Below are 55961 nucleotides of genomic sequence, written 5' to 3'. Positions count from 1 at the left end.
GCCGATGGCCAGCAAGGTGAAGCTGTCGCCGAAGGCCAGAACCGTCGCCTGTTGCTGCATCATGCCGGAAAAGGCCTTGCGCGCCGCGCCATCGGGATCGGACACGCCCAGCTGGGCCATGCGCGTCGCCAGGCCGGCCATCATGCCCTGGGCTTCCACATTGCCGGTCTGCAGCCTGGAGGTCATGTCGTTGTAGTAGAGCGCGGTCTGCTGGGTGATGCTGGTGGCCAGCAGGGCCAGACCCATGGCGCCCCCCGTATTGCGCGAGAGGTTCACGAGGCCCGAGGCGTTCTTGATCATGTGCGGCGGCAAGGTGCTCATCGTGATCTGCTGGGTGGCGATCATCGCGATCATGACGCCGACGCCGCGGCAAGCCTGAACCCCCGCGAATTCCCAGAAACCCCAGTCCTTGGTCACGCCGTGGGCCATGTACATGCCCCAGCCGGCCAGAAGGAAGCCGATGAACATCGGCAGGCGCGGATCGGTCTTGCGCACCAGCCGGCCGGCGATCGGCCCGGTGATGAACATCGACAGACCCGAAATCACCATGGTGGTGCCCACCTCCGACGCCGAATAGTGACGCACCCGGCCCAGGAACTGCGGCAGCAGGAAGGTGCCGCCAAACAGGCTGGCGCCTGAAACGGCGGTCATCATCACACCGATCGAGAAGTTGCGGTTCGAGAAGGCCCGCAGCTCGACGATCGGATTCCTGTAGGTCAGCGACCGCCAGACGAAGACCACGCCGGTCACCGCCGCCAGAACCGCCAGGCCCAGGATGATATCGTCCTGGAACCAGCTGTTCTTGGCGCCTTCCTCCAGCACGAACTGCAGGCTCATCAGGAAGGTCGCCATCACGGCCAGGCCAAACCAGTCGAAGCCCTTGGAGAGGCTGGGGTCGCCCTTGTCGAACTGGCCCCAACGGGCGACGCCGAACAGCACCACCAGGCCGGTGGGCACATTGATGAAGAACAGCCAGCGCCAGGACAGCCATTCGGTCAGGTGTCCGCCCAGGGTCGGGCCGACCGTGGGGGCCAGGGTGACGATCAGGCCCATGATCACGCTGGCGGTGATCCGGCGCTCGGGCGGGAAGGCGGTGAAGGCCACGGCGAACACCGTCGGGATCATCGCCCCGCCGATGAAGCCCTGCAGGGCCCGCGTGATGATCATCATGTCGATCGACGAGCTCAGGCCCGTCAGCACGCTCATGATGATGAAGCCCGCGCAGGAGGCCAGATAGACCCTCTGCGTGCCCCACAGACGCGACAGATAGCCCGACAGCGGGATCATCACGACTTCGGGGATCAGATAGGCGGTCTGGATCCAGCTGACCTGATCGGCGCTGGCGCCGACCCCGGCCTGGATCTGGGGCAGCGAGGCGGCGACGATCTGGATATCGAGAATGGCCATGAACTGGCCGATGACCATGGCCCCGAAACCCAGGAACAGCTTGGTCCAGTCGGCCTGGCTGAGGGTCTTTGCGGGAGCCGCCGGAGCGGCGATGGCGGCGTCGGTCATCGCCGGCGCCTAGCGCGCGGCGCCCTGGCGGGCGACCTGGGTCGGCGCCTGGCCGGCCTCGGCGAACGACGCGCCCGAGCGGTCGCGGACATCGACCTTGACCTCGACCGACAGGCCCGGCCGCAGGGCGGCGCCCAGCTTGGAGGTGTCGACGACGATCTTGACCGGCAGGCGCTGGGTGATCTTGGTGAAATTGCCCACCGCGTTCTCCACCGGGATCAGGGCGAACTCCTGGCCGGTGGCCGGGGCGAAGCTGTCGACCTTGCCGTGGATTGTTTCCTTGCCGAAGGCGTCGGCCTTGATCTCGACGGCCTGGCCGACGCGAAGGCGCGCGACCTGGGTCTCCTTGAAATTGGCGACGATATAGCTCTGGCCCAAAGGCACGATCGACATCAGCGAAACGCCGGGCTGGACCAGCTGGCCGGGACGCACCGAGCGGGCGCCGACCACACCGGCGACAGGGGCGCGCAGCACGGTGCGCTCAAGGTCCAGTCGCGCCTGCTCGACGGCCGCATGGGCGGCGGCGGCCTGGGCCAGGGTCTGGGCCTTGGCCGAGCCCAGCGACTGGGCCGCGCGGCGTTCGGCCTCGAGGGCGGCCTGGGCGCTGGCCACGGCGGCTTCCGACTGGGTGGCGCCGGCGCGGGTGGTCTGGACCTTCTGCTGCGAGACCCAGCCCTGGTGGGCCAGGCTGTCATAGCGGTCGAGGTCGGCCCGGGCGCGGCTGGAATCGGCCTGGGCGCTGGAGACGCCGGCCGCCTTCTGGGCGATCAGGGCCTGTTCCAGCGAGGCCTTGTCATCCACGGCGCGGACGGCGGCGTCCAGGGCCTGGGCGTTGGCGACGGCCTGGTTCAGTCGGGCCTGGAAGGTGGAGGGGTCGATGCGCGCCACCACCTGGCCGATCTCGACCCGCTGGTTGTCGGCGACCAGGATCTCGGTGATCGCGCCAGAGACCTGCGGGCTGATCTGCACGGTGTCGGCCTGGACGAAGGCGTTGTCGGTGGCCTCGAAGCGCTGCTTGTCGATGTACCAGAAGATCCCGCCAACCAGGATCGCCACGCCGGCGACGCCGCCGACGACCATGGGAACGAGCTTCTTGTTTTGCGGCGCGGCCATGACCCAACCCTGACGAAACCAATAGTCCGACCCGCCCGATAGAAGGGTCCCGGGCGCTCGGCAAGTGATAAATGGACGCACCCGTCCAAAAATCAACGACTTCCGGACGGAATCGCGCAGCCCCGGTCAACGCCCCCTGTTCCGCGGCCCCGCCGCAGGCGCGCGGCGCAACGCTGCACATAGGTCAACTTGACTATATCGCCCCGGCCGTAGCGGCGGCGGAAAGCGGAGCCATGTGACAACCCGTCGCAATTTCGTCTTGCGATGGAATCAATACAGATTAAAAGCCGTCCCCCACTGCAACCAAGGTCGGGGGAGCGCGTATCTCCCAAGCGGCCCAAGTTCGCCGCGCTCGCTACGCCCGCGCCAAAGGATGCGCCGATGAACATTCAACCGCCCCTGGAACACTCGCCCCTGGGCATGTTCCGTCCCGTGCTCTGGCTCGCCGCCGCGGCCTTCGCCGCCGGCTTCGGCGGCTACATGATCCTGGGCCTGCGCGCGATCAACGGTTAGGTCGACACCCCCGTCGATCCAAACCCGCCCGCGCCCCGATCCGTGGACTCGAGGTCGTCGACCTCGACCAGAGTCCACTGCGGCGCGGCGGCGATGATCCCCTGGGCGATGCGGTCGCCCCGGCGGATGGTGAAGTCTTCTTCGCCCAGATTGATCAGCAGCACGCAGACCTGACCGCGATAGTCGCTGTCGATGGTGCCCGGCGCATTGGTCACGGTCACGCCGTTCTTGAACGCAAGGCCCGAGCGCGGGCGGACCTGCATCTCGTAGCCATCGGGGATGGCCACCGAAAAGCCGGTGGGCGCCATGCAGCGCGCGCCCGGCTTCAGCACGATGGGTTCGTCTTCCGGCACATGGGCCCGCAGGTCAAAGCCCGCCGCGCCGGCCGTGGCGTAGGTCGGGACGGGCAGGTCGGGATTGCCGTCCCAGCGCTTGAAGCGGATCGTTTGAGCGGTCATGCGCGCGGTTCCTCTGATGGGTCGCCCCGCTCTAGCTGATTTGAAGCCGATCAGGCCAGCGCCCGGGCGATCCTCTGGGCGATGGCGCGGGCCACCTCGTCCTTGGGCGCGCGATCCCAGCGCTCGGTCCCGTCGCGGGTCACCAGCAGCACGGCGTTGTCCTCGCCGCCCATCACGCCAGGTTCGGTGACGTCATTGGCGATGATCCAGTCGCAGCCCTTGCGCGACAGCTTGGCGCGGGCGTGCATCTCGACATCGTTGGTTTCGGCCGCGAAGCCGACCACCAGCCGTGGCCGGCTGGGGCCCGTGGCCGAGACCGCAGCCAGGATGTCGGGGTTCTCGACGAAGGTCAGGGCCGGCGGTCCGCCACGTTCCTTCTTCAGCTTGGTCCCGAAGGCCTCGTCCACCCGCCAGTCGGCGACGGCGGCGACAAAGACGCCGACATCGGCGGGCAGGGCGGCCTGGCTGGCGGCCAGCATCTGCCGCGCGGTCTCGACATCGACACGCTTCACACCCGGCGGGGTGGGCAGGAAAACCGGCCCGGCGATCAGGGTGACCTCGGCGCCCAGCTGCGCCAGGGCCTGGGCGATCGCGAAGCCCTGGCGGCCGCTGGAGCGGTTGGTGATGCCGCGCACCGGATCGATGGGTTCGAAGGTCGGGCCGGCGGTGACCAGGGCGCGCTTGCCGGCCAGCGGCTTGGCGGCCGGACCGTCCAGGGCTTCCATGATGGCGGCGAAGATCACTTCGGGCTCGGCCAGACGGCCGGGGCCGAACTCGCCGCAGGCCATGGCGCCCTCGTCGGGACCCACGAAGGAGACCCCGTCGGCCTTCAGGGTGGCGATGTTGCGCTGGGTCGCCGGGTGCAGCCACATCCGCACATTCATGGCCGGGGCCATCAGCACCGGCTTGTCGGTGGCCAGCAGGGTGGTCGAGGCCAGGTCGCCGGCCAGGCCGTTGGCGGCCTTGGCGATCAGGTCGGCGGTCGCCGGCGACACCACCACCAGATCGGCCGAGCGCGACAGCTGGATATGGCCCATCTCGGCTTCGTCGGTCAGGGAGAACAGCTCGTCATAGACCTTGTCCTCGGCCAGCGAGCCCAGCGACAGGGGCGTGACGAACTCCGCGCCGGCCCGGGTCAGGATCGGGCGCACGCCCACGCCCGCCTTGCGCAGCAGGCGCGTCAGCTCCAGCGCCTTGTACGCCGCGATGCCGCCGCCGACGATCAGAAGAACCCGTTTGTCGCTCACCGCCGGCCGTCTCCGCTTCGTGTTCAGGCCCCTTATGGCCCATGCGCGGCGATCCGACAAAGGACAAGCTCGTGACGGACTCGACTCGCGTTCCGCTTTCGTTCATTAATCGGTCAGGTTGAACCTGTGGGGCCATGAAATCATGAGGTTGATTAGCTTTCCCGTCACCGCGACCGCGCTTCTGGTGACCGGCGCGTTGTTCCTGACCGCCTGCGACGGCGGCGCGACGGCCGTGCCCGCCTCCAAGGCCGGCGAGCGCAGGGCTTCGGCGGAGGCGACAGACGCGCCTGCTACCTCCGACGCCTCGTCATCGCGCCGCGACGACCCGCGCGATGCGCCGGTCCGCCTGATTGCGGGCAAGCCGTTCTGGGCGGCCAACCGCACCCGCACCGCCGAGGAAAACGCCGAGCGCGCCTTCGAACGCAATGGCGAGGCCTTCGGCGCGGTCACGGTCGATGACTATGTCGAGGCGGCCCACAGGTTCGTCGGCAATCCGCCCAAGGGCGTCGAGACGCTGAAACGGGCCAATGGCGACACCCTGATCTACGATCCCAGGGGCAATGTGTTCGCGGTGGTGTCGAAGGAGGGCGCGCCACGGGCTCTGTTCAAGCCCGATGACGGCGCCAGCTACTGGGAGGTGCAGAAAACCCGGGAAAGCCGCCGCTCGACCGCCGCGCGGGAGCGGGGTCAGGCCGATAGCGGTTGACGACCCTTTATCCGCTCTCCCCGGCGAAAGCCGGGGCCCAGATCGAACCCGTGACGCGGTCGATTGAATTGAGGCGGAAGGCGCGTCATCCCCAGACGCTCAGGCTGTATCTGGGCCCCGGCCTTCGCCGGGGAGAGCGGGGGGGTTAGCCGAACACCAGCGCGCCGGCCGTGAAGGCCACGGCCGCCACGAGCGCGCCGGCCGCGAACCAGGCCAGGGGGCGGGGCTTAGGCGACGCGACCACCGCCACCGGGACCGCCGGCGCTTCCGACAGCCGCGCCATGGCGCGCAGGGCCTTGAGGGCCTCGTCGGCGAAGTCGCGGACCTTGGCGGCCGGCGACAGCTCGCGGGTGATCCAGCGGCGGACCACCGGATCGGCGGCGGCCCAAATGTCGTGGGCCGGGTCGATGCGGCGGGCCACGCCCTCGACCGTGACCATGGTCTTCTGCAGCAGAACCAGTTCGGGCCGCAGGGCCATCTCGAAAAGGGCGGTGATCTCGAACAGCTGGGCCAGCAGCTTGCCCATCGACACCTCGCGGGCGTCGCGGCCGAAGATCGGCTCGCCCACGGCGCGCAGGGCCTGGGCGAAGGCGTCGACGTCGTGGTGGGCCGGCACATAGCCGGCGTCGAAATGGATGCGGGCGATGCGGGCGTAGTCGCGGTTCAGGAAGCCGTACAGGATTTCGGCCAGATATTTCCGCTCGCCGGGGCCCAGACGCCCGATGATGCCGTAGTCGACGGCGACTACCTTGGCCGGGGCGGCGACGAACAGGTTGCCCTCGTGCAGGTCGGCGTGGAACAGGCCGTGGTCCAGGGCCTGGGCCAGGAAGCCGCGGGTGATGTTGTCGGCCAGGACCTTGCGGTCCAGACCCGGCAGCTCCAGCGCCTGCGGATCCGACAGCGCCTCGCCGTCGGCCCAGGCCAGGGTCAGGACCCGCTTGCCGACCCCGTCCCAGACCACCGCCGGCGCGGTCATATAGGCGTCCCGGGCCATCACTTCGCCCAGCTCGGCGCAGCCGGCGGCCTCGAAGCGCAGGTCCATCTCCAGATCCAGGGCCCGGATCACCACCTCGACGAAGTCGCGTGGTTTCAGGCGGCGGGCTTCGGGAACCAGGCGCTCGGCCAGATCGGCGGCCAGGCGCAGCACGGCGCTGTCCTCGGCGACCCGGCGCTCGATGCCGGGCCGCAGCACCTTCACGGCGACCTTGGTTCCGTCCAGCAGCCAGGCCGGATGGGCCTGGGCCAGGGAGGCGGCGGCGACCGGCTCGTCCAGCTGCGAGAACAGGGTCTCGATCGGCCGGCCCAGGCTGCGCTCGATCTCGTCGCGGGCCTGGCTGAGCGGGAAGGGCGGCAGGCGGTCCTTCAGGCGCGACAGGTCTTCGGCGAAGGGCGTTCCGAAGATGTCGGCCCGGGTCGACAGGAACTGGCCCATCTTGATGGCGGCGGGGCCCAGGCCCTCCAGGGCGCCGGCCAGGCGCTGACCGGGACGCCCCAGCCGGGCGCGGGGCCCGGAAAACAGCCGCAGCGTCCGCGCCGCCAGCCGAGCCGAGGGCGGCAGGACCGGATCCAGCTCGCGCGGGATCAGGGCGTCGGCCCGGATCAGCACCCAGCCCGCGCCGATCAGGCGCCAGAACGCGGACATCTGCCCCATGGACTAGACGGCCCAGCCCTGGTGCATCGCCGCGACGCCGCCGGTGAAGTTGGCATAGGTGGCCCGCTTGAAGCCGGCCTCCTGCATCATCGCCAGGAAGGCGCGCTGGTCGGGGAAGCGGCGGATGCTCTCGACCAGATACTGATAGGCCTCGCGATCCTTGGCGACCCACTCGCCGACCTGCGGAATGACCTTGAAGCTGTAGGCGTCATAGGCGCGTGCCAGAAACTCGGTGGCCGGGCGCGAGAATTCCAGACAGATGAAGCGGCCACCCGGCTTCAGCACCCGCCGCGCCTCGCGCAGCGCCGCGTCGATGTCGGTGACATTGCGGATGCCGAACGAGATCACATAGGCGTCGGCATAGGCGTCCGGCAGCGGCAGGCGTTGGGCGTCGCCGACGGTCCAGGTGATTTCCGGCTCGCCGCCCTTTTCGATGCCGGCGGCGATCATCTCGGCATTGTAGTCGATGATGTTGATCACCGCGTCGGGACCGCCCCGGCGCTCCTGGGCGCGGCGGGCCATCTTGGCGAAGCGGCGGGCCATGTCGCCGGTGCCGCCGGCGCAGTCGATGATCACCTCGCCCGGCTGCGGGTTCAGGCGCGCGGCGACGGCGTCCTTCCACAGGCGGTGCACGCCCCCGCTCATCAGGTCGTTCATCAGGTCGTAGTTCTTGGCGACGCGGTCGAAGACCCCGCGCACCAGGCCGGCCTTCAACGAAGGATCGACGTCCTTGAAACCGAATGTGGCGGCAGGCTTGCTCATGACGTCTATCGACCAGGCTCTCTATATGCTGGATCGCTCTTAGACCGCGCGCTGCGTCGCGTCACCTTCTTGAGGCCGCCCTTGCCTGAATTGCCCGAAGTCGAGACCGTCCGGCGCGGCCTTGAACCGACCTTGACCGGCGCGCGCCTGAGCCGCGTGCGCGCCAACCGGCCCGACCTGCGCTTTCCCCTGCCCGAGGGTTTCGTCCAGCGGCTGACGGGAGCCAGGATCCTGCGGCTGGACCGCCGCGCCAAATATCTGCTGGCCCCGCTGGATCGCGGCGACACCTTGGTGATGCACCTGGGCATGACCGGGCGCTTCGAGATCGCCGCCCCTGAGGGGACCATCCGCCCCGGCGACTTCGCCCGCGAGGTCAAACCCGACGACAAGCACGCCCACGTCGTCTTCGAGACGGAAGCGGGGGCGGTGGTCACCTATCATGACCCCCGGCGCTTCGGGTTCATGGACCTGATCGCCACCGACCAGGTCGACCGCCATCCGTGGTTCGCGACCATGGGCCCCGAGCCCCTGGGCGAGGATTTCACGCCCCAGACCCTGGTCAAGGCCTTCGCCGGTCGCAAGCAGGGGCCCAAGACCCTGCTGCTGGACCAGAAGACCGTCGCGGGCCTGGGCAATATCTATGTGTGCGAGGCCCTGCACCGGGCGGGCATCTCGCCGTTCAAGCCCTCGGGCCTGATCGCCGGCAAGCGGCTGGGGCCCCTGACGACCATCATCAAGGACGTCCTGGCCGAGGCCGTCGAGGTGGGCGGCTCCACCCTGAAGGACTTCGCCGCCGCCGACGGCGCCCTGGGCTATTTCCAGCACCGCTTCCGGGTTTACGACCGCGAGGGCGAGGCTTGTCCGATGGTCGGGTGCAAGGGCGTGATCGCGCGGGAGGTCCAGGCGGGGCGGTCGACGTTCTTTTGTCCGGTGTGTCAGGTTTAGAGGCGGAGCCCGGCCCCTTGCGCAAATCCCCGCCCCGCTCAGTGCAGGCAAGAAGGACCTGGATGCAGAACACCATGTTCTGCACGTTCACGGCCATTGCGGCGATGATATTTGGCTTCATGTCCGGTTCCGCGCTCCTCACAATTTCGAGCGCCGCCGCCGTGGTCGCAGGAATCGTCGCCGTCGTGCTCCACCGGCGTCTGGGTGAGGGGCCCTTGAGACGTCGAGCCGCGCGTACAGGGCGTTTGCATGCGGAGTTGGCGACCTGGGCCATAGCGCCGCCGATGGCTGTGGCGCTTCTCACCGTCGCTCTTCATCCCTACACATCCGGCGGCCTGTCCCGCGGGTTCGAAACGACGCTGGTGTCAGGAAAGCCGGCCGAGATCCGGTCGGAGACCCGGCGCGTCATCATGCCGGACGGTCAGAGCTACTATTATCTGTGTGGACCGGAGCGTCGCCAGCGCAGCAATTGCCCTGGCTTGGCCAAGTGGAAGGCGTTGCCCCGTTGGCCCGAGCCCGAGAACATCGAGATGCAGGTGATAGGGTCTCGCATCTATGGCCTGACGATGGACGGTGAGATGATCGTCGACATCAGGACTGACGGTGAGGACAAGCAGGCCAATGCAATGATGTCGCTGGCGGGTCTTGGTTTGGCCGGGGTTGCAATCATGGCAATCCGGCGTCGTTTAAGTGCCCTGGCAAAGCTGCGACGGCCCCAGAAAGCGGACGCCCCGCGTCCCGCTCATCCTTAAATCTCTTGGAAGCTGCAGCGTGCCGGAGTGGAAAGGTCTGTCAAGGACCGCCTCCGGCGGCCGCGTCGCGGCGACGCGGAGCGTCGTCCTCGTATGATGGACAAGCGGTCGGATCGTGAGGTTTGATCGCCGTGTGGCCGGTAGCCCGTCGTTCGTCCCTGCGACCAGATCCCGTCTCAAGCTTGGGCGCCGGTCATGCGTGTTGTGACACTCCGAACAGCTGACTGAGGCGGCCTCTCGGCCGACCCCGCATGCACGAGGCAGGAGCCCATGACTTCTCAACCCATCTACGCAGGCGTCGATATCGCCAAGCATCACATAGACGCGGCGATCGCCCCCTCGGGCGATCGCCTCAATATTTCTTCGGGCGACCTGGACAAGCTCGTCGCCTGGATGGCGCGCAGGAAGCCCAGGCTGGTGGTGGTCGAGGCCACCGGCGGCTACGAGCGCGACGCCGTCGCCGCCCTCGCAGGCGCCGGGCTGGCCGTGGCGGTGGTCAATCCCCGCCAAGTCCGCGACTTCGCCAGGGCCAGCGGCCGCCTGGCCAAGACCGACCGCATCGACGCCGATGTTCTGGCCGCCTTCGGCCTGGCCATCCAACCCGAGCCGCGACCATTGCGGGACGAAGACGCCAGCGTGCTCAGAGACTTGGTCGTGCGCCGACGCCAGCTTCTGGCCATGCGCAAGGCCGAGAAGAACCGGCTGGAGATGCATCTCAGCCCAGCCGTCCGCGCCGGCGTGGAGCGCCACCTGGCCTTCATCGATGGCGAGATCAAAGGCGCCGATGATGACCTCGACCGCCTGATCCGCCAGAGCCCCGCCTGGCGCGCCGACGATGAGCTGCTCCGCTCCGTGCCCGGCGTCGGCCCCGTACTGGCGCGAACGCTCATCGCCGAGATGCCGGAGCTGGGCCAGCTCAACAGCCGACAGATCGCCGCCCTGGTCGGCGTCGCGCCCTTCAACCGCGACTCAGGCAAGATGCGCGGAACCCGCTCCGTCTGGGGCGGGCGCCCCGGCGTCCGGTCCGTCCTCTACATGGCCACCCTCAGCGCCATCCGCTGCAATCCTGTTCTCAAGGTCGCCTACCAGCACCTCCGCACGGCCGGAAAGCCGCCCAAGGTCGCCATCGTCGCCTGCATGCGAAGGCTCATCGTCACCCTAAACGCCATCCGCAAATCCAGATCAGCCTGGAGCTCAGACTTGACCGCCATCACAGCTGCTTGAGAGACCTTTCCACTCCGGCGATCGTCTCGCCGTGAGATTTAAGGATGGCTCCCTTCGGCGCGAAGGCCGCCCCGCGCCCGGCCGCCCGCCGGATAGCCCAGATAGGCCCGGCTGAGCCGCACCAGCTCGTCCTCGAACTCCGGGCTCAGCAGGAAGTCGGCGCCCTCCAGCACTGCAGCCCGCATGGCGCCCTGCACCGCGCGGCTGAGCACGAAGGCCTGGACGGGTGTCAGAGGCCGGCCCTCGGCGTCGGTCAGGCCGGTTTCCGCCGCCGCGAACCGCGCGGCCAGTTCGCCGTGGTCGGCCGTGGCCAGCAGGCTGGACATGGCGATGCGCCGCGCCCGGCTGCGGCCGGCGAAGGCCTGGACGAAGGCGCGGATCATCGCCCGATCCCGCGCCAGGCCCGGCGCGCCGCCCTCGACCACCGCCATCACGGCGCGCCGGTGCGCCTCGGTCTCGCGCTGGGCCAGGGCCTGCAGGATCGCCTGCTTGTCAGGGAAGTAGCGATAGAGGGCGCCGATGCTGACGCCGGCGCGCTGGGCCACCGCATTGGTGTTGAAGCCGGCCTCGCCGGTCGCCTCCAGAACCTGAGTTGCGGCTTCCAGAATATAGTCCACGGTCGTCCGGGCGCGCGGCTGGCGGGGCGTTTTGCGAGCCTTTTCAACGGCTGTCATTCAGGAACCCTCCGGATCGGCGCCGCCCTGGAAGTCGAGTAACAGGGCCCGCGCCGACGCCCTAGCCTTGCCGCCGACAACCTTGCGGGAGGACAGCATGACATGGGCCACGGATCGATTGAACGCTCTGAAGGCGGGGGACGCCACCGCGCCGCCGATCGTTCAGACCCTGAAGCTGGGCCTGATCGACGACTGGGGCGAAGGCTGGGTGCGCAAGTCCTGGAGCCCGAGCCCGGAGCTCGCCACCGCCGACGGCTCGCTGTTCGGGGGCTATCTGGCGGCGCTAGCCGATCAGATCCTGGCCTTCGCGGCCATGACGGTGGTTCCGCATGATCGCCTGTTCCGGACGGTGAACCTGCAGATGACCTTCCTGAGGGTGGGACGCAGCCATCCCCTCGCCATCGAGGCTCGCATCGTGGCCCAGACCCGGCAGCTGATCACCGCCCGCGCCGAGTTTCGCCGGGAGGACGGCGTGGTGATCGCCGACGCCACCGCCCAGCAGATCCTGATGGCTTTCGACCATTGGCCGGCGGAGCAGGCGGCGATAGAGGCTTTGGGCGGACGGTCGAGGTCGGACTGAGCGACGCCAGGGTCCTGGTCCCGGCTTCAAACCGCAAGATCGGTCGAGCGCGGGGCGGTCTCGGGCAGCAAGCTGGGATCACCACGACGGATGAGGACGATGACGGCGGCGCTCGAACACTACCATGCCCGGATGCAGAGGGTGCTGGATCATATCGACCGGCATCTGGACGGCGATCTGGACCTGGACGCGATGAGCAGCGTTGCCGCGTTTTCCAAATTCCATTTCCACAGGCAGTTCAAGGCGACCTTCGGGCTGTCCCTGCATCGCTATGTCCAGCTGGCGCGGATGCGTCAGGCCTCCAAGCGGCTGGCGGACGGGCAGGGGCCAAGCGTGACGGATATCGCCCTGGACGCCGGCTACGAGACGCCCGACGCCTTCGCCCGCGCCTTTCGGCAGAGGTTTAGGCAGTCGCCGTCGCGTTTCCGGAAATCGCCTGACTGGGAGCCGTGGCTTGCGGCCTTCGGGCCGCTCAACTCAGCCAGGAGCAGGATCATGCAGCAGACCTTTACATCCGATCAGGTGACCCTCCGCGAGGTGGCGCCGACCCGCGTGGCGATGTTCGAACATCGGGGCGATCCGGCGACCCTCGACGCCACCATCCAGAAATTCATCGCCTGGCGCAAAGCCGCCGGATTGTCGCCCAGGACCAGCCCGACTTTCAATATCTGGCATTCCGAACGGCGCCCGGCCGACGCCGCCGACTACAGAATGGATCTCTGCGTCGGCCTTGGCGCAGGCCAGGCCATCGAGTCCGCGGACGAGACGGTCAGGGTGGGCGAAATTCCCGGCGGCCGCTGCGCGGTCCTGCGCGTGACCGGCGACACCCACAATCTGGAGCCCGCCGCGCTCTATCTCTACCGCGACTGGCTGCCGGCCAGCGGCGAGGAGATGCGCGACTTCCCCCTCTACTGCCAGCGCTTCATCCTGGACGGTCCGGAGCAGGGCGCGGCGGCGGAGCTGTTCCTGCCGTTGAAGTAGGCGCGCGGGTTCGGGGCGGCAGGTCACTCCACCGGATGGGCGAGGCCGATCGCTTCGGTCGGCGCGTCATCCGTGTCGTTCTCGGGGACGATCTCGGTCGGCTCCTCCTGTCGCGCCAAGTCACGGGCCCCGACGCCGCCGCCCTGCTGGATGTTGTGGTTCGCCTCGGGGGTGGTCGGATCGTAGATGTCGTCGCGCTCGGCCATGGGGCTTCTCCTGATGCTGGAGATCAAACGGTCCGGCGACCGGGCCGTTCCTCGGGTTCACCGATGCGCGAGCTTCGCCGTGCGGGGCTCCCCTTCCGCGCGACGCGCTCTATAAAAGCCGCGCATCACAAGGAGTGTCGCGCGTGGCCTACCAGACCCTGATCGTCGAAACCGCACCGGAGGGCGCCGCCGGCGTCGTCCTGATCCGGCTGAACCGGCCCGAGGCGCTGAACGCCCTGAACGCCCAGCTGCTGGGCGAGCTGGCCGTGGCCCTGGGCGAGGCTCAGGCCGACGACAGCGTGGGCTGCATCGTGCTGACCGGCTCGGCCAAGGCGTTCGCGGCCGGCGCCGACATCAAGGAGATGTCGGACAAGTCGTATGCGGAGATGTTCAAGGCCGACTTCTTCACCGCCGGGGCCCGCGCGGTCGAGCAGTGCCGCAAGCCGATCATCGCCGCCGTGTCCGGCTACGCCCTGGGCGGCGGCTGCGAACTGGCGATGATGTGCGACTTCATCATCGCCGCCGACACCGCCAAGTTCGGCCAGCCCGAGATCAATCTGGGCGTCGCGCCCGGCATCGGCGGCACCCAGCGCCTGACCCGCTTCGTCGGCAAGTCCAAGGCCATGGACATGATCCTCACTGGCCGGATGATGGGGGCCGAGGAGGCCGAGCGGTCAGGCCTGGTCAGCCGGATCTTCCCGGCCGACATGCTGCTGGGCGAGGTCCTGGCCATCGCCGGCAAGATCGCCGGCCAATCGCCCCTGGCCGTGGCCATGAACAAGGAACTGGTCCTGGCCGCCTATGAGACCACCCTGACCACCGGCGTGGCGCTGGAGCGGCGCCTGTTCCACTCGCTGTTCGCCTTCGAGGATCAGAAGGAGGGGATGGCGGCGTTCGTCGACAAACGTAAACCGACGTTTAAGGGCCGCTGAAGCCGGGGCGCGACCGGTCGTCGCACCCCGGGGCAAATCCTTTTCGACAGCCGTTGACCGATCTACCTGCTTCCCGTATATCCGCGCGCTCAAGATTTTCCCTGCTTCGCGGCTGTCCCGCGCGGCTGTCCGTTTGAAGGTCCTACCTATGGCCAATAATCCCGGCGCCAAGAAAGCGATCCGCAAGATCGCCCGCCGCACCGAGGTGAACACCGCTCGCCGTTCGCGCGTGCGCACGTTCCTCCGCAAGTTCGAAGACGCCCTGGCGGCCGGCGACGCCGCCGTCGCCAAGGCCGCCTTTATCGAGGCTCAGTCGGAACTGATGCGCGCCGTTTCCAAGGGCGTGGTTCATCCGAACACGGGTTCGCGCAAGGTGTCGCGCCTGGCCGCTCGGTTGAAGAAGCTGGACAAGGCCGCCGCCTAGTCCAGATTCTGGACGAACCAGGTTCGTCCAAGAAATTCAAGTATTTACAAGAGCCGGTTGGAGCAATCCAACCGGCTTTTGCTTTGCGCTCAACTGCACGCTTTGTTAAAATAACAACGTCCGAAAAATGCCGGACTTAACTATTCCCTTGCCAGGCGAGGGGCTCTCGCGAGTCAACAGAAATATCCGCGATCGGACGCAAGTTTTCCGTTTGACCAGCAGGGTCGGCTGGCTAGTTTAGGCGTCTCAGCGCTCTTCCAGTCTTTGGAAAACCAGCGGCGGCAGAAACCATGTGTTCTGCTGACTAAGCCTCTGTGCGCGTTGAGAAAACCGGTCGTTTCGCCATGGGGGGCGGGCGGCAGGCTTGCGAGCGGGTTTTTGTACGAGGCGGTGGACTGATGACGATCAAGGGTGGGGTGGCGAGCCAGGACTTTTCGGCTGCGATTCCAGCGGTTGCCTGCGAGCCGGCCGGCGGTGTCTGGCACAAGGTCTGCGTGGCGCTGAAGCGCGAGCTGGGCGATGCGGCCTTCGGGTCGTGGATCGCGCCGGCTCTGTTGCGTGAAGGTCCTTCTGGGGATGTGGTTCTGGTCACCCCGACCGGGATCGCCCGCGACTGGATCCGTCGCAGCGCCTGGCGTCGCATCGGCGAGCTGTGGACCGCCAATGATCCGACCGCGCGTCGCATCGACCTGAAGTCGCGCCTGGAATTCGAAGCCTCGGCCGGCGCCTATGTCGACGCCGCCAAGGCCGAGCCGATCGAGATCGTCCTGCCCGTCTCCACCGACGCCCCCAGCCTGGCCCCGGTGCCGACCGGCAAGCCCTCGCGCACCCAGGGCCTGCAGGAACGCTTCACGTTCGAGACCTTCGTCCCCGGTCCCGCCAACGAATTCGCCCACGCCGTGGCCCGCCGGGTGGCGAGCTGGGCTGACGGCCACTTCAATCCCGTCCTGTTCCACGGCCCCTACGGCTTTGGCAAAACCCACCTGCTCAACGCCCTGGCCTGGGAGGCCATGCGTCAGGCCCCGACCAAGCGCGTGGTCTATCTGACCGCCGAGCGCTTCCTGTCGACCTTCGTGCGCGCCGTGATGGATCGCCAGACGGCCGCCTTCAAGGAAGAGCTGCGCGCCGCCGACCTGCTGATCATCGACGATGTGCATTTCATCGCCGGCAAGCAGTCGACCCAGGAAGAGCTGTTCCACACCCTGACCGCCCTGGTCGAGGAAGGCCGCCGCGTCGTGTTCTCGTCGGACCGTCCGCCCTCGGCCATGACCGAGATGGACGCTCACCTGCGCTCGCACCTGTCGGCGGGCCTGGTCTGCGGCCTCGAGCCGGCCGACCGCTCGCTGCGGATGGGCATTCTGGAGCGCAAGATCCAGACCCTGTCGGCCGCGCACGGCTCGGACCCGACCATGCGGCCGGACGTGCTGCAGTTCCTGGCCGACCGGTTCACCGACAGCGTCCGCGAGCTGGAAGGCGCGCTCAACACCCTGTCGGCCCGGGCCGGCGAGGGCCTGTCGCGCCTGACCCTGGACGAGGTCCAGGCCATCCTGCGTCCGCACCTGCGGTCGGGCGAGAAGCGCATCACCATCGACGACATCCAGAAGGCCACCGCCGACCACTACGGCATGAAACAGGCCGACCTGCTGTCCGAGCGCCGCAACCGCGCCATCGCCCGTCCGCGCCAGGCGGCCATGTGGCTGGCCAAGCAACTGACGACGCGCTCGCTGCCGGACATCGGTCGCCGGTTCGGCGGTCGCGACCACACCACGGTCCTGCACGCCGTGCGCCGCATCGAGGCCCTGCGCGTCGACGACAGCGCCCTGAACCACGACCTGGAGGTTCTGGCCCGCAAGCTGCGCGGCTAGGTCGTCGCGGGCCGGGTAACCGGTTTCCGTAGGGTCACGGATCAAGCATTGAAGGGGCCGTCCAGCAGGGCGGCCCCTTTTTCGTGGTCGTTTCGCCGCTACGAACTAGGATGAGAGGATGCGTGAACGGCCTTCATCCCGCCTGCTGGTGATCGACCCCGATGACCGGCTTCTGCTGTTCCGGTTCGCGCACAAATCCGGACCATTGGCGGGGCAGGTGTTCTGGGCGACGCCAGGCGGAGGCCTGGATCCCGGCGAGAGCTACGAAGACGCCGCGCGTCGGGAGCTGCTTGAAGAGAGCGGCTTCGCCATCGACGATCCCGGCCCTCAGGTCGCCCGCCGCCAGGTGGAGTTCCGCACGCCGGAGGGTGAGACGGTGACGGCTGACGAGCGCTTCTTCCTGGTCCGCGTAGCGGCGTTCGACCTCTCGTCCGCGCGATGGACCGAACTGGAACGCGAAGTCATGGCCGAGCATCGCTGGTGGTCGGCCTCGGACTTGCGATCGACCGTCGAGCAGGTGTGGCCGGACGATCTGCCCGACCTGCTGGTGCGCGCGGGGGTCTGGGCCTAGGCCGGCAGGGCCCGACGCAGCGTCAGATTGATCCGTCCGCCATCGGGCACCAGGCTCGACGAGCCCGGGATGGTCCGGTCCACGCCGTGGAACGCCAGCCGCGCCGGACCCGCCAGCCGGCACACATCGCCCGAGGCCAGTTTCAGGCTGCGGGTCGGGTCCTTGCGCGAGGTTCCGCCGATCCGGAAGACCGCCGTGTCGCCCAGCGAGATCGACAGCACCGGAAAGCGGGGGTCGGCCTCGTCGCGGTCCTGGTGCAGGCCCATGCGGGCGTCGCCGCGATAGAGGTTGATCAGGCAGGCGTCCGGCGGCGTGTCGGGATCGCCCAGGGCGGCCCACAGGTCGAGCAGAGCCCGGGGCATGGCCGGCCAGGGCGCGCCCGTCCCGGGATGGTGCTCGGCATAGCGATAGCCGCCGGCGTCGCTGGTCCAGCCCAGGGGGCCGAAACTGGTCATGCCGACGCTCATCGCCTTGCCATAGGCCGTGGCGTAGTGGGCGAACGGCGCGGCCTTCGCGGCCTCGAACACCGCGGCGACCAGCTCGGCCTGGGTCTGCTGTGACAGCAGGCCGGGCCACAGGTCGAAACCGGGAACAACGGAGAGCGGCTGGATCATTACGCAGATTTAACGCGCCGGAACCGGACGGAAGGTGTTGGTTTGCGCCGCTGGCCGACTTGGCCGCCGGAATTTTCCATTTTAGGGCCGTACATGCGTCGTCTTTTGTCCTCCGCGGCCGCCGCCGTGCTTCTTCTCGCCGCCAACGGCGCCTTCGCCGCCCCGGCCGCCGTCTCTCCGGGCGCCACCGCCGCGACCGTCACCACCCAGCTGCCGCGCACCGTCGTTCCTTCGCACTATGACCTGGCCTTCACGCCCGACGTCGAGAACCTGACCTTCACCGGCAAGGTGAAGATCTCCGTCGAGGTGGTCGAGGCCACCAACACCATCACCCTGCAGGCCGCCGACCTGACCTTCGCCGGCGCCGACCTGACCGGCCCCAACGGGGCGAAGATCGGCCCGGCGACCATCAAGATCGACGAGGAGGCCCAGACCGCCGCCTTCACGTTCGCCAGGACCCTGGCCAAGGGCAAGTACGTTCTGTCGATCGACTATGCCGGCAAGATCTACAAGCAGGCCGCCGGCCTGTTCGCCCTCGACTACGAGACCGAGGCCGGCAAGAAGCGCGCGATCTACACCCAGTTCGAAAATTCCGACGCTCGCCGCTTCATCCCCTCGTGGGACGAGCCCTTCTACAAGGCCACCTACAGCGTCGAGGCCACGGTCCCGACCGGCCAGATGGCCCTGGGCAACATGCCGATCGAAAAGAGCACCGACCTCGGCGGCGGCAAGACCCTGGTCAAGTTCGCCCGGTCGCCGAAGATGTCGACCTATCTGCTGTTCTTCGGCCTGGGCGAGTTTGACCGCGCCACGGTCAAGGCGGCCGGCGTCGATGTCGGCGTGGTCACCAAGAAGGGCGACATCCCCAAGGCGCAGTTCGCCCTGAAGTCGGCCGGCGACCTGCTGCCGTGGTTCAACGACTATTTCGGCACGCCCTATCCGCTGCCGGCCCTGGACAACATCGCCGCGCCCGGCCGCAGCCAGTTCTTCAGCGCCATGGAGAACTGGGGCGCGATCTTCTATTTCGAATACGCCCTGCTGCTGGACCCGAAGATCTCGAGCCAGAGGGACGCCCAGGGGGTCTTCACCACCGTGGCCCACGAGATGGCCCACCAGTGGTTCGGCGACCTGGTCACCATGGCCTGGTGGGACGACCTGTGGCTGAACGAGGGCTTCGCCTCGTGGATGGAAGGTCGGGCCACCGAGCACTTCCACCCCGAATGGAATTCGGCCCTGAACGCCGTGGGCGGCCGTGAATACGCCATGAGCCTGGACGCCCTGCAGACCACCCACCCGGTGGTCCAGCACGTCGAGACCGTCGAGCAGGCCAGCCAGGCCTTTGACGGCATCACCTATCAGAAGGGCGAGGCGGTCATCCGCATGCTCGAGGCCTATGTCGGCGCCGACGCCTGGCGCGCCGGCGTGCGCACCTACATGAAGAAGCACGCCCACAAGAACACGGTCAGCGATGACCTGTGGCGTGAGATCGAGGCCGCCGCCGGCAAGCCGATCACCGATATCGCTCATGACTTCACCCTGCAGCCGGGCGTGCCGCTGATCACCGTGACGGACGCGACCTGCGCGGCCGGCAAGACCACCCTGTCCCTGACCCAGGGCGAGTTCAGCAAGGATCTGCCGGACAAGAAGGCCCTGACCTGGCGCGTGCCGGTCACGGTCAAGGCGGTCGGCGGCGGCGAGGCCAAGACGCTGGTGACGGGCGGCAAGGGCTCGGTCACGGTCGACGGCTGCGGTCCCGTGATCGTCAACGCCGGCCAGAGCGGCTATTTCCGCACCCTGTACGGCCCGACCCGCTTCAGCGGCGTGGTGGCCAGCTTCGCCGGCCTGCCGGCCATCGACCAGTTGGGCGTGATGTCCGACGTCTGGTCGATGGGTCTGTCGGGCTATCAGCCCGCGACCGACTTCCTGGATCTGGCCAGCGCCGCCCCGGCCACGGCCGAGCCGCAGGTGCTGTCGAAGATCGCCAGCGTCTTTGGCGCCATCGATGGCTACTATGAGGGCATGCCCGCCGAACGCGCCGCGTTCCGGAAGGTGGCCCTGGCCCGCCTGAACCCGATGCTGGCGTCGGTCGGCTGGACGCCCAGGGCGGGCGAGCCCGACACGGTCGCCATCCTGCGCGGCGAACTGATCGGCGCCCTGGGTCGCATGGGGGATGCGGCGGTGGTCGCGGAGGCCAACCGCCGCTTCGCCGCCGACAAGACCGATCCTTCGGCTATCCCCGGCCCGCTGCGCAAGGTGATCCAGTCCGTGGTGGCCCAGCATGCCGACGCCGCCACCTGGGATCTTATCCGCGCCCAGGCCCAGGCCGAAAAGACCCCGCTGATCCGCGCGCAGCTCTATTCGCTGCTGGCCTCCAGCCAGGACGACGCCCTGGCCCAGAAGGCGCTGGACCTGGCCCTGACGGCCGAGCCGGGCGAAACCCTGTCCAGCACGATGATCTCGCGCGTGGCCGGCGGTCACCCGGACATGGTCTTCGACTGGGCCGTGGCCAACAGGGACGCGGTCAACGAGAAGGTCGATTCCAGCTCGCGCACCCGGTTCATCCCGGGTCTGGGCGCCGGCTCCTCGAACCCGGCCATGGCCGAGAAGATCCGGGCCTACGCCGCCGCCAACCTGGCGGAAGGTTCGCGCAAGGAGGCCGAGACGGCGGCGGCTTCGGTGCTCAACCGGGCCGGCATCCGCCAGAACCGCCTGCCGGCGATCACCGCCTGGGTGAAAAAGACCGGCGGCTGAACGCCACACTTGTAAAGTACTGATGGTGGCCGCGCCGGTCTGGCGCGGCCATTTTCCGTGACCGACCCGAAGATTCCCCTTCTCAAGATGAGGGAATGGGCTTGCGGGGCGGCGCGTATCCCCCATATCGGCTTCAAGCGGGGTTGACGGGCTCGTCAACTTCGGGGAACGCACTCTGCCCACTCGGCCCTGGTCGGGACGGGCAGGATTGGATCAACCGTTAGGAAGTTCGACCAGACGGGGACGGAGCGAGAAAAACCGGGGCGCTTGCGTCTAAGGCCCTTGTCACCGCCGTCCGCCATTCAGGAGCGACAGGTTCGTAATATGAGCAAGATTATTGGTATCGACCTTGGCACCACGAATTCGTGCGTGGCCATCATGGACGGCAAGACCCCCAAGGTGATCGAGAACGCCGAGGGCGCCCGCACCACCCCGTCGGTGGTTGCGTTCCTCGAGGACGGCGAGCGCCTGGTCGGCCAGCCCGCCAAGCGTCAGGCCGTCACCAACCCCACCAACACGCTGTTCGCCATCAAGCGCCTGATCGGCCGCACCGCTTCCGACCCCGTGGTCGAGAAGGACAAGGCGATGGTCCCCTATGACATCGTCAAGGGTCCGACCGGCGACGCCTGGGTCAAGGCCCAGGGCAAGGACTACAGCCCGCAGGAAGTCTCCGCCTTCATCCTGCAGAAGATGAAGGAAGCCGCCGAGACCCATCTGGGCGAGCCGGTGACCAAGGCCGTGATCACCGTTCCGGCCTATTTCAACGACGCCCAGCGTCAGGCGACCAAGGACGCCGGCAAGATCGCCGGCCTGGAAGTCCTGCGCATCATCAACGAGCCGACCGCGGCCGCCCTGGCCTATGGCCTGGACAAGAACGACGGCAAGAAGATCGCCGTCTATGACCTGGGCGGCGGCACGTTCGACGTCTCGGTTCTGGAAATCGGCGACGGCGTCTTCGAAGTGAAGGCGACCAACGGCGACACCTTCCTGGGCGGCGAGGACTTCGACCTTCGGATCGTCGACTACCTGGCCGACGAGTTCAAGAAGGAGCAGGGCGTCGACCTGCGCAAGGACAAGCTGGCCCTGCAGCGCCTTCGCGAAGAGGCCGAAAAGGCCAAGAAGGAACTGTCCAGCACCGCTCAGTACGAAGTGAACCTGCCCTTCATCTCGATGAACGCGTCGGGCCCGCTGCACCTGAACATCAAGCTGTCGCGCTCCAAGCTGGAAGCCCTGGTCGAAGACCTGATCGCCCGCACCATCGGTCCGTGCGAACAGGCCCTGAAGGACGCCGGCCTCAAGAAGAGCGACATCGACGAAGTGATCCTGGTCGGCGGCATGAGCCGCATGCCCAAGGTCCAGCAGGCGGTGCAGGACTTCTTCGGCCGCGAGCCGCACAAGGGTGTGAACCCTGACGAAGTCGTGGCCCTGGGCGCCGCCGTTCAGGCCGGCGTTCTGCAAGGCGACGTCAAGGACGTGCTGCTGCTGGACGTGACCCCCCTGACCCTGGGCATCGAAACCCTGGGCGGCGTGTTCACCCCGCTGATCGAACGCAACACCACCATCCCGACCAAGCGCTCGCAGACCTTCTCGACCGCTGACGACAACCAGTCGGCCGTGACGATCCGCGCCTTCCAGGGCGAGCGTCCGATGGCCGTCGACAACAAGTTCCTGGGTCAGTTCGACCTGCAGGGCATTCCGCCGGCCCCGCGCGGCATCCCGCAGATCGAGGTCACCTTCGACATCGACGCCAACGGCATCGTCAATGTCCACGCCAAGGACAAGGCGACCAACAAGGAGCACTCGATCCGCATCCAGGCCAACGGCGGCCTGAGCGACGCGGACATCGAGCGCATGGTCAAGGAAGCCGAAGCCAACAAGGCCGGCGACGAGAAGAAGAAGGCGCTGGTCGAGGCCAAGAACCAGGGCGAGGCCACGGTCCACGCCACGGAAAAGGCCATGGCCGAGCACGGCGACAAGGTCTCGGGCGACGACAAGGTCGCCATCGAGACCGGCCTGACCGACCTGAAGACGGCTCTGGAAGGCGAAGACGTCGACCTGATCAAGGCCAAGACCGACGCCCTGCGTCAGGCCTCGATGAAGCTGGGTGAGGCGATGTACGCCGCCCAGCAGGGCTCTGGCGAAGGCGACGACGCCGCCGCGGACGATGGCGTCGTCGACGCCGAGTTCGAGGAAGTCGACGAAAACAAGCCGGCGAACTAGTTCGCCATGCGCGCGCCGCGGAACGTTTCCACTCTGATCGTTCCGCGGCCGCGATCGCCTGCCCGCGCGCACGTGACGCCTTGCGCCTCACCCCGCGCCATCCCACCTGTCTTCCTATCAACGCCTCTCCCGTGGGCCTTTTGAGCGCCAGACGCTGACGATGCGCGACTATTACGAAATCCTGGGCGTGACCCGGACCGCCGACGACGCGGGCCTGAAGTCCGCGTTCCGCAAGCTGGCGATGGAGCACCATCCCGACCGCAATGGCGGCTGCGAGGACGCTTCTGGCCGCTTCAAGGAAATCAACGAGGCCTATTCGGTTCTGTCCGATCCCCAGAAGCGCGCGGCCTATGACCGTTTCGGCCATGCCGGCGTCAATGGCGGCGGTGGTGGCGGCGGCCAGGGCGGCTTCGGCGGCGACGCCAGCGACATCTTCAACGACGTCTTTGGCGACGTGTTCGGCGAGATGTTCGGCGGCGGTCGTCGCCAGTCGAACGGTCCCCAGCGCGGCCAGGACCTGCGCTACGATCTGGAGATCACCCTGGAGCAGGCCTATGCCGGCGCCGAGGTCGAGATCAAGGTTCCCGCCGCCATCACCTGCGAGGTCTGCGACGGCTCGGGCGCCAAGGCCGGCACCAGCCCGACGGTCTGCGGCACCTGCGGCGGCCATGGCCGCGTGCGGGCGACGCAGGGCTTCTTCGCGGTCGAGCGCGGCTGCCCCCGCTGCGGTGGTTCGGGCCGGCTGGTGCTGGATCCCTGCCAGGCCTGCAACGGCCACGGCCAGGTGCGCCGCGAGCGCATCCTGTCGGTGCGTATCCCCGCCGGCGTCGATGACGGCGCCCGCATCCGCCTGTCGGGCGAAGGCGACGCCGGAGCCCGCAGCGGCCCGCGCGGCGATCTCTACATCTTCCTGTCGGTGATCCCGCACGAGCTGTTCGAGCGCGATGGCCTGGACCTGCTCTGCACGGTTCCCGTGCCGATGACCGTGGCCGCGCTCGGCGGCGAGATCGACGCCCCCTGCCTGATGGGCGGCGAGGAATGCGACGGGACCTGCAAGATCCCCGTCAAGGTTCCCGAAGGCGCCCAGACCGGCAAGACCGTCCGCCTCAAGGGCCGGGGCATGCCGTCCCTGCGCAGCCGCCAGCGCGGCGACCTGGTGGTGGAACTGTTCGTCGAAACCCCGACCCACCTGTCGGCCCGGCAAAAGGAGCTCCTCAAGGAGCTGGCCGGCCTGTGCGACGACAAGCAGAACCCCAAGTCGGCCAACTTCGTCGGCAAGGCCAAGCGGTTCTGGGACGAGGTTACGGGAAGCTAGAGGTGGTGGCCGCGTCTACCCGCGACCGAGAACACCAGCGCCAGTAGCGCGAAGGCGATCGCCCCCACGCCCGCGATCAACAGCATATCGCCCGAATCGAGCGGCGCGAGCGACGGCTCGACGCCTTTGGGCAGCGCGGCGGTCGCTGTCCTGAGCCGAGACCAGCTGTCCTGCGGCATCTGGAATACGATTGGGATCGTCACCTCGGGCGTCTTGGCCGCATAGTCGGCGGGCGGCGGCAGCATCCGGAACTTCTGGGACAGGGCGACGGCCGCGACGCCGAAATCCTCGCCCTTCGGGGCTTCCGAGATCACCTGGCAGTTTCCCAGGCGGCCGTCGGGACCGACCTGGCACTTGATCACCGCCTTGCCCTCGATCCCGTGACGCTGGGCATGGGCCGGATAGGCCCATTCCATGTCGTCGCCCGTCGGCTTCTCCAGCCAGTCGGGCTTGTAGCGGCCCATGACAGCGGGGCGCTCCGGAACGGCGACGGCCGCTTTGGATGCAGACATGTTCAACCCCCAACCTGAGGGCGATCTGGCACGAAGTCTCGACGGTCGGCAATTGCCTAGATGTTGCGCCGAAAGTGGAAGCCGGTTTCAGCGCCGGTCACGCTCTGGCCGCACGATTTTGATGTGGCGCTCAAATCAGGGTTGTTCTACTCTTGTTCTCATTCTTTGATGGGGACTGCACGCCTTGCAACAAGACGACGCGGCGCCGGTGCGCCTCCTCGAAGATCTGGATACCGGTCACCGCTTCCTGATCTACGGGACGGAGGGCGGCCCCAGGGTCGAGCTCCGCTATGACGGCGATGCGCTGTGGATGACCCAGGCTCAGATGGCGGGGCTGTTTGGCCGGGATGTCTCGGTGATCTCACGGCATATTGCGAAGATCCTCGAAGATGGCGAACTGTCCGAGGCGAGCAATTTGCATTTCGTGCAAATTGCTCGATCCACCAAGCCGGTCGCGCTCTACAGCCTCGATATGGTGATCTCGGTCGGCTACCGGGTCAGTTCCACTCAAGCCACGCTGTTTCGAAAATGGGCGACCAGCGTGCTGGTCCGGTTCGCGACCAAGGGCTTTGTGGTCGACGCACTGCGCCTCAAGGACCCAGATGGTCAGGATCGCGTACGTGAACTGCGCGAGGTCGTTCGCGACATTCGGGCCTCTGAAGCCAATGTCTATGCCGAGCTTCGGCGGATCTGCGCCTTTTGCCAGGACTATGAGCCAAACTCCCAGGCGGCGTCGGTGTTTTACCGTCGCACTCAGGCCAAGCTGCTCTATGCCGTCGTGAACCAGACGCCGTCGGAAGTGCTGGCCACGCGGGCGGATTCGCAAGCGCCCAATATGGGTCTTCAGTCCTGGCCTAAGGACGAGATCCGGCAGATCGACGCGGTTGTCGCCAAGAACTATCTCGCGCCGGCCGAACTGAAAGAGCTCAACCGATTGACGACGATCCTGCTGGATATCTTCGACGATCAGCTTGAAATCGGCAGACTGGTTCTGATGGAGCAAGCCGCCCAGCTTCTCGACGAGCAGTTGGCGGGTCTAAAGCGTGTGGTTCTTGATCACGGCGGCGGCGTTCGCCACGAACAGGCCGAAGCCAGGGCCAAGACCGAGTACAGGGTGTTCGATGAGGCGCGGAAAGCGGCGCGCCGCGCCGAGGTTGATCGAAGCCTCGCCGAACTGAGACGGGCCGACAGCGCCTTGCCCAAGACACGGCCATCGAGAAACCGGCCCGAGAAACCTTAACGCCGCCCCTTAACGCGACGCGCGACGCTCTGTAGTTTCCCGGGCGATGAACGCTCCCGCCTCTCCCGCCATCCAGACCTATGACGCCACCGGCGCGACGCCGGTGATGCAGCAGTTCTTCGAGATGAAGGCGCGGCAGCCGGACGCCCTGATCTTCTTCCGGATGGGCGATTTCTATGAGCTGTTCTTCGACGACGCGATCCGGGCGGCCGCCGCCCTGGGCATCTCCCAGACCTTCCGGGGCACGCACAACGGCGAGCCGATCCCGATGGCCGGGGTGCCGCAGCACGCGGCCGAGGCCTATCTGTCGAAACTGATCCGCCAGGGCTTCAAGGTCGCCGTCTGCGAGCAGATGGAAGACCCCGCCGAGGCCAGGAAGCGCGGCTCCAAGTCGATCGTCCGCCGCGACATCGTGCGGGTGGTCACCCCCGGCACCCTGACCGAGGACGGCCTGCTGGACGCCCGGGGCGCCAACCGTCTGGCCGCCGTGGCCGTGCGTGCGGGTCAGGCGGCCGTGGCCTCGGTCGAGCTGTCGACCGGTGAGGTCGAGGTGTTCTCGGTCAGCAAGGACGGCGTCGCCGCGATCCTGGCGGCCCTGGCCCCGTCCGAGACCCTGGTCGCCGACCGGCTGCTGTCCGACGACCAGCTGTCCCAGACCCTGAAGATCTGCGGCGGCCTGATCCAGCCCATGCCGTCGGCGCTGTCGGAGCCGCAGGCGTCCGAAGCGCGGGTCAAGCGCCTGTACGGCGTCGACACCCTGGATGGCTTCGGCGGGCTGTCGCCGGCCGAGATCGGGGCCCTGGGCCTGATCGCCGCCCATCTGGAAATGACCCAGGCGGGAAAGCTGCCGGCCCTGCGCGCCCCGCGCCGGGCGGCCGACGCCGACGTCATGGCCATCGACCCGGCCACCCGGGGCAGCCTGGAGATCGACCGCACCCAGACCGGCGACCGCAACGGATCCTTGCTGGCCGCTATCGACCGCACCGTCACCGCCGGCGGCGCGCGGTTGCTGGCCTCGCGCCTGGCCCGGCCGCTGCTGGACCCCGCCGCCATCGACGAGCGCCTGGACGCGGTGGAGTGGTTCGTCGAGCACCGGCCCCTGCGCCAGCGCCTGCGCGAGACTCTGAAGGGCTCGGGCGACATGGCCCGCGCCCTGTCGCGCCTGGCCCTGGGCCGGGGCGGGCCGCGCGACCTGGGCTGCATCCGCGACACCCTGAAGATCGGCGAGACCCTGGCCGCCCTGGTCGCCAGCTCGGGCGATCCGCTGTCGTCGCCGCCGTTCGAGCTGGAACACGCCTTCCGCGCCCTGACGCCCGACCTGCACGACGGTCTGGGCGGCTTCCTGGCGGCGCTGGAGGCGGGGCTGGGCCCCGACTTGCCGGCCCTGGCTCGCGACGGCGGGTTCGTGGCCGCCGGGGTCCGCGAGGAGCTGGATGAGGCCCGCGCCCTGCGCGACAACAGCCGCAAGGTGATCATCGCCCTGGAGGCCCAGCTGGCCGCCGAAAGCGGCGTGCCGCTGAAGATCCGTCACAACGGCGTGCTGGGCTATTTCGTCGAGGCCACGGCCGGCAAGGCCGACCCGCTGTTCCAGCCGCCGCTGAACGCCACCTTCATCCACCGCCAGACCCTGGCCAACCAGGTGCGCTTCACCACGGTGGAGCTGGCCGATCTGGACGCCCGCATCGCCCAGGCCGGCGAACGGGTGCTGGCCATGGAGATCGCCGCCTTCGAGACCTGGCGCGAGGTCGCCCGCCTGCTGGCCGACGCCATCCAGATCGCCGCCGAGGCCCTGGCCAGACTCGATGTCGCCGCCGCCCTGGCCGAATGGGCGCAGGACAGCGGGGCCACGCGGCCGATCGTCGACCGCTCCCTGGCCTTCGACGCCCAGGCCGCCCGCCATCCCGTGGTCGAGGCCGCCGTCAAGCGGGCCGGCGATCCCTATACGCCCAACAACTGCTGCCTGGACGCCTCGGGCGAGACCGGGCCGCGCCTGTCGATCGTCACCGGCCCCAACATGGCGGGTAAGTCGACCTTCCTGCGCCAGAACGCCCTGCTGGCCATCCTGGCCCAGTCCGGCTGCTTCGTGCCCGCCGCCCATTTCCGCCTGGGCGTGGTGGACCGCCTGTTCAGCCGCGTCGGCGCGGGCGACGACCTGGCCCGGGGCCGCTCGACCTTCATGATGGAGATGGTCGAGACCGCCGCCATCCTGACCCAGGCCACGCCGCGCAGCCTGGTGATCCTGGACGAGATCGGCCGGGGCACGGCCACCTATGACGGCCTGGCCATCGCCTGGGCCTGCGCCGAGGCCCTGCACGACACCAACCGCTGCCGGGCCCTGTTCGCCACCCACTATCACGAGCTGGCGACCCTGGAGGAACGGCTGGACCACGTCTCCAACCTGTCCCTGCGAGCCAAGGAGTGGAACGGCGATCTCGTGTTCCTGCACGAGGCCGCCGCCGGTCCGGCCGACCGCTCCTACGGCGTGCAGGTGGCCAAGCTGGCGGGCGTGCCCGGACCGGTCGTGGCGCGGGCCCGCGAGGTCTTGGATCGCCTGGAGACCAAGGACGAATCACCCGCCCGCCTCGACGATCTGCCGCTGTTTGCGATGAGCCAGGCGGTTCAGGCGCCCGTCCATGCGGCGCCCAGCGTCGTGGATGCGGCCCTGAAAGACCTTGATGTGGACGGAATGTCGCCCCGGGAAGCTCTTGAGGCGCTATATCGCCTTAAGGGACTGCTCAAGGCTTAGCGGGTACACCATATCCCCATCATGCCCCGTCGCCTTCGCCCCACCCCGCTGGAACACGTCGTCGACGGTCACGCCCTGCGCGCCCGTCTGTCCGCCGCCGCCCTGGACGCCCTCGGCGACGAGGCCGCCCAGCGCGCCCGCGCCATCGAGATCCTGAAACAGGCCCTGTTTCGCGGCCGGATGATCGCCAAGGAGCGGCTGGAGAACGGGGCCGGCGGCCTTGAGACCTCGCGTCTGCTCAGCGGCGTCACCGACGAGGTGATCACCGCCCTCTACGACTTCACCACCGTCCACGTGTTCCGGGCCCGCAACCCGACCGAGGGCGAGCGCCTGTGCCTGCTGGCCGTCGGCGGCTATGGCCGGCGCACCCTGGCGCCCTACAGCGACATCGATCTGCTGTTCCTGCGGCCCTACAAGACCACGCCCCACGCCGAGAGCGTGATCGAGTTCATGCTCTATGCGCTGTGGGACCTGGGCTTCAAGGTCGGCCACGCCTCGCGCACGGTCGAGGAATGCGTGCGCCTGTCGCGCGAGGACTTCACCATCCGCACCTCGATCCTCGAAGCCCGGCGCCTGACCGGCGACGAGCGCCTGGGCGAGGAGCTGAAGAAGCGCTTCCGCGACGACGTCATGAAGGGCACCGGCGCCCAGTTCGTCGCCGCCAAGCTGAAGGAACGCGACGACCGCCAGGCCCGGGCAGGGGCCAGCCGCTACATGGTCGAGCCCAACGTCAAGGAGGGCAAGGGCGGCCTGCGCGACCTGCACACCCTGATGTGGATCGCCGAATATCTGCACCCGGTGGATCGTCCGGAAGACGTCTTCAAGCTGGAAGTGTTCGACCGGCGCGAGGCCAAGGCCTTCATCCGCGCCTTCGACTTCCTGCACGCCGTGCGCGCCCACCTGCACTTCACCACCGGCCGCCCCGAAGAGCGCCTGACCTTCGACCTGCAGCCCGAGATCGCCCGCCGCATGGGCTATGGCGACCGGGGCGACGCCCCGGCGGTCGAGCGCTTCATGCGGCGCTACTTCCTGATCGCCAAGGAGGTCGGGGCCCTGACCCGCGCCTTCTCGGCCAAGCTGGAAGCCGAGCACTTCAAGAACGAGCCCAAGGGCATTTCCCGCTTCCTGCCCGGCGGTGGTCGCCCCAAGCGCAAGGCGCTGGACGTCGACGGCTTCTACGAGGACGGCGGCCGTCTCAATATCGACGGACCGGAAGTGTTCGAGGCCGATCCGGTCAACCTGATCCGCCTGTTCAAGATCGCCGACGAGCGCGACCTGGACCTGCACCCCGACGCCTTCACGGCCGTGACCCGGTCCCTGGCCCTGATCACCTCGCGCGTCCGCCGCGACGAGGACGCCTGCGCGGCCTTCCTGCACCTGCTGGCGCGGGGCAAGCGCAGCTACCGCACCCTGACCCTGATGAACGACGCCGGGGTGCTGGGCCGCTTCGTCCCGGAATTTGGCCGCATCGTCGCCCAGATGCAGTTCAACATGTACCACTCCTATACGGTGGACGAGCACACCCTGCGGGCCGTGGGCGTGATCGGCGACATCGCCGCCGGACGCCTGGCCGACGACCATCCGCTGGCCGTCTCCATCATGCCGCTGATCGAGGACCGCGAGGCCCTGTTCCTGGCCATGCTGCTGCACGACACCGGCAAGGGCGGGGTGGGCGGCCAGGAAAAGGCCGGGGCCCGGTCAGCCCGCAGCGCCTGCGAGCGCCTGGGCGTCGACCGGCTGAAGGTCGAGCTGGTGGCCTGGCTGGTCGAGAACCACCTGGTCATGAGCGACTTCGCCCAGAAGCGCGACGTCTCCGACCCCGGCACCGTGGCTGCCTTCGCCCGCATCGTCGAAAACCCCGAGCGCCTGCGCCTCCTCCTCGTGATCACCGTCGCCGACATCCGGGCCGTCGGGCCGGGGGTCTGGAACGGCTGGAAGGGCCAGCTGCTGCGCGAGCTCTATAACGCCACCGAGGCCGTGTTCCGGGGCGGACGGGGCAGCGACGCCGCCGCCAGCGTCCAGCGCCACCAGGAGGCCGTCGCCGAGGCCGCGCGGACCGCCCTGGTCGCCGACGACCCCGCCGCCAAGGGTTGGGCCGCCGCCATGGAGGACGCCTATTTCAGCGCCTTCAACACCCAGGAACTGAAAGACCACGCCGCTCTGGCCCGCCGCGCCGCCATCCAGGGCGGAGCCGCCGCCGAGGGCCAGGTGACGCCGGGCTCCAACGCCGCCGAGATCGTGGTCGCGGCCCGCGACCGTCGCGGCCTGTTCGCCGATCTGGCCAAGGCCATCTCGTCGCTGGGCGGCAATGTCGTCGGCGCGCGGGTCTTCACCTCACGCCAGGGCCAGGCGCTGGACGTCTTCTATGTGCAGGACGTCACCGGCGCCCCGCTGGGCTGCGAAAACCCCCGCGCCCTGCGCCGTCTGGCCGACGCCCTCGAAGCCGCCGGGCGCGGCGAAACCATGATCCTCGAGCCCCGTCGCGGCGCCGAACAGTCGCGCACGGCGGCCTTCTCGATTGCGCCGAGCGTGGTGGTCGACAACGAGGCCTCCAACGACGCCACCGTGGTCGAGGCCTCGGGCCGCGACCGCCCGGGCCTGCTGCACGCCCTGGCCCAGACCCTGGCCGTCAACGGCCTGTCGATCCAGTCGGCCCATATCGACGGCTATGGCGAACGCGCGGTCGACGCCTTCTATGTGCAGACCTCCGAGGGCGGGAAACTGACCGAGACGCGCAAGGTCACGGCGCTGAAGGCGGATCTGCTGTCGGCGCTGGAAGCCAACGAGGCCGGAGCGCCGAACACGCGGCCGGGGCTGAAGCGGGCGCGGGCGAGCGTGGCGCGGTAGTTGGGGCTACCCCTCCGAGGGAGCGGGCTTGAAAATACGCCTATCGCGAGAAGCACGGTGACGGCGGACCCGGCATAGAAAACTATATGGGCGGTTGATCGGCTCAGTTGAGCGTCGCCTTCAATCGCTACACGGACTTGGTCACCAGCTCATGGGTTGAACCCGTGATGAAGCAGATTTCATGCCTCACTTTCCGGATATGCCGTCAGGGCTCTATGCCCCGTTTGCCATGGTTTCGGTCTTCGCCGGCTTGGTGGTTTGGCGCCTTGGTCCAGGCAAGGCGGTGAGAACGAATCGAAACGCCAGTTCGGACATCGAAGCATCCATGGAAGGCGTTCGGCGCGCCCTGATCGAGAACTTCAGATCTCATTTAGTAAAGTCTAGAGATTTCACAATCAGCAAATCTGATCCGACTGTGATATCAAATGGAAAGTGTGCGTTTCAATTTCTCTTCGAGCGCCGATCCGGGTCGAAATATGTGCTTCTTGTTTCAGAACCTCACAATCTTCGGAATCCAATGAGCTTTGTTATTCTTAGGCATGTTGTGGGCGCAAAATCGCTTGGCGATGCCGACACGCCCATCGGCTTGGCCAAGATTGTGAACCGCTATTTCCCGATGCTTTTGGACGGCGATTTTTCAATACGCCGCCGCTACGCCGAACTGGAAAACCGTATCTTGGACGGCTTTCAAGCGTCGCAGCGACTTTCTTCCGACGACCCCATTAGGCGGAAAATGAAAGACTGCGACCTGTCCTGGCTGGATGACATAGAAGCTCGCTTCAGAAACTAGCGCGCCCTCGCGCAGAGCCAGCCATTCATCTCTTGGAGGCAGCAGCGTGCCGAACTGTCCAGGTCAGTCAAGGCCCGGTCTGCGACCGGCCGCTCCGCGGCGGCCCGGAGGGCCGGCCTTGAGTGACCTGGACAGTTCGGCGATCGTCTCGCCGTGAGATGAAGGGAGGGCTCCCTTCGGCGCGAAGGGTGCGGGGCGCCAGAACGAAACCTTCTCCCATAGGGAGAAGGAGGGGCCCGCGCCGCAGGCGTGGGAGGATGAGGGGTTTGCGAAGCCCTTCCGGACAGGGCAGGGGCGCCAGGACGGCTGACGGCGTAACCCCTCACCCTCCCACGCAAGCGTGGGTCCCTCCCTCTCCCTCTGGGAGAGGGTTGGGCGTACGGGGATAGACCGCCCTCAATCCCCGTAGTTTCCAGAACAAAACCCAGCCTAATCAACCGCTTGTAAAAAACTTGATCGCGCCAATCAGACGCGCTGAAACCGCCCGCATAATCAATCTCACCTGACAGCACGGGAAGGGCGCACGTACGGCGACCGTTGCGGCTTTCAGGGGTGATCGAGCGGGAGTGAGGGCGGGTGACGTAAACCCGCCTATCGGGGGCAAGCCAAGGCCTCCGCCCGTCCGAAGGTTCGCTCCGGGTTCCTCCGGAATCGGCGTGGCTGCAGCCCAAGGCTGGGTCTGTCGCGAGGAGGGCAAAGCCCGGGTGGGGCATAGGGTTGAACAAGACCCGCGCGCCCCGGCCAGAGGGATAACGATCACGCGGAGCGTTCGTCTTCGTCGAAACGGTATTCACTACCCCCTCATCCGGGCGAGGCCCGGACGCTCCGCGACCCTTCCCACACCATCGGCGGTTTTCCGCGCGAGGTCGCGACGTCGCGCCTGTGTAACCCCGCCCAGATTGCCGCCGCCGCGCCTTCGCGTTACGGGTGGCGCGCACGAGGACAATCACGGTGTCGAGACCCAAGGGCTCCCTGGCCGCCGATCACGAGACCAAGCGGCGTGATCTGCTGACCAAGATGACCGCGCGCCTGATGCGGCGGCAGGCGGCGCGTCCCAGCCTGCGCGATCTGGCCGGGGCCGCCGAGGTCAGCGTTCCGACCCTGCGGCACTATTTCGGCGGCCGTCAGGCGGTGGTCGACGCGGTGCTGGCCGATTGTCTGCGGGTGGGCCGCGAGGGCCTGGACGCCCAGCGCAGCTCCGACCGGCCGTTCGCCGAGTCGATCCAGGGCTATGCCGAGGCCCTGATCCGGGCCCTGCAGGCGCCGCGCCCGGTCAAGCTGGGCGACATCTTCGCCGTCAGCCTGGCCGAAGGGTTCCTGGACCCGGAGATCGGCGCCTCGGCCCTGAACCATATTGTCGAGCCGACTCTGCAGGTGCTGGAAGCCCGCCTGGAAGAGCACATGCGCCGCGGCGACATGATCCAGGCCGACGCCCGGGCGGCCGGCCTGATGCTGCTGTCGCCGCTGCTGGTGGCCTGTCTGCACCAGGACCAGCTGAACGGAACCCACGTGCGGCCGCTGTCGACCGAGGATCTGGCCCGCACGGTCAGCGAGGCCTTCGTGCGGGCCTATGCGGTTCGCGCACCGGCCTGACGGCCATTCGTCGCGTTCGCCAACTCTCCGCTTTTCTATATCTCAAGTGAGATATAGAACCCCGCTCCTAGGCCCGGTGATCGGCGCGGAGAGAACGGCATGGCGAGCAAGATTCACGGCAATTCCTCTCTCGCCTGCCACGAGCTCCATCCCCATCCCCATACCCCGTCGCGCCCCAGCCAGGCCGAGGCCGAGGCGGCCGTGCGCGTGCTGATCGAATGGGCGGGCGACGATCCGTCGCGCGAAGGCCTGCTGGACACCCCGGCCCGGGTGGCGCGTTCCTATGCCGAGCTGTTCAGTGGCTATGGCGAGGATCCGCGCAGCCATCTCGAGCGTACCTTCGAGGAAGTCGGCGGCTATGAGGACCTGATCGTGCTGTCCAATATCCGGGTTGTCAGTTTCTGCGAGCACCACATGCTGCCGGTGATCGGCCGGGCCCATGTGGGCTATCTGCCGCGCAACCGGGTGGTGGGCATTTCCAAGCTGGCCCGGGTGGTGCGCGGCTTCGCCAAGCGCCTGCAGATCCAGGAAAAGCTGACCGCCGACATCGCCCAGACCATCCAGGACGTGCTGGATCCCCTGGGCGTCGGCGTGGTCATCGAGGCCGAGCACAGCTGCATGACCCTGCGCGGCGTCGACACCCCCGGCTCGATGCTGTCGACCAGCCGCCTGCTGGGCGTGATCCGCGACGATGGCCGCACGCGGGACGAGTTCCTGCGCATGGTCCGGCAGGCCTGAGACCGATGACCGCCCCGCTCCTCGCCTCGACGCCCCTCGCCTCGACGACGCCGGCGGTGACGGTCTGGTTCGACGGCGACTGCCCGCTGTGCGTCCGCGAGATCGCCCTGATGCGGCGGCTGGATCGCCGGGGCGCGATCGACTTTGTCGATGTGGCGGGCGACGGCAGCTGTCCGACCGACCGCGCGGAGCTGCTGGCGCGTTTTCACGCTCAGGAGGCCGGCGGGCCGATGGTGTCGGGCGCCGCGGCCTTCGCGGCCCTGTGGCGGGCCATTCCCGTGCTGGCGCCCTTCGGCCGGATGGCGCGCAACCCCGTGCTGCTCTGGGGGCTGGAGCGGGCCTATCGCGGCTTCCTGCGGCTGCGGCCCCGGCTGCAGGCGCTGGTTCGCCGGCTTGAGAAAACCTCGCGCGGAGGCCGTGCATGACCCCCGCGCCCGGAACGCCGCGCGTGGTGCTGGCCTATGGCCTGCTGGGTCTGATCCCCTTTCTGGCGCCGCCCCTGATCGGTGGCCTGTTTCCCGACCACGCCGCCTTCGCGGCCCGCGCCCTGGCCCTGTATGGCGGCCTGATCCTGTCCTTCCTGGGCGGGGCGCGCTGGGCGATGGCGGTGCGCCAGGACCCGGTCGACGCCCGGATCGTGTCGCTGGCCATGATCCCGACCCTGGTCGCCCTGGCCGTGTTGCTGCTGCCCGCCGAGCTGCGGGCCGCGCAGCTTGCGGTGCTGGCCCTGGCCCTGCTGATCCACGGCGCCTGGGATGTCTGGTCCAGCGACCTGCCCGACTGGTATCCGCGCCTGAGGCTGCTCCTGACCCTGGGCGGCACGGCCGGGCTGTCGGCCGGCGCCCTGGTGCTGCATGGCTGAGGCAGCTTCCACACCGGCCCGACTGGCCGTCGTGGTCGGCGGCGCGGGCGGCGTCGGCTGGGCCCTCGCCTGCGCCCTCGCCGAGAACCCGACCTATGACCGGGTCATCGTCCTGTCGCGACGCTTTCCGGCGGACTGGCCGGCTACCGACACCCAGCATCGTCTGGTCTGGATGCCGGCCGATATTCTCGACGAGGACAGCCTCGGGGCCGCCGCCGTCCGCATCGCCGCCCTGGGGGCGCCGACCCTGATCCTGATCGCCACCGGCGTGCTGCACGGCGAGGGTCTGGCGCCCGAAAAGACCCTGCGCGCCGTGACCGCCGAGGCCCTGTCGCGGGTGTTTCTGGTCAATGCCGTGGGCCCGGCCCTGGTGGCCAAGCACCTTCTGCCCCTCACCCCGCGCGACCAGCCCAGCGTTCTGGCCGCCCTGTCGGCGCGGGTGGGCAGTATCGGCGACAACCAGCTGGGCGGCTGGTACGGCTATCGGGCCTCCAAGGCGGCGCTGAACATGCTGATCCGCACCCTGGCCATCGAGCACCGCCGCACCCGGCCGCTGGGCGTCTGCGTGGCCCTGCATCCGGGCACCGTCGACACCGCCCTCAGCGCGCCGTTCAAGGCGGGCGTGGCCGACGGGCGCCTGTTCACCGCCGAGCAGTCGGCCGCCGCCCTGCTGGCGGTAGTCGAAGGTCTGGGTCCCGAGGCCAATGGCGGCTTCTACGCCTGGGACGGAGCGCCCATTCCATGGTGAGCAAACCTCGCACCGCCGTCATCGGCGCCGGCATGGCCGGCCTGACCTGCGCCACCGCCCTGCACGCGGCGGGTCACAGCGTGCTGGTGCTGGACAAGTCGCGCGGTCCCGGCGGCCGGATGTCGACCCGCCGCCAGGCCCTGGGCGACGGCGAGGCGGCCTTTGACCATGGCGCGCCGGCCTTTACGGCCCTGGAGGCCGACTTTCAGGCTCAGGTGCAGTTCTGGAGCCTGCAGGGTCTGGCCGCGCCCTGGCTGGCCGCAGGACCCGGACAGTTTGTCGGGGTCCCCGCGATGAACGCGCCGCTGAAGGCCATGGCGGCCGATCTGGACACCCGCTGGAGCCAGACGATCAGCGGGTTTTCGCGCGACGGCGCCGGCTGGCGCCTGGCCGGGACGACGCAGGACGAGGGGCCGTTTGACCGCCTTGTCGTGGCCATACCCGCCGAACAGGCCGCCGTTCTGCTGGCTCCGGTCCAGCCACACTTCGCCGCCCTGGCCCGCGCCGTTCGCTCCGCGCCGTGCTGGACCCTGATGGCGGTGTTCGATCAGCCCGTGCAAAGCGCCGAGACGGTTCTGACCGGCGGCGAGGTCGTGGCCTTCGCCAGCCGCGAGGCCAGCAAGCCAGGGCGCGCGGCGACCGAGGCCTGGGTGATCCACGCCACCCCCGACTGGTCGCACGACCATCTGGAACTGACCGCCGATCAGGCCGCGCCCCGGCTGCTGGCGGGCTTTGAGGCCCTGCTGGGATCGTCCGCGCCCCTCGCCGTTTCGGCGGTGGCCCATCGCTGGCGCTATGCCCGGCCCCTGGCCGCGCCGCGTCCGGCCCTGTGGGACGCGGCAAGCCGCCTGGGCGTCTGCGGCGACTGGCTGGGCGGCGGCTCGGTCGAGGGCGCCTGGCGATCAGGCTTCGAGATGGCTGCTGGGCTCTTGCCTTGACGCCGTCAGCGCCAACGCCCAGAAGCCGGGCGTGACCGACACCGCACCCCCCGCCGCCGCCCCGAAAAAAGCCCCCGGCATGATCCGGTCGTCGGCGATCTATTCGGGCCTGACCCTGGTCAGCCGGCTGATGGGCTTCGTGCGCGATCTGGTGATCTCGTACTTCCTGGGGGCCAGCGCCAATTTCGCGGCCGACGCCTTCAACACCGCCCAGATGTTCCCCAACCTGTTCCGGCGGATTTTCGCCGAGGGGGCCTTCGCGGCCGCCTTCGTGCCGGCCTATTCCAAGACCCTGGACCGCGACGGGCCCGAGGTGGCCGACAAGCTGGCGGCCGACGCCATGGCCACCATCGCCGCCTTCACGGTGGGCCTGACCCTGATCTCGCAGGCGGCCATGCCGTGGCTCATGATGGTCATCAGCCCGGGCTTCGGCTTTGGCACCGACAAGTACAAGCTGGCCGTGATCCTGACCCAGATCACCATGCCCTATCTGCCCTGCATGGCCATCGTGGCCCTGCTGTCGGGGGTGCTGAACGCCCGGGGCAAGTTCATCGTCTCGGCCGCCGCGCCGATCCTGCTCAACCTGGTGACCCTGATCGCGGTGATCCCGACCCGCAATGCCCACGACGCGGCGGTGGCGGCCTCGTGGGGCATTCTGGCGGCCGGGGTCTGTCAGGTGCTGCTGCTGGTCTGGGCGGTGCGCAAGGCCGGGGCGACGATCCGCTGGCGGCTTCCCCACCTGACGCCGGAGATCAAGGGCCTGATCGCTCTCGCGGTGCCCGGCGCCATCGCCGCCAGCGCCAGCCAGATCAACATCACCATCTCCGGCGTGCTGGCCAGCCATGTGAACGGCGCGCGGACCTGGCTGGCCTATGCCGACCGCCTGTACCAGCTGCCGCTGGGCCTGGTGGGCGTGGCCATCGGCGTGGCCCTGCTGCCGCGGCTGTCGCGGGCCGTGGTGGCCGAAGATCGCGCCGAGGCCCAGAGCGCCATGGACCAGGCCATCGTCTTCGCCCTGGCCCTGACCCTGCCGGCCGCCGTGGCGCTGTTCAGCATTCCGTTCTTCCTGATCGACGGCCTGTTCACCCGGGGCGAGTTCACGGTGTTCGACGCCCGCCAGACCGCCAACGCCCTGCTGCACTATGGCTGGGGCACCCCGGCCTTCGTGCTGGCCCGCATCCTGTCGCCGGCCTTCTTCGCGCGGGGCGACACCAAGAGCCCGATGCGGTTCGCCCTGGTTTCGGTGGCCGTCAATATCGGCCTGGGCCTGGCTCTGTTCCCGTTCATGGGCGTGCCCGGCCTGGCGGCCGCGACCAGCGCCGCCTCGTGGATCAATGTGCTGCAGATGGTGCTGACCCTGGGCAAGCGCGGCGACTACACCCCCAGCAAGATGGCCTGGGGCAAGATCGTTCGGGTGCTGGCGGCCAGCGTCTCGCTGGGCCTGATCCTGGCGGCCATGTCGCACTGGCGGGCCGCCATCGAGGCGCCGATCCTGGCCGTGGGTCTGGGCTCGGCCAAGGAACTGGCGATCCTGGCGACCTGCGCCGTGGCGGCGGGGCTGTATCCGGTGCTGCTGCTGCTGTCGGGCGGGGTGACCCTCGCGGAAGCCAAGACCGTGCTGCGGCGCGGCCGGCGCTAGGCTTGCCCTGCGGCGCGCGGAGCGGTAACCAGCGGTCATGGCTTTGATCGGTCCCTTCGCACCGCGATGGCGCGGCTCCCGCTGACCCTGATCGCCGCATCCCCGGATGCGGTTCGCGTTGCCGCGCTCGCCATTCCAAGTTTCAAGATCCAAGGCTGAAGCCATGACCGACCAAGCTCCCGCCGCCGTTTATGCGGGCCCCGCCCGCGTGCTCTCCGGCGTGCAACCTTCCGGCGCCCTGCACCTGGGCAACTATCTGGGCGCGCTGGTGAAGTTCGCCCGCCTGCAGCACGAGATCGACACCTTCATCTTCGTGGCCGACCTGCACGCCATCACGGTGTGGCAGGAGCCCGCCGCCCTGGCCCAGCAGACCCGCGAGATCGCCGCCGCCTATCTGGCCGCCGGCCTCGACCCGGCCAAGGCCACGATCTTCCCGCAGTCGGCCGTGCCCGAGCACGCCGAACTGGCCTGGATCTTCCAGTGCGTGGCCCGCCTGGGCTGGCTGGACCGCATGACCCAGTTCAAGGAAAAGAGCGGCAAGAACAAGGAGCGCTCCAGCGTGGGCCTCTACACCTATCCGGTGCTGCAGGCCGCCGACATCCTGATCTACAAGGCCACGCACGTGCCGGTGGGCGAGGACCAGAAGCAGCACCTGGAACTGACCCGCGACATCGCCGCCAAGTTCAATCACGACTTCGGCATCTCGGGGGCCGCGCCAAACTTCTTCCCGCAGCCCGACCCGCTGATCCAGGGTCCCGGTGCGCGGATCATGAGCCTGCGCGACGGCTCGGCCAAGATGAGCAAGTCCGATCCGTCGGACTACAGCCGCATCAACCTGACCGACGACGCCGACGCCATCGCGACCAAGGTCAAGAAGGCCCGCACCGATCCCGAGCCGCTGCCCGAGACGCTGGAAGAACTGGCGACCCGTCCCGAGGCCGACAACCTGGTCGGCATCTTCGCCGCCCTGGACGGTCGGACCAAGGCCGAGGTTCTGGCTGAATACGCTGGCAAGGGTTTTGGGACGTTCAAGCCGGCCCTGGCTGACCTGGCGGTCGAGAAGCTGGCCCCCGTCGGTGAGCGAATGCGTTCGCTGCTGGCCGACCCGGCCGAGATCGACCGCATCCTGGCCAAGGGCGCGGCGCGGGCCCGCGAGGTTGCGGCCCCGACCGTGGCCGAGGTGAAGAAGCTGGTGGGGTTCTGGGGGGCATAACCTCTTCCTTCTCCCCTTGCGGGAGAAGGTGGCGCGCAGCGCCGGATGAGGGGTTGAAAGCGTTGTCGGCCATGGTCGACGGGCAGGCTGGATGAGGGGCGTTCGCGCGACCCCTCATCCGTCGGCTTTCAGCCGCCACCTTCTCCCGCAAGGGGAGAAGGAAATTAGACCCGCTCGGGGATCCGCACCGTCAGGGTCTCATAGCCCTTCACGAAGCTGGAATAGACCCGCTTGGGCTCGTCCAGCACCTCGATCTTCGGGAAGCGCTTGAGGATCTCTTCCCAGACGATCTTCAGCTGCATCTCGGCCAGGCGGTTGCCCACGCAGCGGTGGATGCCAAAGCCGAACGACAGGTGGCGGCGGGGGTTTTCGCGGTCGATGATGAAGCTGTCGGCGTCTTCGATCACGGTGTCATCGCGGTTGCCCGAGACGTACCACATGACGACCTTGTCGCCCTTCTTGATCGACTTGCCGGCCAGCTCGACGTCTTCCAGCGCCGTGCGGCGCATGTGGGCCAGGGGCGTCTGCCAGCGGATGATCTCCGAGACCATCGAGGGGATCAGCTCGGGATTGGCCCTCAGCTTGGCTTCCTGCTCGGGGTTCTTGCTGAGCGCGTAGAGGCCGCCGGTCAGGGAGTTGCGGGTGGTGTCATTGCCGCCGACGATCAGCAGGATGATGTTGCCCAGATATTCCATGGGCGGCATGTTCTTGGTCGCCTCGCCCTGGGCCAGCATCGAGATCAGGTCGCCGCCGGGCTCTTCGGCATTGACCCGCTCGTTCCAGAGATTGGTGAAATAGGCCAGGCACTCCAGCAGCTCGGCGCGGCGGGCGTCCTCGCTCTCGACGATGCCGCTTTCCGGCGAGGCCGTGGCAACGTCGGACCAGCGGGTCAGCTTGCGGCGCTCTTCCCAGGGGAAGTCGAACAGGGTGGCCAGCATCTGGGTGGTCAGTTCGATCGACACCCGGTCGACCCAGTCGAAGGGCTGGCCGATCGGCAGGCTGTCGAGGATCAGGTTGACCCGCTCGCGAATGACGCCTTCCAGCTTGGCCAGGTTCTGCGGCGAGACGATCGGGCTGACGGTCTTGCGCTGGATGTCGTGCTTGGGCGGGTCCATGGCGATGAACATCGGCAGGACGAAGTCTTCGTCGAAGTCACGGATGGTGATGCCGCCCAGATGGGCGTCGGACGAGAACACCGCGTGGTTGGTGTCGACGGCCATGATGTCGTTGTACCGGGTCACCGACCAGTAGGGGCCGGTCTCCTCATTGCCTTTGGACCAGTGAACCGGGTCTTCTTTCCGCAGGCGCTCGAAATAGGCCCACATGGCGTCGGCCTGGAACAGGACCGGATCGGCGACATGAAAGTCTTCCAGCGGCGTGGACCAGGCGGCGGCGCTGAGCGCGCCCTTGCTGAGATCGATCGAACCGTCGCTCATTGCGGACCCTCCCAAGGATCGTTGTTTTTCGTATCACGCCAGAAAATGACGCCTGTGTCACCTTTCTTTGTGGTCACCCGCGCATCTTGCGCCGGAGGCTCGCGAGGTCCATTTCTCCGCCATGTTCATCCAGACCGAAACCACGCCCAATCCCGAGGTGCTGAAGTTCCTGCCCGGCCGTGAAGTGCTGGGCGAGGGCGCGCGCGAGTTCAAGACGGCGGAAGAGGGCGAGTCCTCGCCGCTGGCCAAGGCCCTGTTCCAGCTGGGCGACGTGACGCGAGTGTTCTTCGGTCCCGATTTCCTGACCGTGACCAAGGATCCCGACGCCGAGTGGCCGCACCTGAAGGCGCCGATCCTGGCCGCCATCATGGACCACTTCACCAGCGGGCGGCCCCTGCTGCTGGATGCAACCGACAGCGGCCACGACGACGACGGCGTCTATGATGATGAGGCCAGCCAGATCGTCGCCGAGATCAAGGAACTGCTCGACACCCGCATCCGTCCGGCCGTGGCCCAGGACGGCGGCGACATCGTGTTTTCGAAGTTCGAGCCCGCGACGGGCGTTGTCTGGCTGCACATGCGCGGCGCGTGTTCGGGCTGTCCGTCCTCGTCGGCGACGCTGAAGTCCGGCGTCGAGAACATGCTCAAGCACTATGTGCCTGAAGTGACGCGGGTCGAGCAGACGCTGTAGGGCGTCGCGCAAAGAAAAAGGGCCGCGCCAGGCGCGGCCCTCCGGGTCTTTCAGATCGTTCTGATCACCAGCGCTTGGTGATGCTGAACAGAACCCGGCGTTCGGCCTTCAGGCCCGAAATCCCCTTGGTCTGGGACTGCCGGTCCTCCAGAAGGTTTTGACCGGCCAGGGCCAGGGTCACCCCGGATTTCATCTCGTAGCCCACACGTCCGGCGACCGTGGTGTAGCCCTTCACCGGTTCCAGGGTCTGGGTCGCGGTGTAGGAATTGAACTTCGAAACCGTGCGGACATAGGTGTCGACGGTCCAGCGGCTATCGGTCCAGCCCAGGCTCAGATTGCTACGCCATTTCGGCGAGGTGTCGCCGAAGGCGATCAGTCGCCGAACGGCGCTGTAGCCGGCTATCGTGGTGTCGGTGATGTCGACATAGGTCGTGTCGGCGCTCCAGCGGAAGCCCTTGCCAAACTTGCCGGCTCCCGAAACCTCGACACCCTTCATCTCCGACTTGCCGATGTTGTAATAGGTCAAGGCGGCATAGGTCGTGGCCGTGGCCGGGATATCGATCTGCAGCCTGGAGACGCCGCTCTTCACGTCTTCGGTGCGCTGAGCCATGAGCTTGACGGCCATGCGGGCGCCGAGCTTGGGAATGGCGCGCTCATAGGCGACCTCGTAGCTGGTGATCAGCGTGGGGTTCAGATCGGGATTGGCCAGGGTGGCGATCCCGACCGGCGGTGCGGTGGCGGGTATGACCTGGCGTGACCCCAGTTCGACAAGGGTGGGAGCCTGCACGCCGCGCGCCGCGATCAGGCGGATGGTGTCGACATCCGTGGCGCTGATCACCGCGCCCAGATTGACGCTGACTTCCTTGATCGAGCGGTCCCAGTCGCTGTTCTTGTTTCGTGTGACCCCGGCGGGGAATGTGCCTGTCCGGCTAAGCTCCAGACTGTCCAGGCGAGCGGCGGCCGTCAGCGCGACCTTTTCCGAGGCCTGCCAGTTCCACATCGCGGACGGAGCCAGCACGCGATAGCGCACCGTGCCGCCCTTGACCGGGGTCGTGTTGACCTCGTTGTCGCGATATTCGAGCGCGACGCGCAAGGTATGGTCCGAGCCGATCTTGATCAGATCCTGCACCTTGGCGACCATGATCTTGTTTTGGTAGTGCAGGGGCAGGGCGGTGGAATCGAGCTGGTTGACATAGATCTGGGCCTGAATGGCGCCAATGCGGGTGTCTGAATCGAGCGTCGCCTTGATCGAGTCGGTCTTCACCTTGTGGCGGACATAGGTGTAGCTCGACAGCATTTCGGACTGACCCGAGTTTGACCATGAGGCCTCGACCCGCAGGTCCGTGGTCGGCGACAGCGCCGCCACCGCGTCGAGCGCGGCATGCACCTTCCAGGGATCGGCCAGCAGGGAAGAGGCCACCGTCGTGCCGGTATTGCTCCATTCGTCCTGTTTGTCGGCGCTGAGCGACAGGCGGGCCTTCACCGGTCCGAGGCTCATGGTGTTGACCAGGGTCGCCGAGGCATAGCCCAGGCCGCCCGCCTGGACGGTGACGCTGTTGGTCTTGTCGTATTTGGGGTTGAACGTGATGATGTTGATCACGCCGGAAACGGCGTTGAAGCCGAACAGGGCGCTGTTGGGGCCTCTCACCAGTTCGATCTGGCGGATTTCCTCAAGGGCCACCGGCAGGGTGTGCCAGTCGGTATAGCCGAAGTGGTCCAGATAGACCTGGCGGCCGTTGATCAGCACCAGCATCCGCGGCGAACGCGCCTGATTGTAGCCGCGTACGCTGACTTCGGCCGCGCCCGCGGCGAAGGGCAGAATATCGACCCCGGCGCTTCGGGACAGGATGGTTGGAATATCCGTCGCGCCTGACCGACGGATGTCCTCGGCGGTGATGATGGTCATGTCGACCGGCGCCTGGGATGCGCGCTGCGGCGAGCCGGTGGCCGATGTGGTGACGGGCTCGTTGAACATCGCTTCAAGCGAGCCATAGTCAATCGTTTGGGCGCTGGCGGAGCCGGCGGCCAAGGCCAGGCCGGCCGTGGCCAGAAGGATTGATTTTTTCATGCGATTCCCCTCGGCTCTGGATTAGATTTCGCGGATCATCATGCGGAAGGCGGCCTTGAAGGTCGCTCCGACGGCCGCGGCGGCGGCGCGATTGACGACGATCTCGACCTTGGGATCCGCCGACACGCTGATGGCGCAGCCGCCCGACGTGGCGCACGCTGTGTCCGAGCCGATGGTGATCAGGTTCTTGCCCTTGGCGGCCGCGCCGACCGCGCTGTAGGCCACGCCGCTGGTCACGAAGAGAGCGGTGACGCCCGAGGCCGAGCCGACAGCGCCGGCTTCGATCGCCTTGCCCGTCACGGTCAGGCCGCCGGCGCTGTAGCCGCCGCCGATGGCGGCCATCACGGCGTTCTTTTCAGCCACCGAGGCCGGCTTGGAGGGGTCGAACACCACACCCATGACCGCTGAACCCGTTGGAGCCTTTTCCAGGAAGGTCAGGGCGCGAACCGCGATCTGCAGGTCCTTCTGAGTGTCAGCGTGGGCGACAAGCGGCGCCGCCAGTACCGCCAGCGCGGCGATGGCCGTACGGCGAGCGTTGTGAGTCCTGGTCATAAGTCCCTCCAAACCCCTCTTTCGGTGGGGGCGTGGAGATAGTGCGAGCTTGTATATTTTTTAGTATCTGTCAGATTGTCGCAGGGTTAATGTCTCTTCTGGAGTAGAAAATAGAAGTAAAATATCTGGCCATACCGACTTACCAAGCGGTAATACCTGAAATCAAAACGGATTTGTATTTTGATGAAGCGATTTATGGCCAAATCTAGGCGCAGTTTTATACATAGATAAGAATGTGATTTTCAGAATTCTCGATGATACGCCCCAAGTGACTATCGGTCATACCGATCGGTGCAATTGAACGAAACCTGGGCCGCGCGGAGAGATCGGAGCCGAGGACATCATCCTAGCTTTGGGGTCAGCCATCCGGAGCGCCTTGATTCGGCGCGGCGTGTCTCTATATCGCAACCTATCAAGTTACGGTTTTCGAAGGTTTGAAACCATGTCCAAACTGTCCGATCAGGCGCTCGCCCAGCTGTTCACCGAAGCCCGCACGCGCAATGGCTGGACGTCGGACCCGATCCCGGAAGCGGTCCTGCGCGAGCTGTATGACCTGGTTAAGTTCGGCCCCACGGCCGCCAACACCACGCCGGCGCGCTTCATCTTCGTCAGCAGCCCGGAAGCCAGGGCGAAGCTCGCGGCGCTGTCGTCGGGCTCGAACGGGCCGAAGATCCTGCAGGCTCCGGTCACCGTGATCATCGGCTATGACCTGGATTTCCCCGAGACCCTCGACAAGCTGTTCCCCAACGCCCCTGGCGCGAAAAACTGGTTCGGCGATCCCGTGGCCAAGGAAACCGGCGCGCTGCGCAACAGCTCGCTGCAGGGCGGCTACTTCATCATGGCGGCGCGAGCCCTGGGTCTGGACGTCGGTCCGATGTCGGGCTTCGACAATGCGGGCGTCGACGCCGAATTTTTCGCCGGGACCAACATAAAGTCCAATTTCATTGCTTCGATTGGCTACGGCACGGACGAGGGTCTCTTCCCGCGAAACCCGCGCCTCGACTTCGAGGAAGCCGCCAAAATCGTCTGATCCCAGACCAAGAGCTTGGCCCGGTTCGCGTGAGTATGGACCGATCCAGCCTGAGCCCCCGCCCGTTTCGACGGTCGGGGGCGACGGTTGTTTTGTGCATCCGGCGCGCACGCGCTAAAACCACCCCATGACCCAGCGCCTCGCCCTCATCGCCCTGCCGTTCCTGCTGCTCGCCGCCTGCGGCCCGGTGGAGAAGAAGGCCGACGAGGCCGGGACCGCCCCGCCCCCCGCCGAGCCGGGCAAGAGCGGCTCGGTCGCGGTGATGGTCCAGCCCTACACCGAGGGTCCGCTGACCGTCCGCGCCGAAGGCGTCGGCCCGATCAACGCCTCGACGGCCTTCGACCTGCCGACGATCAAGGTGCTGTTCCCCAAGGCGGTGGTCGAGCAGGCCTTCCTGCACTTCGGCGCCGGGCCGGCCCAGCCGATCATCAATGTCGAACAGAACCAGATCCCGCTGATGGAGATCGCCAAGGGCGAGGACGGCGACCTGGGGTCGATCCGACTGGAAGGCGGCGACGTGCGCGGTCCCAAGGACGAGACCCTGCTGACCCAATGGTCGGCGCTGGGCCTCGACATCAAGACCTGCCGGGCCGGCGAGGGCCGCGACGTCAACGGCGTGATCTGCGTGCGGCCCGAGGCGCCCAATGTCCAGTATCTGATCGGCGTGCCCGGCTGGACCAAGGGCGGCCTACCGCCGGTCGAGACGCTGAACGCCAAGGGCCAGCTGAACGGCTTCGTCTGGCGCCCGACCGAGGTGGCCGCGGTCGGCGCGGCCTGAGTTTCATGCGCTTCCCCACCGCCCTGATCGCCGCTCCGCTGGCGCTGCTCGCCGCCTGTGGTCCGGCGGACAAGCCCGCCCCGCCGGCGTCGGCTCCAGTCGGAGCGCCATCGGCTTCCGTGACCGCGTTGTTGCCGCTCGACGAGTACGCCGTCGGCCCGATCATGGCCCAGACCCCGTTCAAGGCCGAAGCGATCCAGGCGCTGTTTCCCAAGGACAAGGTTGAGGCGGACGGCTCGGCCATCACCGTCGCCCGGGACGGCGTGACGATGCTGAAAATCCTCGGCGAGCCGGGCGTCGCCACGGTCGGCGAGATCCACATCGCCGGACGATCGGCAAGCGGCCCACGCGGCGAGGTCTTCGGCATGCCGTGGCCCCGGCTCGACGTGCCGCTGAAGCGCTGCTGGATGGGCCAGGACGCCTATCGCCACGCCGTGATCTGCACCCAGCCGGGCGAGTCCGTGCTGCGCTACGTGTTCGAGGTTCCGGGCTGGACCCGCGATGACCTACCATCCACCGAGGTGCTGGCCGGCGCCACCCTGCGCGACTTCATCTGGAAGAGCGGCGCGGGCGGCTACGCCCCGACCGGGGGCGGCGCATGATCCTGGCCATCGACACCTGCCTGGGCGCCAGCTCGGTCGCCATCCTCGATGGCGACCGTGTGCTGGCGGCGCGCGGCGAGCCCATGACCCGGGGCCATCAGGAGCGTATCGGCGTCCTGGCCCGCGAGGTCGCGCTGGAAGCCGGCGTGACGTTTTCCGACCTGACCCGGATCGGCGTCACTGTCGGTCCCGGCTCGTTCACCGGCCTGCGCGTGGGTCTGGCCTTCGCCAAGGGCCTGGCCACGGCGCTGTCGATCCCCTGCGTGGGCGTCAGCACGCTGGAAGCCCTGGCCTTTGGAACGCCAGGCTTCGTCGCCGCCGTGCTCGATGCGCGGATGAGCCAGGTCTATCTGCAGATCTTCGACGGCCGGGTCGCCCTGATGGCTCCCGACGCCCTCGATCTGGGCTCGGCCGCCGCGCGGCTGGCCGAACTGCATGGCGGCCAGGCCGTGACCCTGATCGGTTCGGGCGCGCCGCTGCTGGCTGAAACCTTCCCGAAAGCCACGATCCTCACGCCGGCCTTTCCCGATCCGGTGGCCGTGGCGCGACTGGCCGCCGCCCGGTCCGCGCCGGCCCATTCGCCCCGGCCGCTCTATCTGCGCGCGCCCTACGCCACCCTGCCTGTCGCATGATCCTGCGCCCTGTTGGCCTTGAGGCCTGTTTCATCCTCGCCGACCTGCATGACCGCGCCTTTCCCCGGCCGTGGAGCGCGATCGAATTCGAGGACCTGCTGAAGTCGCCCGGCGTCTTCGCGGTGCTGGGCGAGGCGGGTGAGCCGGCTCAGGAAAAGGGCTTCATCCTGTGCCGGTCGATCGCCGGCGAGGCCGAGATCCTGACCATCGCCGTCGACCCCGCCGCCCGCCGTCGCGGCTGGGGCGCGGCCCTGGTCGAGATGGCGGCCGGAATCGCCACCGAGACCGGCTCCGAAGCGATGTTTCTGGAGGTCGCGGCTGACAATGCCGCCGCCATCGCCCTCTATGCGGCGACGGGCTTTGCCCGGGTGGGGCTGCGCAAGGGCTATTATCCCCATCCGGATGGCGCTAGGGACGCGGTTGTCATGCGGCGGGCGCTTAACACTTAAGGGTTCACCGCCTATTCTGCCATCGACTCAGACGGAGGCGCCGCCTTGGATCGACTTGAAAAGCTCTGCATCGATAAGGGCATGCGCATGACCGACCAGCGCCGCGTGATCGCGCGCGTGCTGTCGGCCGCCGACGATCATCCGGACGTCGAAGAGCTGCACCGCCGCGCCCACGCCGTCGATCCGCACATCTCGATCGCCACGGTCTATCGCACCGTGCGGCTGTTCGAGGAGAGCGGCATCATCGAGCGCCACGACTTCCGCGACGGCCGCTCGCGCTATGAAGAAACCCCCAGCCATCACCACGATCATCTGATCGACATGAAGACCGGCAAGGTCGTCGAGTTCGTGGACGAGGAGATCGAGGCCCTGCAGAACGCCATCGCGCGCAAGCTGGGCTACAAGCTGGTGGACCACCGGCTGGAACTCTACGGGGTTCCGATCGAGGAGTGATCGGGAGCTGCTTCCCCTTTTGGGGGAGCTGTCGCGAAGCGACTGAGGGGGCCTTCTGGACCTGGGCCGAGCTAGTCCCCTCCGGCCCTCTGGGCCACCTCCCCCAGAGGGGGAGGATCTTCGGGTGTGGCGCCCATGTCCTTGCACGCCGGCCCTCACGCCCTCATAACCTCGCCCATGAGCGAGACCCCGCAAAAGCGCCTCTATATCAAGACCTACGGCTGTCAGATGAACGTCTATGACAGCGAGCGCATGGCCGATGTCCTGCGCCCGCTGGGCTATGGCGTGGTCGATGATCCGGAAGGGGCCGATCTGGTGGTGCTCAACACCTGCCACATCCGCGAGAAGGCCACCGAGAAGGTCTATTCGGAACTGGGCCAGATCAAGCTGATGAAGGACCGCAAGGCGGCGGATGGCGGTCGCATGACCATCGCCGTGGCCGGTTGCGTCGCTCAGGCCGAGGGCAAGGAGATCATGCATCGCCAGAAGGCGGTCGATCTGGTGGTCGGTCCGCAGTCCTATCACCAGCTGCCCGAGCTGATCGCCCGCGCCCACCGGGCCACCGGCGAGCGGCTGTCGACCAGCTTCGCCGCCGACGAGAAGTTCGACGCCCTGCCGGCCGAGCGCCAGGTCAGCGGCGTCACGGCGTTCCTCACCGTCCAGGAGGGCTGCGACAAGTTCTGCACCTTCTGCGTCGTGCCCTATACGCGCGGCGGCGAGTGGTCGCGGCCGGTGAACGACATCCTCGAGGAGGCCCGCCGTCTGGCCGACCAGGGCGTGCGCGAGGTCACCCTGCTGGGCCAGAACGTCAACGCCTATGACGGCGACGGCTCGACCCTGGCCAAGCTGGTTCGCCAGCTGGCGAAGATCGATGGCCTGGATCGCATCCGCTATACGACCAGCCACCCGCGCGACATGGGCGATGACCTGATCGAGGCCCATGGCGAGCTGCCGGAACTGATGCCCTATCTGCACCTGCCGGTGCAGGCGGGCAGCGACAAGATCCTGAAGGCCATGAACCGCGACCACACGGCCGAGAGCTATGTGAAGCTGATCGAGAAGATCCGCGCGGCGCGTCCGGACATCGCCATGAGCGGCGACTTCATCGTCGGCTTCCCCGGCGAGCGGGACGGCGATTTCGAAAAGACCCTGGATCTGGTCCGCGAGGTCGGTTTCGCATCCGCCTTCTCGTTCAAATATTCGCGCCGCCCGGGCACCCCGGCCTCGGCCATGACCGGCCAGGTCGACGAGGCGGTGAAGGCCGAGCGTCTGGAGCGCCTGAACCAGTTGCTGGATCAGCAGCAGAAGGCCTTCAACGCGACCCAGGTCGGCAAGGTCCTGCCGGTGCTGTTTGAAAAAAGTGGCCGCCACGCCGGTCAAATCGTCGGCCGCAGCCCCTATCTTCAGGCCGTCCACGCCGAGGGCGGGGAACAGCTGCTCGGGACCATCGTTCCGGTCCGCATCGAAAGCGCCGCCAAGATGAGCCTGGGCGGCGTGCTGGAAACCTCTTCCGTTCTGGAGACCGCTTGAGCCGCACCCCTGAGTTCCTGCCGCTGTCGGACGACGCCGTTCACGCCGTCTCCGGTCCCGGTGGCCGTCACGCCGCCCTGATCGAGGACGCCTTCAAGGTTCTGATCGAGACCCCGGGCGGCGGCGTGACCATCACCGGCGACGTCAAGGGACGCACGGGCGCCAAGCGGGCGTTGAACGACCTTGCCCACCGCGCCGACGCCGGCGAGGAAGTGGTCGAGGCCGATGTCCGCATCGCCGTGGGCGAGGCCCAGAGCACCGGCGGTCAGGCTTCGGCCCGCACCGTGCGCAAGGGCTCGGTCTCGCCCAAGACCAAGGGTCAGGCCCGCTATATGGAAGCCATGGGCAGCCATCCGCTGTCCTTCGGTCTGGGTCCAGCCGGCACCGGCAAGACCTTCCTGGCCGTGGCCCATGGGGCCGGCATGCTGCTGCGCGGCGAGGTCGATCGCCTGATCGTCACCCGCCCCGCCGTCGAGGCCGGCGAGAAGCTCGGATTTCTGCCGGGCGACCTGAATGAGAAGGTCGATCCCTACATGGCCCCGGTCTGGGAGGCCCTGACCGACATCATGGGCGCCGACCAGCTGCGCCGTCGTCGCGAGAAGCTGGAGATCGAGGTCGCGCCCATCGCCTTCATGCGCGGCCGCACCCTGGCCCATGCCTTCGTCATCGTCGACGAGGCCCAGAACTGCTCGCGCCTGCAGATGAAGATGGTTCTGACCCGTCTGGGCGAGGGTTCGCGCATGGTGGTGACGGGCGACCCGACCCAGATCGACCTGCTCAATCCGCGCGACTCGGGCCTTGCCCACGCCGTCTCGATCCTGGAAGGGGTCGAGGGGGTTTCGGTCTCGCGCTTCACCGCCGCCGACGTCGTCCGCCATCCGCTGGTGGAGCGGATCGTCAAGGCCTACGACGCCGACGCAGCTCAGAGCACGCCCCGCTAGATGACCATCACTGTCGACATCGAGATCGAGGACGAGGCCTGGACCAAGGCCGAGCCCGAAGCCGAGGCCCTGGTCTGGCGCGCCGCCCAGGCGGTGCTGGACGCCCATCAGGACATCGAAGGCCAGGGGATCGTCATCCTGCTGGCCGACGACGACAGCGTTCAGGCCCTGAACCGCGACTTCCGCCAGAAGGACTACGCCACCAACGTCCTGTCCTTTCCGTCGCCCCAGGGACCAGAGGCCAATCCGGAAGGTCAGATCGGCGACATCGCCCTGGCGTTCGGGGTCTGCCAGCGCGAAGCGATCGAGCAGGGCAAGCCGCTCGCCCACCATTTGCAACATCTGGTGGCGCACGGGGTGCTGCATCTCTTAGGATACGACCACGAAGGCGACGAAGAGGCTGAGTCCATGGAGGCCCTGGAACGCGAGATCCTGGCCACTCTGGACGTGCCCGATCCCTACGCCGCCGATCAGGGATAGTTCTCCAGGGCCATGCCAAGCGACGACTCTAGTCCACAGCCCGCCGGTCCAGCTCGACAGAGCCGGGGCGTGCGGGCGTTTCTTCGCAAGATGCGCAAGCGATTGAGCGCGCCGGTCGAGATCGTTCGACCGCCCGAACCCGCCCAGGACGGCGCGGTCGACATCGTCGACCAGGCCGAAGCCTTCAAGACCCTCCGCGTGGCCGACGTGATGACGCCGCGCGCCGACATCGTCTCGGTCGAGCTGTCCACGCCGTTCGAGGCCCTGATCGCCCAGTTTACCGAGGCCGAACACTCGCGGATGCCGATCTATCGCGAGACCCTCGACGATCCGGTGGGCGTGATCCACGTCAAGGACGTGTTCCGCCTGCTGGCCGCCGGCGACAACCGTCCGGCCGCCACGGACGTGGTCCTGCACAAGCTGCGGCGCGAGGCGCTGTACGTGCCCGCCTCGATGCGGGCCGCCGACCTGCTGCTGCGCATGCGCACCAGCCGCATCCACCTGGCCCTGGTCATCGACGAGTTCGGCGGCACCGACGGCCTGGTCACCATGGAAGACCTGATCGAGGCGGTGGTCGGCGAGATCGACGACGAGCACGACGACGCCACCGTCGCCGGCATCGTCGCCCGGCCCGGCGGCGTGTTCGAGGCAGACGCCCGCGCGCCGCTGGAAGAGCTGGAAGCCGCGCTCGGCCGCGAACTGGCCCCGCCGGACATGGAAGAAGACATCGACACCGTCGCCGGTCTGGTCGTCGCCCTGGCCGGCCGCGTGCCGCAGCGGGGCGAGGTGATCGCTCATCCGCACGGCTTTGATCTGGAAGTGGTCGAGGCCGATCCGCGTCGGGTGCGTCGGGTGCGGGTGCGTCCCGCCGCCGTCCCGGGCGCGGCCGCCCAGCCCGCGGAAGCCGCCGCCTCGTGAATTTCAGGCTCGCCTCGCTCTGGCGCGACCGGAGCCTTTCGCTGCTGGCCGGCCTGGCCGCCGCCCTGGCCCATCCGCCGTTCGGCCTGCTGCCCGGTCTGCTGGGTTACGCCCTGCTGCTCTGGCTGCTCGACACCGTCGAGGGGCCGCGTCCGCTGCGGTCGGCCTTTCTGCGCGGCTGGCTGGCGGGCCTGGCCTATTTCGGGCTCGGCACCTGGTGGATCGGCGAGGCCTTCATGGTCGACGCCGCCAATCAGGGCTGGATGGCGCCGTTCGCGATCGCCGCCATGGCCGGAGGGCTGGCCCTGTTCTGGGGCGTCGCCGCCGTCGTCTATCGTCTGGTCCGCCCGGCGGGGGTGGGTCGCATCCTGGTCTTCGCCGGCGCCTTCGCGGCGCTGGAATGGGCGCGCGGCCATGTGCTGACCGGCTTTCCCTGGAACCTGCCCGGCGAGACCTGGAAGGCCGGCTCGGCTCCGTCCCAGGCCGCCGCGATCGTCGGCGCCTATGGCCTGACCTGGATCACCCTGGCCATCGCCGCCGCCCCGGCCGTCTGGCGCGAGGGCCTGGCCGGGCGCAAGGCGATCGCCGCCGCCGCCGCCGTGCTGACGGCGCTCTACATCAATGGCTGGGCGCCCGCCGCGCCGGCGCCCAAGGTCGTCTCGCCCACCGTCCGTATCGTTCAGGCCGATATCCAGCAGGAGGCCAAGTGGGACGCCGACCGCTTCGCCCAGGTGGTTCAGGCCTATGTCTCGCTGACCGCCAGGCCCTATGCGAGCGGAAAGCCCGCCGACATCGTCGTCTGGCCCGAAGGCGCCCTTCCGGCGGCCATCAACGACTATCTGGCCCCCGGAACCTGGGTGCGCCAGGCGATCGTCGACGCCCTACGGCCCGGCCAGCTGCTGCTGATCGGCGGCTATCGCTATGACGGTTCGGTCGACAGCCCGGTCTATTACAACAGCCTGATCGCCCTGAAGCGCACGGCGACCGACATCGAACTGGTCGGGATCTATGACAAGCACCGGCTGGTGCCGTTCGGCGAATATCTGCCGATGGACGCCCTGCTGACGAAGCTGGGCGTCAAGAGCCTGGCCCATCTGGGCGACGGCTTCGCCACCGGTCCGCGTCCGGCCCCGCTGCGGGTGTCGCCCGACCTGACCGTCCAGCCGCTGATCTGCTACGAGAGCCTGTTTCCCGGCCTGGCCCGGCCCGATCCGGCGGTCCGCGCGCTGATCAATGTGTCGAACGACGCCTGGTTCGGCGTCACCTCGGGGCCGCTGCAGCATCTCAATCTGGCCAGCTATCGCGCCATCGAGACCGGTGTCCCGATCCTGCGCGCGACGCCGACGGGGGTTTCGGCCCTGATCGATGCAAAAGGCAAGATCGTGCGCGGCGCCCAGCTGAATCTGGGCGAGAGCGGCGTCATCGACGGCATCCTGCCGGATATGGGCAAAACCACACCCTACGCCCGGCTGGGCGACAGTCTGTTCATGCTGTTGATTGTGATATCAGTGTTCGCCGGACTTCACCGGTTTTCGCCCCGAAGAGGGTAAGGGCTTTCAATTATTACCATTTTGTAAGACATAGGCTCAATAAAAACCGCAATTTCAGCTATCAAGCGTAGGCATGAGCGCTCCTTCCGACCAAGACCGTCACCCCAATCCGATCGACCTTCACGTCGGCGCGCGCATCCGAATGCGCCGCAAGATCCTGGGTGTCAGCCAGGAACGGCTGGCCGAGGATCTGGGCCTGACCTTCCAGCAGGTGCAGAAGTACGAGCGCGGGGCCAACCGGGTCAGCGCCAGCAAGCTGTACGAGATCGCCCGCAGCCTGCAGTCTTCGGTGGCCTATTTCTTCGAGGGTCTGGCCGATCCGACGGACACCGACGGCATGGCCGAGACCGGCGCGGAGCAGTTCGTCCACGATTTCCTGATGACTCCCGAGGGTCTGGAACTGGCCAGCCTGTTTCCCAAGATCAGCCGCACCAAGGTGCGTCGCCGGATCCTCGACCTAGTGCGCTCCATGGCCGACGAGGATGTGCCCGAAAGCCAAGACTAGGCCGGGGCCGCCCCGCGACGATCGGCGCGGCTTGCCGACATAAACATATCTTTATATGCTGTCCGGCTAGTGGGATGGACCTGTTGTCCATTCCTGCGAATTCTATGGCCGGAGCTGTCCCTTGAGCCGTTCGTCCTACATCTTCACCAGCGAGAGCGTCTCCGAAGGCCACCCCGACAAGGTCGCCGACCGGATCAGCGACACCGTGGTCGACGCCTTCCTGAGCGCCGACCCCGAAGCCCGTGTCGCCTGCGAGACCCTGGTCACCACCAACCGCATCGTGCTGGCCGGCGAAGTCCGGGCCGGCAAGCCTGACGGCGACAAGGCCGCCAACAAGCAGCTGACCAAGGACATCCTCAAATCGCTGGAGCCCAAGGTGCGGGCCGCGATCAAGGACATCGGCTACGAGCAGAAGGGCTTCCACTGGCAGAAGGCCAAGTTCGCCAACTACCTGCACGGCCAGTCGGCGCACATCGCTCAGGGCGTGGACGCCAGCGACAAGAAGGACGAAGGCGCCGGCGACCAGGGCATCATGTTCGGCTATGCCAGCACCGAGACCCCGGAGCTGATGCCGGCCACCCTGCAATACAGCCACAACATCCTCAGCCGCCTGGCCCAGCTGCGCCACAGCGGCGAGCTGTCGGCCCTTGAGCCCGACGCTAAGAGCCAGGTGACCCTGGAGTATGACGGCAGCGGCAAGCCGGTTCGCGTCGTCTCCATCGTGGTGTCGCACCAGCACAAGAAGAAGATCGACGGCAAGGCCGCGACCTCCAAGCGCGTCCTGGACCTGATCCGTCCGCACATCCTGCCGATCTTCCCCGAAGGCCTGATCACCAAGAAGACCCAGTGGCTGGTCAACCCGACCGGTCGCTTCGAGATCGGCGGCCCCGACGGCGACGCCGGTGTCACCGGTCGCAAGATCATCGTCGACACCTACGGCGGCGCGGCCCCGCACGGCGGCGGCGCGTTCTCGGGCAAGGATCCGACCAAGGTCGACCGCTCGGCCGCCTATGCCTGCCGCTACCTGGCCAAGAACGTCGTGGCGGCCGGTCTGGCCGATCGCTGCACCATCCAGATCGCCTATGCGATCGGTGTGGCCAAGCCGGTGTCGTTCCACGTCGACCTGCACGGCACGGGCAAGGTTGATCCCGCCGTGCTGGAAAAGCTGCTGCCCGAGCTGATCGGCGGCGCCACCCCGCGCTCGATCCGCCAGCACCTGCAGCTGAACAAGCCGATCTACGCCCGCACCGCCGCCTACGGCCACTTTGGCCGCACGCCGGATAATGAAGGCGGCTTCTCGTGGGAGAAGACCGACCTGATCAGCGAGCTGAAGGGCCTGGCTTAAGCCTCGGCCTCTCCTGACTGTTCGAAGCGGGCCTCGATCATGCGATCGGGGCCCGCTTTCGTTTGGGGTCGTTCCGCTGGCCTCGCACCCGGATGACGGCTAAGACGCCGCCCCAT

At 67.7% G+C, this 55961-nt stretch carries 54 protein-coding genes (2 of these 54 cut by a window edge); 41 read left to right on the top strand and 13 right to left on the bottom strand.

Annotation, left to right across the window (positions count from 1 at the left end; genetic code table 11):
- Together ACW17V_RS19665 and ACW17V_RS19660 are read right to left on the bottom strand one after the other, a co-directional pair.
- On the bottom strand, positions 1 to 1515 hold the 5' portion of the coding sequence (locus ACW17V_RS19665) for a DHA2 family efflux MFS transporter permease subunit (RefSeq protein WP_492106711.1). 78 nt of this gene lie to the left of the window's left edge; only the first 1515 of its 1593 coding nucleotides appear in the window; it begins with the start codon at positions 1513 to 1515; the stop codon falls past the left edge of the window.
- Between the two features lie 9 nt (positions 1516 to 1524).
- Positions 1525 to 2628, bottom strand: a complete 1104-nt coding sequence (locus ACW17V_RS19660) for an HlyD family secretion protein (protein ID WP_492106710.1) — start codon at positions 2626 to 2628, stop codon at positions 1525 to 1527.
- Positions 2629 to 3009: 381 nt separating this feature from the next.
- Here ACW17V_RS19660 and ACW17V_RS19655 point away from each other — a divergent pair, with 381 nt between their 5' ends.
- Positions 3010 to 3141, top strand: coding sequence for a hypothetical protein (locus tag ACW17V_RS19655; protein WP_419253530.1), 132 nt, complete (start codon positions 3010 to 3012; stop codon positions 3139 to 3141).
- Here the strand turns inward: ACW17V_RS19655 and dut are convergent.
- Positions 3138 to 3599 carry a dUTP diphosphatase gene (gene dut / locus ACW17V_RS19650; protein ID WP_492106709.1) on the bottom strand — a complete coding sequence of 154 codons (462 nt, stop codon included), beginning with the start codon at positions 3597 to 3599 and terminating at the stop codon, positions 3138 to 3140. The genes ACW17V_RS19655 and dut overlap by 4 nt on opposite strands.
- A 50-nt stretch (positions 3600 to 3649) precedes the next feature.
- On the bottom strand, positions 3650 to 4846 hold the full coding sequence (gene coaBC, locus ACW17V_RS19645) for a bifunctional phosphopantothenoylcysteine decarboxylase/phosphopantothenate--cysteine ligase CoaBC (protein ID WP_492106708.1): 1197 nt from the start codon (positions 4844 to 4846) through the stop codon (positions 3650 to 3652).
- Between the two features lie 142 nt (positions 4847 to 4988).
- On the opposite strand from coaBC, the gene ACW17V_RS19640 reads away from it, so the two are divergent.
- Entirely contained in the window at positions 4989 to 5552 is a 564-nt protein-coding gene (locus tag ACW17V_RS19640) for a hypothetical protein (RefSeq protein ID WP_492106707.1), read from the top strand.
- Between the two features lie 145 nt (positions 5553 to 5697).
- Here the strand turns inward: ACW17V_RS19640 and ubiB are convergent, their stop codons facing one another.
- The gene (gene ubiB / locus ACW17V_RS19635; protein WP_492106706.1) at positions 5698 to 7203 is read right to left on the bottom strand and encodes a 2-polyprenylphenol 6-hydroxylase; all 1506 of its coding nucleotides are present in this window, start codon (positions 7201 to 7203) and stop codon (positions 5698 to 5700) included.
- Positions 7204 to 7206: 3 nt separating this feature from the next.
- Positions 7207 to 7965, bottom strand: a complete 759-nt coding sequence (locus ACW17V_RS19630) for a class I SAM-dependent methyltransferase (protein WP_492106705.1) — start codon at positions 7963 to 7965, stop codon at positions 7207 to 7209.
- 81 nt (positions 7966 to 8046) lie between these two features.
- Between ACW17V_RS19630 and mutM the strand changes: the two genes are divergently transcribed.
- From mutM to ACW17V_RS19615, 3 genes are all read left to right on the top strand, one after another.
- Positions 8047 to 8910, top strand: a complete 864-nt coding sequence (gene mutM / locus ACW17V_RS19625; RefSeq protein ID WP_492106704.1) for a bifunctional DNA-formamidopyrimidine glycosylase/DNA-(apurinic or apyrimidinic site) lyase — start codon at positions 8047 to 8049, stop codon at positions 8908 to 8910.
- A 62-nt stretch (positions 8911 to 8972) separates the two neighbouring features.
- The gene (locus ACW17V_RS19620; RefSeq protein ID WP_492106703.1) at positions 8973 to 9662 is read left to right on the top strand and encodes a hypothetical protein; all 690 of its coding nucleotides are present in this window, start codon (positions 8973 to 8975) and stop codon (positions 9660 to 9662) included.
- 270 nt (positions 9663 to 9932) lie between these two features.
- On the top strand, positions 9933 to 10886 hold the full coding sequence (locus ACW17V_RS19615) for an IS110 family RNA-guided transposase (protein WP_492106256.1): 954 nt from the start codon (positions 9933 to 9935) through the stop codon (positions 10884 to 10886).
- A gap of 38 nt (positions 10887 to 10924) precedes the next feature.
- Here ACW17V_RS19615 and ACW17V_RS19610 read toward each other — a convergent pair whose 3' ends face one another.
- Positions 10925 to 11560, bottom strand: coding sequence for a TetR/AcrR family transcriptional regulator (locus ACW17V_RS19610; protein ID WP_492106702.1), 636 nt, complete (start codon positions 11558 to 11560; stop codon positions 10925 to 10927).
- 97 nt (positions 11561 to 11657) lie between these two features.
- Between ACW17V_RS19610 and ACW17V_RS19605 the strand changes: the two genes are divergently transcribed.
- Both ACW17V_RS19605 and ACW17V_RS19600 read left to right on the top strand, forming a co-directional pair.
- On the top strand, positions 11658 to 12140 hold the full coding sequence (locus ACW17V_RS19605) for a PaaI family thioesterase (RefSeq protein WP_492106701.1): 483 nt from the start codon (positions 11658 to 11660) through the stop codon (positions 12138 to 12140).
- A 99-nt stretch (positions 12141 to 12239) separates the two neighbouring features.
- Entirely contained in the window at positions 12240 to 13121 is an 882-nt protein-coding gene (locus ACW17V_RS19600; protein WP_492106700.1) for an AraC family transcriptional regulator, read from the top strand.
- A 23-nt stretch (positions 13122 to 13144) separates the two neighbouring features.
- Here ACW17V_RS19600 and ACW17V_RS19595 read toward each other — a convergent pair whose 3' ends face one another.
- Positions 13145 to 13327 (bottom strand): hypothetical protein, encoded by a 183-nt coding sequence (locus ACW17V_RS19595; RefSeq protein ID WP_492106699.1) that lies wholly within the window; start codon positions 13325 to 13327, stop codon positions 13145 to 13147.
- Positions 13328 to 13470: 143 nt separating this feature from the next.
- Between ACW17V_RS19595 and ACW17V_RS19590 the strand changes: the two genes are divergently transcribed.
- The 4 genes from ACW17V_RS19590 to ACW17V_RS19575 all read left to right on the top strand — a co-directional run bounded on the left by ACW17V_RS19590 (position 13471) and on the right by ACW17V_RS19575 (position 17119).
- Positions 13471 to 14259, top strand: coding sequence for an enoyl-CoA hydratase (locus ACW17V_RS19590; RefSeq protein WP_492106698.1), 789 nt, complete (start codon positions 13471 to 13473; stop codon positions 14257 to 14259).
- Between the two features lie 148 nt (positions 14260 to 14407).
- Entirely contained in the window at positions 14408 to 14683 is a 276-nt protein-coding gene (gene rpsT / locus ACW17V_RS19585) for a 30S ribosomal protein S20 (RefSeq protein ID WP_492106697.1), read from the top strand.
- A 398-nt stretch (positions 14684 to 15081) separates the two neighbouring features.
- The gene (dnaA, locus tag ACW17V_RS19580) at positions 15082 to 16548 is read left to right on the top strand and encodes a chromosomal replication initiator protein DnaA (protein WP_492106696.1); all 1467 of its coding nucleotides are present in this window, start codon (positions 15082 to 15084) and stop codon (positions 16546 to 16548) included.
- 118 nt (positions 16549 to 16666) lie between these two features.
- Positions 16667 to 17119 carry an NUDIX hydrolase gene (locus ACW17V_RS19575; protein ID WP_492106695.1) on the top strand — a complete coding sequence of 151 codons (453 nt, stop codon included), beginning with the start codon at positions 16667 to 16669 and terminating at the stop codon, positions 17117 to 17119.
- Here the strand turns inward: ACW17V_RS19575 and ACW17V_RS19570 are convergent.
- A complete protein-coding gene (locus ACW17V_RS19570; RefSeq protein WP_492106694.1) occupies positions 17116 to 17733 on the bottom strand; it encodes an alpha-ketoglutarate-dependent dioxygenase AlkB in 618 nt (205 codons plus the stop codon). The genes ACW17V_RS19575 and ACW17V_RS19570 overlap by 4 nt on opposite strands.
- Positions 17734 to 17826: 93 nt before the next feature.
- On the opposite strand from ACW17V_RS19570, the gene ACW17V_RS19565 reads away from it, so the two are divergent.
- The 3 genes from ACW17V_RS19565 to dnaJ all read left to right on the top strand — a co-directional run bounded on the left by ACW17V_RS19565 (position 17827) and on the right by dnaJ (position 24019).
- Positions 17827 to 20484: a M1 family metallopeptidase gene (locus ACW17V_RS19565; protein WP_492106693.1), complete on the top strand. Its 2658-nt coding sequence runs from the start codon at positions 17827 to 17829 to the stop codon at positions 20482 to 20484.
- A 324-nt stretch (positions 20485 to 20808) separates the two neighbouring features.
- Positions 20809 to 22704, top strand: a complete 1896-nt coding sequence (dnaK, locus tag ACW17V_RS19560; RefSeq protein ID WP_492106692.1) for a molecular chaperone DnaK — start codon at positions 20809 to 20811, stop codon at positions 22702 to 22704.
- Between the two features lie 160 nt (positions 22705 to 22864).
- Positions 22865 to 24019, top strand: a complete 1155-nt coding sequence (gene dnaJ / locus ACW17V_RS19555) for a molecular chaperone DnaJ (RefSeq protein WP_492106691.1) — start codon at positions 22865 to 22867, stop codon at positions 24017 to 24019.
- Here dnaJ and ACW17V_RS19550 read toward each other — a convergent pair.
- A complete protein-coding gene (locus ACW17V_RS19550; RefSeq protein ID WP_492106690.1) occupies positions 24016 to 24531 on the bottom strand; it encodes an energy transducer TonB in 516 nt (171 codons plus the stop codon). The genes dnaJ and ACW17V_RS19550 overlap by 4 nt on opposite strands.
- A gap of 184 nt (positions 24532 to 24715) precedes the next feature.
- Here ACW17V_RS19550 and rhuM point away from each other — a divergent pair, with 184 nt between their 5' ends.
- The 12 genes from rhuM to trpS all read left to right on the top strand — a co-directional run bounded on the left by rhuM (position 24716) and on the right by trpS (position 39885).
- Positions 24716 to 25771: a RhuM family protein gene (gene rhuM / locus ACW17V_RS19545; RefSeq protein WP_492106689.1), complete on the top strand. Its 1056-nt coding sequence runs from the start codon at positions 24716 to 24718 to the stop codon at positions 25769 to 25771.
- Positions 25772 to 25817: 46 nt separating this feature from the next.
- Positions 25818 to 28517, top strand: coding sequence for a DNA mismatch repair protein MutS (mutS, locus tag ACW17V_RS19540; protein ID WP_492106688.1), 2700 nt, complete (start codon positions 25818 to 25820; stop codon positions 28515 to 28517).
- A gap of 21 nt (positions 28518 to 28538) precedes the next feature.
- Positions 28539 to 31364, top strand: a complete 2826-nt coding sequence (locus ACW17V_RS19535; RefSeq protein WP_492106687.1) for a [protein-PII] uridylyltransferase — start codon at positions 28539 to 28541, stop codon at positions 31362 to 31364.
- Positions 31365 to 31545: 181 nt separating this feature from the next.
- Entirely contained in the window at positions 31546 to 32154 is a 609-nt protein-coding gene (locus tag ACW17V_RS19530) for a hypothetical protein (RefSeq protein ID WP_492106686.1), read from the top strand.
- Between the two features lie 951 nt (positions 32155 to 33105).
- A complete protein-coding gene (locus tag ACW17V_RS19525) occupies positions 33106 to 33747 on the top strand; it encodes a TetR/AcrR family transcriptional regulator (RefSeq protein ID WP_492106685.1) in 642 nt (213 codons plus the stop codon).
- A 99-nt stretch (positions 33748 to 33846) separates the two neighbouring features.
- Positions 33847 to 34485, top strand: a complete 639-nt coding sequence (gene folE, locus ACW17V_RS19520) for a GTP cyclohydrolase I FolE (RefSeq protein WP_492106684.1) — start codon at positions 33847 to 33849, stop codon at positions 34483 to 34485.
- Between the two features lie 5 nt (positions 34486 to 34490).
- Positions 34491 to 34910, top strand: a complete 420-nt coding sequence (locus ACW17V_RS19515) for a thiol-disulfide oxidoreductase DCC family protein (RefSeq protein WP_492106683.1) — start codon at positions 34491 to 34493, stop codon at positions 34908 to 34910.
- Complete coding sequence (locus ACW17V_RS19510; RefSeq protein ID WP_492106682.1) at positions 34907 to 35347, top strand: DUF3429 domain-containing protein; 441 nt, start codon at positions 34907 to 34909, stop codon at positions 35345 to 35347. Before ACW17V_RS19515 ends, ACW17V_RS19510 begins: the two co-directional genes overlap by 4 nt.
- Complete coding sequence (locus tag ACW17V_RS19505) at positions 35340 to 36095, top strand: SDR family NAD(P)-dependent oxidoreductase (RefSeq protein ID WP_492106681.1); 756 nt, start codon at positions 35340 to 35342, stop codon at positions 36093 to 36095. The genes ACW17V_RS19510 and ACW17V_RS19505 overlap by 8 nt, the downstream gene beginning before the upstream one ends.
- Positions 36089 to 37033 carry an NAD(P)/FAD-dependent oxidoreductase gene (locus tag ACW17V_RS19500; RefSeq protein WP_492106680.1) on the top strand — a complete coding sequence of 315 codons (945 nt, stop codon included), beginning with the start codon at positions 36089 to 36091 and terminating at the stop codon, positions 37031 to 37033. Before ACW17V_RS19505 ends, ACW17V_RS19500 begins: the two co-directional genes overlap by 7 nt.
- 31 nt (positions 37034 to 37064) lie before the next feature.
- Positions 37065 to 38672, top strand: a complete 1608-nt coding sequence (gene murJ, locus ACW17V_RS19495) for a murein biosynthesis integral membrane protein MurJ (protein WP_492106679.1) — start codon at positions 37065 to 37067, stop codon at positions 38670 to 38672.
- A 163-nt stretch (positions 38673 to 38835) separates the two neighbouring features.
- Positions 38836 to 39885, top strand: coding sequence for a tryptophan--tRNA ligase (gene trpS / locus ACW17V_RS19490; RefSeq protein WP_492106678.1), 1050 nt, complete (start codon positions 38836 to 38838; stop codon positions 39883 to 39885).
- A 164-nt stretch (positions 39886 to 40049) separates the two neighbouring features.
- Here trpS and ACW17V_RS19485 read toward each other — a convergent pair whose 3' ends face one another.
- Entirely contained in the window at positions 40050 to 41321 is a 1272-nt protein-coding gene (locus ACW17V_RS19485) for a cytochrome P450 (RefSeq protein ID WP_492106677.1), read from the bottom strand.
- A 121-nt stretch (positions 41322 to 41442) separates the two neighbouring features.
- On the opposite strand from ACW17V_RS19485, the gene ACW17V_RS19480 reads away from it, so the two are divergent.
- Positions 41443 to 42012, top strand: coding sequence for a NifU family protein (locus ACW17V_RS19480; protein WP_492106676.1), 570 nt, complete (start codon positions 41443 to 41445; stop codon positions 42010 to 42012).
- A gap of 64 nt (positions 42013 to 42076) precedes the next feature.
- On the opposite strand, the gene ACW17V_RS19475 is transcribed toward ACW17V_RS19480, so the two are convergent.
- Both ACW17V_RS19475 and ACW17V_RS19470 read right to left on the bottom strand, forming a co-directional pair.
- Entirely contained in the window at positions 42077 to 44080 is a 2004-nt protein-coding gene (locus tag ACW17V_RS19475; protein ID WP_492106675.1) for a TonB-dependent receptor plug domain-containing protein, read from the bottom strand.
- A gap of 21 nt (positions 44081 to 44101) precedes the next feature.
- Positions 44102 to 44632, bottom strand: coding sequence for a hypothetical protein (locus ACW17V_RS19470; RefSeq protein ID WP_492106674.1), 531 nt, complete (start codon positions 44630 to 44632; stop codon positions 44102 to 44104).
- 442 nt (positions 44633 to 45074) lie between these two features.
- Between ACW17V_RS19470 and ACW17V_RS19465 the strand changes: the two genes are divergently transcribed.
- The 14 genes from ACW17V_RS19465 to trmB all read left to right on the top strand — a co-directional run.
- Positions 45075 to 45662, top strand: coding sequence for a malonic semialdehyde reductase (locus ACW17V_RS19465; protein WP_492106673.1), 588 nt, complete (start codon positions 45075 to 45077; stop codon positions 45660 to 45662).
- A 127-nt stretch (positions 45663 to 45789) separates the two neighbouring features.
- Positions 45790 to 46440 carry a DUF1131 family protein gene (locus ACW17V_RS19460; RefSeq protein WP_492106672.1) on the top strand — a complete coding sequence of 217 codons (651 nt, stop codon included), beginning with the start codon at positions 45790 to 45792 and terminating at the stop codon, positions 46438 to 46440.
- A gap of 5 nt (positions 46441 to 46445) precedes the next feature.
- Positions 46446 to 47042, top strand: a complete 597-nt coding sequence (locus ACW17V_RS19455; protein ID WP_492106671.1) for a DUF1131 domain-containing protein — start codon at positions 46446 to 46448, stop codon at positions 47040 to 47042.
- Entirely contained in the window at positions 47039 to 47674 is a 636-nt protein-coding gene (gene tsaB, locus ACW17V_RS19450; RefSeq protein ID WP_492106670.1) for a tRNA (adenosine(37)-N6)-threonylcarbamoyltransferase complex dimerization subunit type 1 TsaB, read from the top strand. Before ACW17V_RS19455 ends, tsaB begins: the two co-directional genes overlap by 4 nt.
- A complete protein-coding gene (locus ACW17V_RS19445) occupies positions 47671 to 48123 on the top strand; it encodes a GNAT family N-acetyltransferase (RefSeq protein ID WP_492106669.1) in 453 nt (150 codons plus the stop codon). Before tsaB ends, ACW17V_RS19445 begins: the two co-directional genes overlap by 4 nt.
- Before the next feature lie 45 nt (positions 48124 to 48168).
- Positions 48169 to 48576 (top strand): Fur family transcriptional regulator, encoded by a 408-nt coding sequence (locus tag ACW17V_RS19440; protein ID WP_492106668.1) that lies wholly within the window; start codon positions 48169 to 48171, stop codon positions 48574 to 48576.
- A 177-nt stretch (positions 48577 to 48753) separates the two neighbouring features.
- Entirely contained in the window at positions 48754 to 50106 is a 1353-nt protein-coding gene (gene miaB, locus ACW17V_RS19435) for a tRNA (N6-isopentenyl adenosine(37)-C2)-methylthiotransferase MiaB (protein ID WP_492106667.1), read from the top strand.
- Positions 50103 to 51047 carry a PhoH family protein gene (locus ACW17V_RS19430; RefSeq protein WP_492106666.1) on the top strand — a complete coding sequence of 315 codons (945 nt, stop codon included), beginning with the start codon at positions 50103 to 50105 and terminating at the stop codon, positions 51045 to 51047. The genes miaB and ACW17V_RS19430 overlap by 4 nt, the downstream gene beginning before the upstream one ends.
- A gap of 18 nt (positions 51048 to 51065) precedes the next feature.
- Entirely contained in the window at positions 51066 to 51527 is a 462-nt protein-coding gene (gene ybeY / locus ACW17V_RS19425; RefSeq protein ID WP_492108835.1) for an rRNA maturation RNase YbeY, read from the top strand.
- A 12-nt stretch (positions 51528 to 51539) separates the two neighbouring features.
- Positions 51540 to 52445 carry a hemolysin family protein gene (locus ACW17V_RS19420; protein ID WP_492106665.1) on the top strand — a complete coding sequence of 302 codons (906 nt, stop codon included), beginning with the start codon at positions 51540 to 51542 and terminating at the stop codon, positions 52443 to 52445.
- The gene (gene lnt, locus ACW17V_RS19415; protein WP_492106664.1) at positions 52442 to 53995 is read left to right on the top strand and encodes an apolipoprotein N-acyltransferase; all 1554 of its coding nucleotides are present in this window, start codon (positions 52442 to 52444) and stop codon (positions 53993 to 53995) included. The genes ACW17V_RS19420 and lnt overlap by 4 nt, the downstream gene beginning before the upstream one ends.
- 73 nt (positions 53996 to 54068) lie before the next feature.
- On the top strand, positions 54069 to 54500 hold the full coding sequence (locus tag ACW17V_RS19410; RefSeq protein ID WP_492106663.1) for a helix-turn-helix domain-containing protein: 432 nt from the start codon (positions 54069 to 54071) through the stop codon (positions 54498 to 54500).
- A 121-nt stretch (positions 54501 to 54621) separates the two neighbouring features.
- Positions 54622 to 55845 carry a methionine adenosyltransferase gene (gene metK / locus ACW17V_RS19405; protein ID WP_492106662.1) on the top strand — a complete coding sequence of 408 codons (1224 nt, stop codon included), beginning with the start codon at positions 54622 to 54624 and terminating at the stop codon, positions 55843 to 55845.
- 114 nt (positions 55846 to 55959) lie between these two features.
- A protein-coding gene (gene trmB, locus ACW17V_RS19400) for a tRNA (guanosine(46)-N7)-methyltransferase TrmB (protein WP_492106661.1) crosses the window boundary here: on the top strand, positions 55960 to 55961 show a 2-nt sliver of it. Its footprint extends 679 nt past the window's final position; only 2 of the gene's 681 nt are visible here; the start codon is cut by the window's right edge — 2 of its three bases fall inside, at positions 55960 to 55961; its stop codon lies off the right edge, out of view.

This window comes from Caulobacter sp. FV2ye17ST (assembly GCF_058680955.1).
Note: the sequence above shows the minus strand (reverse complement) of the source record. Positions and strands in the feature narration are given on the sequence as shown.

Excerpts from the sequence above, each read along its gene's own strand:
- ACW17V_RS19660 (WP_492106710.1), bottom strand. The coding sequence starts at position 2,628 with ATGGCCGCGCCGCAAAACAAGAAGCTCGTTCCCATGGTCGTCGGCGGC.
- ACW17V_RS19655 (WP_419253530.1), top strand. The coding sequence starts at position 3,010 with ATGAACATTCAACCGCCCCTGGAACACTCGCCCCTGGGCATGTTCCGT.
- dut (WP_492106709.1), bottom strand. The coding sequence starts at position 3,599 with ATGACCGCTCAAACGATCCGCTTCAAGCGCTGGGACGGCAATCCCGAC.
- ACW17V_RS19640 (WP_492106707.1), top strand. The coding sequence starts at position 4,989 with ATGAGGTTGATTAGCTTTCCCGTCACCGCGACCGCGCTTCTGGTGACC.
- ubiB (WP_492106706.1), bottom strand. The coding sequence starts at position 7,203 with ATGGGGCAGATGTCCGCGTTCTGGCGCCTGATCGGCGCGGGCTGGGTG.
- ACW17V_RS19630 (WP_492106705.1), bottom strand. The coding sequence starts at position 7,965 with ATGAGCAAGCCTGCCGCCACATTCGGTTTCAAGGACGTCGATCCTTCG.
- ACW17V_RS19620 (WP_492106703.1), top strand. The coding sequence starts at position 8,973 with ATGCAGAACACCATGTTCTGCACGTTCACGGCCATTGCGGCGATGATA.
- ACW17V_RS19615 (WP_492106256.1), top strand. The coding sequence starts at position 9,933 with ATGACTTCTCAACCCATCTACGCAGGCGTCGATATCGCCAAGCATCAC.
- ACW17V_RS19610 (WP_492106702.1), bottom strand. The coding sequence starts at position 11,560 with ATGACAGCCGTTGAAAAGGCTCGCAAAACGCCCCGCCAGCCGCGCGCC.
- ACW17V_RS19605 (WP_492106701.1), top strand. The coding sequence starts at position 11,658 with ATGACATGGGCCACGGATCGATTGAACGCTCTGAAGGCGGGGGACGCC.
- ACW17V_RS19600 (WP_492106700.1), top strand. The coding sequence starts at position 12,240 with ATGACGGCGGCGCTCGAACACTACCATGCCCGGATGCAGAGGGTGCTG.
- ACW17V_RS19595 (WP_492106699.1), bottom strand. The coding sequence starts at position 13,327 with ATGGCCGAGCGCGACGACATCTACGATCCGACCACCCCCGAGGCGAAC.
- rpsT (WP_492106697.1), top strand. The coding sequence starts at position 14,408 with ATGGCCAATAATCCCGGCGCCAAGAAAGCGATCCGCAAGATCGCCCGC.
- dnaA (WP_492106696.1), top strand. The coding sequence starts at position 15,082 with ATGACGATCAAGGGTGGGGTGGCGAGCCAGGACTTTTCGGCTGCGATT.
- ACW17V_RS19575 (WP_492106695.1), top strand. The coding sequence starts at position 16,667 with ATGCGTGAACGGCCTTCATCCCGCCTGCTGGTGATCGACCCCGATGAC.
- ACW17V_RS19570 (WP_492106694.1), bottom strand. The coding sequence starts at position 17,733 with ATGATCCAGCCGCTCTCCGTTGTTCCCGGTTTCGACCTGTGGCCCGGC.
- ACW17V_RS19565 (WP_492106693.1), top strand. The coding sequence starts at position 17,827 with ATGCGTCGTCTTTTGTCCTCCGCGGCCGCCGCCGTGCTTCTTCTCGCC.
- dnaK (WP_492106692.1), top strand. The coding sequence starts at position 20,809 with ATGAGCAAGATTATTGGTATCGACCTTGGCACCACGAATTCGTGCGTG.
- dnaJ (WP_492106691.1), top strand. The coding sequence starts at position 22,865 with ATGCGCGACTATTACGAAATCCTGGGCGTGACCCGGACCGCCGACGAC.
- ACW17V_RS19550 (WP_492106690.1), bottom strand. The coding sequence starts at position 24,531 with ATGTCTGCATCCAAAGCGGCCGTCGCCGTTCCGGAGCGCCCCGCTGTC.
- mutS (WP_492106688.1), top strand. The coding sequence starts at position 25,818 with ATGAACGCTCCCGCCTCTCCCGCCATCCAGACCTATGACGCCACCGGC.
- ACW17V_RS19535 (WP_492106687.1), top strand. The coding sequence starts at position 28,539 with ATGCCCCGTCGCCTTCGCCCCACCCCGCTGGAACACGTCGTCGACGGT.
- ACW17V_RS19530 (WP_492106686.1), top strand. The coding sequence starts at position 31,546 with ATGCCTCACTTTCCGGATATGCCGTCAGGGCTCTATGCCCCGTTTGCC.
- folE (WP_492106684.1), top strand. The coding sequence starts at position 33,847 with ATGGCGAGCAAGATTCACGGCAATTCCTCTCTCGCCTGCCACGAGCTC.
- ACW17V_RS19515 (WP_492106683.1), top strand. The coding sequence starts at position 34,491 with ATGACCGCCCCGCTCCTCGCCTCGACGCCCCTCGCCTCGACGACGCCG.
- ACW17V_RS19510 (WP_492106682.1), top strand. The coding sequence starts at position 34,907 with ATGACCCCCGCGCCCGGAACGCCGCGCGTGGTGCTGGCCTATGGCCTG.
- ACW17V_RS19505 (WP_492106681.1), top strand. The coding sequence starts at position 35,340 with ATGGCTGAGGCAGCTTCCACACCGGCCCGACTGGCCGTCGTGGTCGGC.
- ACW17V_RS19500 (WP_492106680.1), top strand. The coding sequence starts at position 36,089 with ATGGTGAGCAAACCTCGCACCGCCGTCATCGGCGCCGGCATGGCCGGC.
- trpS (WP_492106678.1), top strand. The coding sequence starts at position 38,836 with ATGACCGACCAAGCTCCCGCCGCCGTTTATGCGGGCCCCGCCCGCGTG.
- ACW17V_RS19485 (WP_492106677.1), bottom strand. The coding sequence starts at position 41,321 with ATGAGCGACGGTTCGATCGATCTCAGCAAGGGCGCGCTCAGCGCCGCC.
- ACW17V_RS19480 (WP_492106676.1), top strand. The coding sequence starts at position 41,443 with ATGTTCATCCAGACCGAAACCACGCCCAATCCCGAGGTGCTGAAGTTC.
- ACW17V_RS19475 (WP_492106675.1), bottom strand. The coding sequence starts at position 44,080 with ATGAAAAAATCAATCCTTCTGGCCACGGCCGGCCTGGCCTTGGCCGCC.
- ACW17V_RS19470 (WP_492106674.1), bottom strand. The coding sequence starts at position 44,632 with ATGACCAGGACTCACAACGCTCGCCGTACGGCCATCGCCGCGCTGGCG.
- ACW17V_RS19465 (WP_492106673.1), top strand. The coding sequence starts at position 45,075 with ATGTCCAAACTGTCCGATCAGGCGCTCGCCCAGCTGTTCACCGAAGCC.
- ACW17V_RS19460 (WP_492106672.1), top strand. The coding sequence starts at position 45,790 with ATGACCCAGCGCCTCGCCCTCATCGCCCTGCCGTTCCTGCTGCTCGCC.
- ACW17V_RS19455 (WP_492106671.1), top strand. The coding sequence starts at position 46,446 with ATGCGCTTCCCCACCGCCCTGATCGCCGCTCCGCTGGCGCTGCTCGCC.
- tsaB (WP_492106670.1), top strand. The coding sequence starts at position 47,039 with ATGATCCTGGCCATCGACACCTGCCTGGGCGCCAGCTCGGTCGCCATC.
- ACW17V_RS19445 (WP_492106669.1), top strand. The coding sequence starts at position 47,671 with ATGATCCTGCGCCCTGTTGGCCTTGAGGCCTGTTTCATCCTCGCCGAC.
- miaB (WP_492106667.1), top strand. The coding sequence starts at position 48,754 with ATGAGCGAGACCCCGCAAAAGCGCCTCTATATCAAGACCTACGGCTGT.
- ACW17V_RS19420 (WP_492106665.1), top strand. The coding sequence starts at position 51,540 with ATGCCAAGCGACGACTCTAGTCCACAGCCCGCCGGTCCAGCTCGACAG.
- ACW17V_RS19410 (WP_492106663.1), top strand. The coding sequence starts at position 54,069 with ATGAGCGCTCCTTCCGACCAAGACCGTCACCCCAATCCGATCGACCTT.